This is a genomic window from Halovivax sp., from assembly GCA_007119345.1.
Classification (GTDB): domain Archaea; phylum Halobacteriota; class Halobacteria; order Halobacteriales; family Natrialbaceae; genus Halovivax.
The window spans coordinates 1-42,228 of the sequence record SKPV01000101.1 but is presented as its reverse complement, the minus strand read 5'-3'; the positions used below and the strand labels follow the sequence as shown (position 1 = coordinate 42,228).

Below are 42,228 nucleotides of genomic sequence, written 5' to 3'. Positions count from 1 at the left end.
GTCCGCCCTCGCCTCTCGATGGTCCGCCGCCGACTCTCCGCCGTCCGCCCTCGCCTCTCGATGGTCCGCCGTCGTCTCTCCGCCGTCCGCTGTCGAATCGGCCATATGCCACCAGTGTCGCCGTCCCCCTTGAGTGTACCCCGCACGCCCATGGGTGGCACGTGGCACAACTTTTAAGCCTCGCTCTCCGGTTTAGGTCACTATCCTATGAGCGTCGACAGCGCGGACGACGTCGAGCGACCGGATCCCCGGGAGATCACCGTCACCGTCAACGGCGAGTCGGTGACCGCCGCGGTTCCCCCGCGGCTGAAGCTCTCGGACTTTCTCAGGGAGCAGTGCGACATGAACGGCGTGCGCGTCGGCTGCGAGCACGGCGTCTGCGGGGCGTGCACCGTTCTGGAAGACGGCGCGGCCGTCAAGAGCTGTCTCTCCTACGCCGTCCAGGCCGACGGCCGCGAGATCGAGACGGTCGAGGGGCTCGCCGACGACGGTTCGCTCCACCCGATCCAGGAGGCCTACCACGAGACCCACGCGCTGCAGTGTGGCTTCTGTACGAGCGGCTTCGTGATGGCGACCAAAGAGCTGCTCGAGGACAGTCCCGACCCCTCCCGCGAGGAGATCGAGACGGGACTGGCCGACAACATCTGTCGGTGTACCGGCTACCAGAACATCTACGACGCGGTCGAGCGGGCCGCCGAGAAGCTCGACGAGGCCGAACTGGCGGAGGAGTAATCGATGTCGCGCTCACAGCCGACGGAGGCCGAGTCGAGTTCCGGGACGACGGGCGCCGAGGGCTCCGCGACGGACGAACGGGAGTCCTTCACCGGCAAGCGCCACCCCCGGGTCGAGGACCACCGCATCCTGACGGGCGAGGCCGAGTACGTACACGACATCACGCCGCCCGAGTGCCTGCACATGGCGCTCGTCCGCAGCATGCACGCTCACGCCGATATCGTCGAGATCGACGCGAGCGCGGCCGAGGACCACCCCGACTGCGAGCTGGTGCTGACGGCCGCGGACCTCAAAGAGCGCTACGAGCCGATGCCGACCGGGATCGAGCGCGTCGAGACCGACGACGGCGTCGGGGAGATCGTCGAGTGGTCGCTGGCCGACGGGGTCGCGAGATTCGTCGGCGAGCCCGTCGCGGCCGTGGTCGCCTCGGATCGGTACGCCGCCGAGGACGTCGCCGACCTCGTCGACGTCACCTACGACCCGACGGACGCGGTCGTCGACGGGATGACCGCCCGCGAGGACGAGGTGGTCGTCCACGAGTCCGTCGGCACGAACGTCGTCGACCACGAGCGCATCGAGTTCGGGGATCCCGAGCTGGCGTTCGAGGAGGCCGACCGGGTCGTCACCGGCGAGTACTCCTGGGGACGGATCTCGGGGGTGCCCCTGGAGACGGCCGGCGTCGTCGCGACGTACGACCCCGACACCGACAGTTTCGACATCGATTGCAACATCCAGCTGCACACGCTCGTCGACGACACGATATACGACACCCTCGGCTACGACCCCGACGACGTCCGCGTGAACGTCCCCGCCGACGTCGGCGGCAGCTACGGGACGAAGATCGCCATCCACCGCTACTGCTGTCTGGCGGCGATGGCGAGCCGGGAGCTCGACGGGACGCCGGTCAAGTTCGAGGAAGACCGGATCGAGAACCTCCAGGGCGGGGACGTACACTCCTCCGATCGGGAGTACGAGATCGGCCTCGCCGTGGACGAGGACGGCACGATCCGCGGGCTGGACGTCTGGTTCGTCGACGACTTCGGCGCGTTCCCACGGTACCCCGTCAACCAGGTGCTGAAGCCGCTGTCCGTGCTCTCGAACGCCTACGAGATCGAGCACGCGAGCTACGAGTACGACCTCGTCCTGACGAACAAGACCGCCCAGACCGCCTACCGCGGGTTCGGCGTCGACCCGCACATCTACGCGCTCGAGATGATCGTCGAGAAGGCGGCCCGCGAACTGGGGATCGAGCCCACCGAGTTTAGGCGGCGGAACCTGATCGGCCCGGAGCAGATGCCGTACGCCCTCCCGTCGGGGAACGTCTACGACTCCGGCGACTACCCCGCCACCTTCGATCGCCTCGAGGAGATGATCGAAGCGGAGCGCGACGGCGGTCTGCTCGACCCCGAGGTCGTCGAGGAACGACGCGAGGCCGGCACGTACCGCGGCGTCCGGCCGACCCTCGTCATCGAGCCCGGCGTCAGCGGCTCCGACTGGACCGACCGCCAGCGCTCCGATCGCGACGCGCTCGCGGAGCGCGACCGCGGGGAGGTCGAGGAGCTCCCCGAGCACCTCCGGGTGCGCGTCGAGGAGGACGGGAGCCTCACCGCGTTCCTCGCGACCGACTCCTCCGGGCAGGGCCACCAGACGCTGGTCTCCCAGCTGCTCGCCGACGAGCTCGAGGTGCTTCCGAGCGATATCGAGGTCGACTACCTCGACAGCGTGGACGCCCCGACCGAGTACGGCAGCGCCGCCTCCCGGATGGCGGTGATGCTATCCGGAGCGACCGTCGGCGTCGCCGAGACGCTGATCGAGAACCTCGAACGGCTCGCGGCCGACCGCTGGGACGTCTCGACGGACGACGTCGCTTACCGGGACGGAGGAATCGAGCTGATCGACGGCGCCGAGTCGCTCGACCTCGACGAGCTGGCGGCGATCGACGCCGAGCGCGATCCCGAGGACCGCCTCGCGCAGGCGAGCTACGACTACGACCACCCCGCGACGGCCCACGCGGAGTTCGACGACGCGTTCGCGAAGAAGCTCCCCGTCTACCCGACCGCCGCCTTCGGCGCGAACGCGCCGATCGTCGAGGTCGACGTCGAGACCGGCGAGGTCGAGATCCTCCGGTTCCTGACGGTCCGGGACTGCGGGACGATGCTCAACCCCCAGATCGTCGACGGACAGGCCCACGGCGGCATCGCTCAGGGGATCGGTGCCGCGCTCCTGGAGGAGTTCGGCTACGACGCGGACGGCCAGCCCCAGGCGATCACCCTTTTCGACTATCTGCTGCCCTCTATCGACACGATTCCCGAGATCGAGATGGAACACACGGTGACGCCCTCGCCGTACACGGAGACCGGCGCCAAAGGAGTGGGCGAGGGCGGGATGATCGACGCGCCGGCGGCCGTCGCCGCCTCGATCAACGCGGCGCTGGAGCCCCTCGACGTGGACGAACCGGCGGATCGAATTCCGGTCGCGCCGGACCACCTGCTGGGGAAGCTGCGAGAGGCGGAGTGACGGCGCACCACTCCGCTCATCCGTTTCGTCCCGAAGCGTTCCCACGGGGGGAGCGACGCCGCGACGAGTCAGTTGGTCCGCGCTTCCCGGCACCGAGCGCGAACGCCCACTGGGCGGCCCGACCAGTCCGGGAGTTACCGATCGAGGAATTCGCCGACGAGTTTCCGTTCGGCGGCCCGAAGGTGCTGGTGGAAGGTCGAGCGGGAGATGTCCATCGAGTCGGCCAGTTCGTCGCCCGAGGTGGTCCGGGTCGCGTCGTAGTAGCCGCCGAGGTAGGCCTTCCGGAGCGCCGTCTGCTGGCGCTCGGTCAGTCGCCCCTCGAGCGCTTCGATGAACTCCCGCCTCGTGGTCGGCGGCCGCTCGCGCTCGCGGTAGGCGACGAGTTCCGTCTCGGCGTAGCGCTCCCGGAACCGATCGGCGATCGCCCGGGAGTCCGCCTCGGTCGGGAACTCGATCCGGATCCGGGCCGAGCCGTCCTCGGCCGCGATCGACCGCGTCCGCACGCCGCGTTCGGCCAGGTCGACGACGAACGAGCCCGCCTCGACGTCGAACTCGACGAGGTGTTCCTCGCCGCCGCCGCCCACGCGCGCCGCGCGTGCGATTCCCGGCACTTCGGCGGCGCGCTCGATGAGGGTTCCCGGATCGGCGTCGGTGGTGAAGAACATCGAGAACCCGCCGTCCGCCCCGTGAACCGCCCCCTCGTAATCGAGTCGACACTCGCAGCGCGCGGACAGGTCGACGACGAAGAGGCCCCGGTCGCGGACCTCGAACTCGAGCTCGACGAGGCTGTCGGTCGAGAGGATCCGTCTGCTCTCGAGGGCGTTGAGAGCGGTACCGATCGCCCGCCCCAGCGCCTCGAGGACGGTCACCTCGCGCTCGTCGAGCGCGTCGGGCCGGACCGCGCAGACCGTCAGCACGCCGTATAACGTTTCCCCGTAAGTCAGCGGAACGGCCGCGACGCCGTCGAACTCGGCGTCGAGCTCCGGGAATCGGTCGCTCCCGTCCTCCCCGCGCTCGTCGACCTCGACCTCGTGTGACTCGACGGCGCGCGCGGTCGGGTGGGTGCGATCTTCGCGTTCGACCGTGAGCTGGTCGACCTCGACGCCGGGGTCGCCCGCCCACGCCCGCGGAACCACAGACGCGCCGTCCGGTTCGCCGACCCACGCGAGGGCGTAGCTCTCGGTCTCGACGACGCGCTCGACCACGCCCTGCTCGACGCCGTCGCGGCTCTCGGCCTCGACCAGCGCGCGCGTCACGTCGCTCACCAGCCCCTGAATCCGGGCGAGCAGGTGGTCCAGGTTCCGCCGCTCGCGTTCGACCGCCAGCTCCGCCTCCTTGCGGGCGGTCACGTCGTCCTGGAAGCCGACGAAGTGCGTGATTCGACCGTCCGCGTCGGTCAACGGGGCGATCGTCACCTCGTTCCAGAAGGGCTCGCCGTCCCGCCGGTAATTCACGAGCTCGACCGACACCGGTTTCCCCTCCTCGACGGCCGCTCGCATCGCGGCGATCGCCTCGGGGTCGGAATCCTCGCCCTGGAGGAACCGACAGTTGTCGCCGATGGCCGCATCTCGCGGGTAGCCGGTCAGGCGCTCGAAGGCCTCGTTGGCGTATATCAGCGGATTGTCCTCGCGGTCGGGGTCGGAGATCGTGATTCCGACGGGCGCCTCGTCCATCGCGCGCTCCTTGAGATCGAGCTCGACCCCGGGATCCTCGGCCTCGGTCTCGGCCATAGCACCGCTTACGGAACAGCGGTTATGAGGGTTCGGCCGACACCGTCGTCCGCCGCCGTCGCGTTCGCACGACGGCCGAATCGGGCGACGGCGCGGAGTGGCTGACTAGCGAGGTTCGCAGTTTAGATGCGGCGCACCCCTCGTCTCGAACGACCCGACGATGGATCACATCGACCAATCGCTCCTGGAAGCGGACCCCCTGATCGTTGCGAACGAACGTCGTCAGTGCGTGCTACGCTACTTCCGTGAATCGCCCGCGGAAATCGCATCGGTCGAGGACCTCGCCGAGTACGTGCTCGGCCGTCACCGCGACGGCGACCCGAGGCGCCGAGAGGCGGTCCGGATATCGCTCCACCACGTCGACCTCCCGAAGCTGGATGCGGTTGGCGCTCTAGACTACGACCCGCGGAGTTCGACCGTGCGGTGCGCCACACCCGAGATGGAGCAGGGATAGCGGGCCGCCCTTCGGCGACGGTCCCAAGGTTCGGCGTCGATGCCGAGTGGCGAACGGTCGCCGTTCGATCCGATCCGTCGGAGAGGGACGATGGCGACGGAACGGCCATTCAATCCGCCCCTTCCGTCGCTTCCGCCTCGTCCGCGTCGGCCTCGTCCGCCTCCGCGCCGTTCGCCTCGCCGTCGTCCGCCGCGGTCTCGCCCTCGACCGACGCCTCCTCGACCTCGACGTCCGGAGCCTCCTCGTCCGGCGCCGCTTCGAGCTCGGACTCAGCGCCCTCGCCCGCCTCGACGGCCTCCCGCATGTCCTCGAAGTACTGGTTCACGAGGCGGTTCGTGACGCTCTTCAGCGCCCGACTCCCGAGGCTGACGAGGGTGCCCGAGACGTCGGCCGTCGCGGCCCACTCGACGGTCGTGGCGCCGTCCTCGCGCTCGAGCAGCTCCATGGTGGCGGTCATCTCGAACTCGTTTCTGGGGGCGTGACCCACGGCCGCGAGCTCCAGCCGGTTCGGGTACTCGAGCTGGGTGACGACGGCCTCGACCTCGAACTCGGGCTTGACGCTGCCGACGCCGACCGCCAGGACCGCCGTGATCTCGTGGGGCTCCTCGAGGCGCATCTCCTTGCAGCCGGGCGCGCAGTCGGCGAGCACGTCCGTGTCGGTGAAGTACGGCCAGAGTTCCTCCCGGGACTGTTCCATCTCCGTCGTACCGGTGAATTCGAGCATGTGTGAATCTCCTCGTCGGTGTCGTCGACTAGTCGGCGCGCCCCTCCGCCGCGCGATCGTACGCCCGTTCGAGCGAGCGCCGCGCGTAGACGCCCGCGACCTCCTCCTTGTACTCGCGGTCGGCGTGCATCTCCCCCTCGGGCGTCACCGCGTCGGCGACGGTCTCCTCGACCGCCGCGAGGCCCGCCTCCGAGAGCGGTTCCCCCTCGAGGATCGACCCGGCCTCCTCGACGCGCAGCGGGACGTCGGCCGCGTTCGCGAGCGCGATCCGGGCGTCCTCGACGACCGGTTCGTCGCCCGAGGGATCGTCCACCCGTATCGACGCGGCGGCGCTGACCGTCGGCCAGGTCTGGGCCGCCCGCTTCAGCTCGAGGAAGCTCATCCCCGTTCGGGCGGGCGGGAACGGCTCCCGCGGGATCGAGACCGCTTCGATCAGCTCGTCCTCGCGGATGTCGGTGAACATGTAGGCCAGGAAGTAGTCGCTCGCGGGGACCGCCCGCTCGCCGTCGACCGAGCGGAGGTGGATCGTCCCGTCGAGCGCGACCAGCACCGTCGGATAGTTGCCCGCCGGATCCGCCTCGCCGACGCTGCCGCCCATCGTTCCGCGATTGCGGACCGCGGGGCCGGCGATCTGCGCGGCGGCCTCGGGGAGCATGGGGAGGGTGTCGGCCAACCGGTCTGAGCGCTCGATCGCGCGGTGAGTGGTCGTCGCGCCGACGCGGACCGCGTCGTCGGTCACCGCGATCCCCTCGAGGTCCGCGACGGCCCCGAGGTCCACGAGGTGGTCGGGCGTCGCGAGCCGGTTCGCCATCACGATGCCGAGCGACTGGTTGCCCGCGAGCAGCTCCGCGTCCTCGAGGTCGGCGAGAAGCTCGACGGCCTCGGCGACCGTCTCCGGCCGGTGGTAGGCGAACGGCGCGGGTTTCATGGCCCCTCGCGAACGGTTCTCGACCGGCCGGCCGGCCGCGGCCGCGCCGCGGTCGGCCCGCGTCGCGTCGACGCGACGGTACGAAGATTGTGGCTCGATACCATTGATCAGTCACCCGGATACTGTATCACGAATTCAACCGAACTAATAAGTGTTGTTGAGAAACGGGATTCGAGAGCCGACGAACGACCCGTCGTCCGGCCTCGACCGGCTACACGGTGACGAACATATAAGTTCGCGGGAACGGACGTACGGGGCATGCTCGACGGCTACGAGATGCACGACCTGACCCAGCCCTGGTCCGCAGACACGCCGGCGTGGCCCACCTACGACAATCCGAAGGTGTGGTACGAGAAGAGCCTCGACACCGAGAAAGTCAACGGCCAGAAGATCGAGTTCATGAACCACACTGGCACCCACCTCGACGGCGAGAAGCACTTCATCGCCCACGGCCGCGACATCGAGGCGATGGGGCTCGACGAGCTCGTCGGCGACGGCGTCGTCGCGGACATCTCCGATCGCGTCGGCGACTACGACGTCTACACCAGCGAGATGATCGAGGACGTCTGCGACGTCCGCGAGGGCGACATCCTGTTCGTCCACACGGGCTACCAGGACTACGCCTGGTACCAGGACGAGGCGGACCCGCACCGGTACTTCTGTGCCCACCCCGGCCCCAACCAGGAGTTCGCGGACTGGTGCAAGGAGATGGAGCTCGAGTACCTCCTCCTGGACTGCGGGAGCGCGGACCACCCGATGAACACGGTCGTCCGCGACGTGCGCCCGGAGCTGGCCGAAGAGGCCGCCGACCACCTCGGCGTCGACGACCTGGACGAGATCTTCCCGCCCGAAGGCTACCAGCTGATGCACACCGAGCTGTTCCCGGAAGGGATCGTCCACGTCGAGAACGCGCGCGTGCCCGAGACGCTGCTGAACGAGCGGGTTCAGATCGGGACCTTCCCCTGGCGCTTCCGGGGCGGCGAGTCGAGCGTCTGCCGGTGCGTGGCGTTCGAAGAGGTGTGAGGGCCGCGGCGGCGTCGGATCGGTCGTCGGACCGCGATGACCCCGCCCGACGGAGATCCTTTAAGTGCTTCTCGTGATAACGGTTCCTAGTAGAGGTTCTCCGGGAGATCGAGTTCGTGAGCCGCGCTTCTCGAACGGAGCCGGGTCCGTCGGCCGCGGCGCGTCCCCTTTAAGAACTTCTCGCGATAAGGGTTCGTAGTAGAGGTTCTCCGGAGGATTCCGTTCCGAGAGGCGGGTCCCTCGATCGGCCCGTCCCGACCGTTACGAGCGAGAAGCGGGCTCCTCGATCGGCCCGTCCCGACCGTTACGAGCGAGAAGCGGCCCGTCCCGGCCGCGGCGGACGTGGCGCGTCCGCTCGGGATCGGTCGACGCGCGATCCGTCGCGGGAACGAGGTGGCGGTATTTTAAGTACTTCTCGCGATAACGGTTCGTAATAGAGGCTCTCTTCCGACGCCGAATCCGCGAGCGCGGCGTCAGCGCGGACCGCTTACCGCGCCGTTCCTGTCCGATCGCCTACCGCGCCGTCCCGGTCCGGCGGTTCGACCCGACACACGACACCGATCCGATACGTGAACCCGGACCTTCTTGAGTCGCGACTCCGTACTCCGGAGGGATGACCGACGGCCCTCCACCGGAACCGACGGATCCCCCGGACGACGAGCCGGGCGAGTCGAGACGACGCGAGGTCGGCGGCGGAGCGCGACCGGAGCGGAGCGATCACCGCGATCGGCCCGTGAGCGCCCGCCCCGGCGACGGCTCGCTCTCGCGACTCGACGCGGTCAAGGACGAGCGGATCCGGCGGTGGGACGTGACGACCCCGAGCGCGACGCTCATCGGTCGCCCCGACCGGCCCGGCGAGGACGTCGGCGAGACCGTCAGGCGGCTGCACGAGGAGCGCCACCCCGCGATGGCGGGCCACAGCGCGCGGATGCACCGGCTGGAGAAGGCGCGGATCGCCCACGCGCTGTGCAACGCGCTGGCGCTCACCCGCTGGGAGCGCGACCGCGTCCTCGGGATCGTCGCGGAGCTCGACTTCACGGCGTTCGGGAGCCGGCGGGCGATCCCGACCGTCTCGCTGGTCGTCATCCAGTACGTCGTCGACGACGAGCGCCGCCGCCGGCTCGGCCTCCACGACCGCGAGTGGGTGCGCGAGCGCTCGCCCGGGGAGCTCGAGGACCTGTACGATCGCTTCGAGTCGATCACCGACGATCCGCGGTACCGGGAGCTGATGGCGGCCCACGGGCTCGACAAGACCGCCGTCAACCGCCTAGACCGGGTCCTCCAGGAGCAACTCGAGGAGTTCGACCTCCACGGCGCGGCGCTGGGACGAGCGCCCCACCGGGATCCGAACTTACCGGCGATCGGCGGCCGCGAGCACGGCGAGGCCTGAGAACTCGACGCCGCGAGCACGGCGAGGCCTGAGAACTCGACGCCGCGAGCACGGCGAGGCCTGAGAACTCGACGCCGCGAGCACGGCGGGACTACCGGTACACCAGGACCGGCGTCGGCGACCGCCTGACGACCTTCTCCGCGACGCTCCCGAGGAGCACGCGGGCCACGCCGTCGCGGCCGTGGCTCCCCATCACGACCAGGTCCACGTCCTCGTCCTCGGCGTAGCGGACGATCAGGCGGTCGGGCCGGCCCCGCCCGCGATCCGTCTCGAGGGCGACGCCGTGCTCGGCGGCCAGCGTCTCGGCGGATTCGAGAACCGCCGTCGCCGCCTCGCGTCGGCGCTCCTCGTCCGGGACCTCGCCGGTCATTCCGGAGAACGTTCCGAGGTCGCCGCGGCCGCCCTCGAGGACGTGCAAGGCCACGAACTCGGCGTTCGGGAACCGGTCCATCGCGTAGGCGAGGGCCTCGCGAGAGTGCTCCGACTCGTCGACGGGCACGAGTATTCGGTCGGTCATGCGAGTGAGTACGTCGCGGAGCAAAGTAAGGTTCGTCGACCGTTCCAATCCGGTGAGAACGGTGTCGGGTCGCTACTCGGCGAGCGCGGCCCTCAACCCGGACGGAGGGGTAACTCGACGTGGGTCGGGTGGTCCGCGTCGTGGTGGACCGTGTTCGTCGCCACCCGGAACTCGCGGTCGCCGTAGAGCGGCCCGCCGGTGTTCGGGTTGACGTCGTAGCGCGGATAGTTCGACGAGGAGATATCGAGTCTGATCCGGTGGCCCCCGGCGAAGACGTTCGCCGTCGGGTACGGCTCCATGGAAAACTCGTAGACCTCGCCGGGTTCGAGGAGGTCGGGCTCGTCCCGGTAGCCGCGGAATCGGCCGCGACAGATCGAGTCACAGAGGTTGACGGCGAAGCCGTTCGGGAACGCCTCGCTCGGCGGGTACTCGTCGATCAGCTTGGCGGTGAAGTCCGTGTCCGGGCCGTCCGTGGATCCGTAGACGGCGACGCGGATCGGTCCCGCGATCTCCGCGGGCTCCTCCAGGGGCGGCGTTCGGAAGACCACCACGTCGTCTCGCTCCTCCAGCGGGCCGTACGGCGGTTCGGCGCCGAACGTGTCGGGACGGGTGCGCTGGTCGAACCCGCCCCGGCCGGTGATGTCCTGCAGCTTGCGCTCGCTCAGGGGATACTCCAGGATCGACTCCGCCCGGGGTTCGTAGGTGATGTACGACGAGCAGTTGCCGCCGATCGTCGGGACGGGATCCCGCGGGTCGAACGCGTAGCTCGTGCTCGACTCCTCGTCGGGTGGCTCCTCGATCGAGAGGGTCCCGCCTTCGTGCGCGTAGTACCGGGTGAACTCGGTGTCGGGTAGCGGCCACTCGTCGGCCGACCGCCACTCGCCGCCGTGGAAGAGCCGGCCGTCCGTGGTCCGCGAGCCGGCCCCCCTTCCGGAGTCGGCTCCGGTCCGCGAGTCCCCACCACCCCCCATCTGGAAGTACTGAACCGTCGGCTGGTCCGCCCAGGTGTCCGTCCCCTTGAGGTAGTGATCGAAGAAGTCCAGGCGAACCTGCTGGTAGTCCCGCAGCGCCGCCTCACCGAACTCCAGCTCGCCGGAGTAGGGCTTGTTCCAGGACGGCAACGGATAGCCGTTCCAGCCGTGAGTCCACGGCCCCATCAGCAGGTAGTGGTCGCTCTCCGTGCGGTCGGCGAGCGCCTCGAAGTTGTCGCAGGTGGCCTTGGTGTAGGAGTCGTACCACGCGCCCGCGTAGACGGTGGGGACGTCCGCGCTCTCGTCGTAGTACGCCTCGAAGTTGATCCCGGGTTCCTGCCAGAGTTCGTCGCTCGCGGCGCCCCGCGTCATGATGTCGAACGCCCACTCCTCGTAGTCGGGGACGTGGCGAAGCGGCGACTGGCCGCGCTGAACGGGACCGTTGGCGAGCACGTCCCTGACGTCGACGTTCGCCAGCCGCTGCTGGAGTTCCGAATCGTCGAGCGCCCGCTTCGCGAAGCCGCCGCCGAGGGTCAGCGCCCAGCAGAGCCACCGGAGCTCGAACGCGCCGTTGTGCCGGAAGGTGGCCTCGCGCCCGTTCGCCGCACCCTGGTTGACGAACATGGCCGCGAGGGAGGGCGGGTCCTGCGTGGCCAGGGCGCTCTGGACCCACGCGCCGTAGGAGGTGCCGAAGGTGCCGACCTGGCCGTCGCAGTACTCGCGGTCGGCGAGCCACTCGACGGTGTCGTAGCCGTCCTCGGGTTCGTTCACGAAGATGTAGTACTCGCCCTCGCTGTCGAACCGGCCGCGGCAGTCCTGTATCGCGACGACGTAGCCGCGCTCGGCGTACCACTCGCCGTGGCGTTCCATCCGGCCGCGCTTGCCGTACGGCGTCCGGTCGAGCAGCGCCGGCTTCGGCTCGTCGATCGGCTCGCCGGTGTTCGGGTCGGCGGGACGGTAGATGTCGGTCGCGAGTCGAACGCCGTCGCGCGTCTCGACCGGCACGTTCAGCTCGGCATGGACGGCGTACTCGGGATCCGTCGCCATGGAACACACTCACGGCCCCGGTACGTTAGTCTATCCCTGTACAGGGGTTTCCCACGGCCGACCGGTTCGACGGCGCGGCGGCCGTCGGCGGCGGAAACCGCGATCGAAAAGCGAAGAGAGAGCCGAGCTCGACCGTTCGATCGTAAGTCAGCGAGCGTGACAGTACGGATTTGCGGTAGTTTTATTGGACCTCCCTGGGACGTACTCCGCATACCTGTGCGAGTGTGTGGTAAACCCTCGTGCAGCATAGTTCGGTGTGCAACCGACCGACGGAGCGATTCCACATGACAGGGGAACACGACACCGGAGACGGAGCGCGAACCGACGGCGGAAACGTAACCCGCGAGGAGGCGTCGTTCGTCGAGTACGGCATCGACGAGAAGCCGCCGCTGGGCGAGTCGATCTTCCTCGGCTTGCAACACTACCTGACGATGATCGGGGCCACGGTCGCGATCCCGCTCATCCTGGCCGGGCTGATGGAGATGCCGCCGGCCGAGACCGCGCGGCTCGTGGGGACGTTCTTCGTGGTCTCCGGCGTCGCGACGCTCGCCCAGACGACGATCGGGAACCGCTACCCGATCGTCCAGGGCGGGACGTTCGCGCTGCTGGCGCCGGCGATCGCGATCATCCTCGCCCACGGCGGTCCGTGGGAAGCGACGATCCTCGAACTGCAGGGCGCGATCATCGCGGCCGCGATCGTCCAGGTCGCGCTGGGATACTCGGGCCTCCTCGGGAAGCTCAAGTACTACCTCTCGCCGGTGGTCATCGCGCCGGTGATCGTCCTGATCGGCCTGTCGCTGATCGACGTCGGCGACGTGACCAGACCGGATCAGAACTGGTGGCTCCTCGGACTCGCGCTGTTGCTGATCATCGTCTTCTCACAGTACCTCGATAAGTACAGCCGGTACGCGAAGCTGTTCCCGGTCCTGCTCGGGATCGTCGTCGCGTGGGCCGTCGCCGCCGTCATGACCGCCACCGGCTTCTACACCGAAGAGTCACACATGACCGAGGACGGCAGCCTCGGGTACGTCGACTTCGCGCAGGTCGCGGACGCGGAACTCCTCATGCCGATCGTGCCGTTCCAGTGGGGCATCCCGGAGTTCACCCTCGCGTTCGCGATCGGCATCCTCGCCGGAATCTTCGCGTCGATCCTCGAGAGCATCGGCGACTACTACGCCGTGGCCCGGATCGCCGGCGTCGGCGCGCCGAGCGAGAAGCGGATCAACCACGGGATCGGCATGGAGGGCCTCGGCAACATCTTCGCCGGGATCATGGGGACGGGTAACGGCTCGACCTCCTACGGCGAGAACATCGGCGCGATCGGTATCACGGGCGTCGCCTCCCGATACGTCGTCCAGGTCGGCGCGGTGATGATGATCGTCGTCGGCTTCTTCGGGCCGTTCGGCGCGTTCATCACCACGATCCCCGGTCCGATCGTGGGCGCGCTGTACATCGCCATGTTCGGCCAGATCGCCGCGGTCGGCCTCTCGAACCTCAAGTTCGTGGACCTCGACGCCTCGCGAAACGTCTTCATCGTCGGTATCGCGCTCTTCCTCGGGCTGGCGCTGCCGAACTACTTCGGCAACTTCGCCAGTCCGGAGGAGTTCCAGGCGGTCGCCGAGGGGGCCGCGGTCATCGGGCCGGTGCTCGGCCAGCAGGTCGTCTCCGACACGATCTTCGTCGTCGGCTCGACGACGATGGCCGTCGGCGGCATCATCGCGTTCGTCCTCGACAACACGGTCGAGGGCACCCGCGAGGAGCGCGGCCTCACGCAGTGGGCGGAGCTCTCCGAGGACGAATCGGAGTTCCAGACCTTCTTCGAGCGGATGCGTTCGGGCGGCGAGCCGAGCGTCGCCGAGAAGGCCGACTAACCCCGTCGCCCCGCGTTCTGCGCCCTCCAGTTTCCGTTCGCGAGACGTAGATTGATTAGCGCCCCGCCCCCAGAGGGAGACGAATGCCCGACAGGTCGGGACTCGAACTCGAGCGCGGCGAGCGACTTCACTACCGCGGCGACCTCCGCCGAGACGGCGAGGAGGTCGCCGTCACGGCGGATCGCCTCCTCGTCCGCCGGGAGGACGAGCTGGTCAGCGTCCCCTACGAGAACGTCAGCGAGGTCAACCACGAGCAGTTCGACTGGTTTCTCGGAATCTTGAGCGCTTCGCTGGTCGCCTTCGGCGTCTACGGGATGACGCAGAACCCGCTCGTCGGCGCCTTCTTCGCGCTCGCCGGGCTCTGGAGCCTGCACCGGTCCTACCGCCACCGCGATCTCGTCCGCGTCCACGCGCACAACCAGCCCAAGCCCCTCGAGATCTACCCCGAGAGCGTCGACCGATTGTACGCCGCGCTCGAGCCCGCCATCGAGGCCGTCCGAGCGGAGCGAGCCGAGGAGTGATCGCCGCGAACGCGAGCGATCGTCGGCGCGCGCCTCACGGGGTCAAAACGGGGGAACGCTTTTCCGACACCGTTCGGATGGTACGGTATCGCATGACCCCCTCCGATCGAATCCTCGAGGACGTAACGGTGGTCGACCTGTCGACGTTCGTCACCGGCGGCTTCTGCTCGCTGATGTTGGCGAACCAGGGCGCCGAGGTCATCAAGGTCGAGCGCCCCGGCGTCGGCGACGACATCCGCCACTCCGGGCCGCCGTTCGTCGACGGCGAGTCGCCGTACTACTGGACGGTCAACTACGGCAAGCGGAGCGTCGAGCTCGACCTGAAGACGGCGGCCGGCCGCGAAGCGCTGTACGACCTCGCGAGCGAGGCGGACGTCTTCCTCCAGAACTTCCGGCCGGGGACCGCCGAGCGCCTCGCGGTCGACGAGGAGACGATCCGGTCGCACAACGCCGACGTCGTCTACTGCGCCATCTCCGCGTTCGGCCAGACCGGGCCCTGGCGCGAGCGGCCGGGCTACGACCTGCTGGTCCAGGGGATGGGCGGGATCATGAGCGTCACCGGCGAGCCCGACGGGCAGCCGGTCAAGGTCGGACTCCCGATGACGGACCTGATCACCGGCATGTGGGCCGCGTTCGGCGTGGTGAACGCCCTCTACCGCCGCGAGCGGAGCGGCGAGGGCGAGTACCTCGAGCTCGGGATGCTCGATTCCGTGCTGCCGTGGCTCACGAAGCAGGCCGGGAAGGTCTTCGCCGGCGAGTCGCCCGCCAGGATGGGGACGAGAGATCCCGTGCTGGCGCCGTACCAGACGTTCGAGACGGCCGACGGCCACCTGAACGTCGCCTGCCTCAACGACCGGCTCTTCGAGCGCCTCTGCGCCGCGCTCGAGCGCGCGGACCTCGCCGCGGACGAGCGCTTCGCGAGCAACGCCGACCGCGTCGAGCACATGGCGGCACTCGAGGCCGAACTCGAGGCCACCTTCCGGGAGCGGACCACCGAGGAGTGGATGACCGTCCTCGTCGACGAGGCGGGCGTCCCCGCGGGACCGGTGTTCGAGGTCGAGGACGCCCTCCACAACGCCCAGACCGAGGCCCGCGGGACCGTGACGACGATCGAGGACCCGGACCGCGGCGAGATCCCGGTGATCGAACACCCGCTCAACTACGGACGCGCCGACAGCGGGTTCGAGGCGCCGCCCCCCGAACTCGGCGAACACACCCGGGACGTCTTCCGGGCGCTCGGCTACGACGCGGACGAGATCGACGCGCTGGCCGAGCGCGGAGCGTTCGGCGGGCGGTGACGGTTCGCCTCGCCGTCACGTCCGTCGGCGCCAGAGCGTGCGCTTTTCGTACCCCCGGCCCGGACGGACGGACATGCAAACGCGGGGGACGCTGCGACTGGCGACGCGGGGCTCGACGCTGGCCCGGCGACAGGCCGCACTGGTGGCGGAGGGACTCGAAACGCGTCGGTACGAGGTCGAGCTCGTCCGCGTCGAGACGACGGGCGATCAGCTCCGCGACGAGCTGATCCACCGGCTGGGCAAGACGGGCGCGTTCGTCCGCGAGCTCGACGAGCGCGTCCTCGCCGGCGAGTGCGACGGCGCCGTCCACTCGATGAAGGATATGCCGACCGACCAGCCCGACGAGCTGGTGACCGCCGCGGTGCCCGAGCGCGGGCCCGCCGGCGACGTCCTGGTGACCCCCGACGGGGCGACGCTCGAGGAGCTCCCGGATGGAGCGGTCGTCGGCACGTCGAGCCTGCGGCGGCGCGCCCAGCTGCTGGCCGAGCGCCCCGACCTCGAGGTCCGAGCGCTACGCGGCAACGTCGACACCCGAGTCGAGAAGCTGCTCGCTCCCTCGCTCCAGGCGGAACACGAGCGGCGACTGGCGGCCGAAGCGGAACACGAGTCGACCGCGGACACCGCCTACGACCGCACGGTCGAGGAGTGGTTCGACGGGCTCGCGGAGGTAGAGCGGCGGGCGCTCGGCCGCGAGGTGGAGACGCGCTACGACGCGATCGTCCTCGCCGAGGCCGGCCTCGTGCGCAGCGGGCTCGCCCGCCAGATCGAGTGTCGCCGACTGTCCCGCCGGCGGTTCGTCCCGGCGCCCGGCCAGGGCGCGCTCGCCGTGACGGCCGTCGACGGAGACGACGCCCGCGCGATCAAGGAGGCGATCGACCACCCGCGCAGCCGGGTCGAAGCGACCGTCGAGCGGACGATCCTCGCCGAACTCGGCGGCGGTTGCATCGCCCCCATCGGCGTCCACGCGATCGTCCAGGGCGAGTACGTCAACGCCGCGGTGCAGGTGTTCGACCGCGACGGCGAGGAGTCCGTGATCGCCAATCGGGACCTGCCGATCGAGGACTACCCGGCGGCGGCCCGGGAGTTCGCCGCCGAACTCGCCGACCGCGGCGCCGCCGAGCTGATCGAGGCGGCCCGCCGCGACGCCGAGACCGACGGCAGCGACGTCGCCCGGAGCGAGGACGGCGGCGGTGCGGACCGGTCAGCCGGCGACGACGAGGAGGCGTCCTGAGATGTCGGGCGACGGCGGCGACTCGCGAGGCGGCGTCGACGACGCCCCGACCGACGACGGCGAGGACGACGCGACCGGCACCGTCCACCTCGTCGGCAGCGGCCCCGGCGACCCCGAGCTCCTGACCGTGAAGGCGGCTCGACTGCTCGAGGAGGCCGACGTCGTCCTCCACGACAAGCTGCCCGGTCCGGAGATCATCGAGCGGCTCCCCGAGGAGAAGCGCGAGGACGTCGGCAAGCGCGCGGGCGGCGAGCGGACGCCCCAAGCGGCGATCAACGAGCGCCTCGTCGAGCTCGCCCGCGAGGGAAAGACCGTCGCCCGCCTGAAGGGCGGCGACCCGTTCGTCTTCGGCCGCGGCGGCGAGGAGGCCGAGCACCTCGCGAACGAGGGGATTCCCTTCGAGGTCGTCCCCGCCGTCACCTCGGCGATCGCCGCCCCCGGCGTGGCGGGGATCCCGGTCACCCACCGCGATCACGCCTCCTCAGTCTCGTTCGTTACCGGCCACGAGGACCCCACGAAAGCGGAGTCCGCCGTCGACTGGGCGGCGCTCGCGGCGACCGGCGGGACGATCGTCGTCCTGATGGGCGTCGGCAAGCTGCCGGAGTACACCCGCGCCCTCCGCGAGGCGGGGATGGACTCCGAGACGCCGGTGTCGCTGATCGAGCGGGGGACCTGGCCGGATCAGCGCGTCGCCACCGGCACCCTGGAGACGATCGTCGACGTTCGCGACGAGGCGGGGGTCGAGCCGCCCGCGGTCACCGTGATCGGCGAGGTGGCGGCGACGCGCGAGGCCGTCCGCGAGTTCCTGGCGAACGAGCGCGGCGCGGAGTCGCCGACGGCGACCGCGAACGACGGCGGGGTGGGCGGCGATGAGTGACGGCGGCGCGACCGGCCCGGACGACGCCGGCGAGGCGGTCGACGCCGCGGACGACCGCCCGCTGGTCGCCGTCTTCCGCCCCGACGACGAGCGCCTCGAGGAGGCTGGCGCGCTCCTCCGGGAGCTCGGCGCCGAGCCCGTCCAGGACCCGATGCTGGCGATCGAACCCACCGGTGAGACGCCCCGAGCGGACGCCGACTACGCGATCCTGACGAGCAAGACCGGCGCCGAACTCGTCGCCGCGGTCGACTGGGACCCCGGCGCGGCGACGCTGTGCGCCATCGGGCCCGCGACGGCGGACGCGCTCGCGGAGGCGGGGTACGACGTCGACCTCGTCCCCGACGAGTACACCTCGAGCGGGCTGGTCGAGGCGCTGGCCGCCGAGCCGGGGATCGAGGGCGCCGCCGTCGAGGTCGCCCGGAGCGACCACGGCAGTCCCGTGCTGCTCGAAGGGCTCGAGGAGGCCGGCGCCGACGTTCACGAGGCGGTCCTCTACCGACTGACGCGCCCGGCGGGAAGCGGGGAGTCGGCCGCGCTCGCCGCCAGCGGCGAACTCGACGCCGTTTGCTTCACCTCCTCGCTCACCGTCGAACACTTCCTCGAGGCGGCCGCCGAGCGCGGGGACGTCCCCGAGACGGTCGCCGGACTCGCGGAGGCGGTCGTCGGCGCGATCGGCGAGCCCACGCGCGAGACGCTGGCCGAGCGCGGGATCGAAGCCGACGTCGTGGCGAGCGAGGCGACGTTCGAGGCGCTGGCGCGCGAGACGGTCCAGCGGCTCGATCGGTGAACGTCGCCGTCGACCGCCTCACCGCGGTTCCGCCACCCGGGCGGCCAGGTAGTCGGCGGCGGGATCGATGGCGGCCCACACGCACGCCGCGAGTAAAACCAGCGGCGGGAGCGCGGCCAACAGGAACAGCGCGTCGTAGAACCACATCGCCCCACCCAGCGCGCTCACCGCGGGTGCCAGTCCGCGGTGGGCCACCAGGAGCGCCGCCAGGACGACCAGCCAGAAGGTCGCGCTCGCCCCGCGCTCGCGGAGTTCCCGAGAGCCCGGAATCGCTTCCCGGACGAGCGGCGGGAGCGCGGTGGCGAGAGAGCCGAGCAGGGCGACGACCGCGAGGGTCACGACGGCGCCGGCCAGCGCCGCGTACGTCGACCCGGAGACGTCGATCCCGGGCAGGAGCCCGACCAGGAACACCACCAGCAGGAGCGCTAACGTGGCGAGCACCAGCTTGCAGATCGCACGGACGGTTCGCCGATCCGCGGCGGGCCGATACGACCGACTCGATCGCGTGGAGAGCATGGCGGAACGACGGTACCACGGAGCCCTTCAAAAACGGTGCGCGACGTTGACGATCGTTTACGGCGACGAACGGTCGTGAACGGTCCGAGTTCGGCTTGCCCGTGGGGATCCGGGTGCGGCTCCCTGACGGGCCCCGGGCGGACTGCACCGTCGCCGCAACCGCACATTTATCCCCGAAGCCGAACCAACCCACCACCGATGACCGGCCCCGTCCCCGAGCTGGCCGAGCGGGCGACCGCCTGCGCCGAGCGGTTGCTCGCGGCCGAGCGCGTGCTGCTGACCTCCCACATCGACGCCGACGGGCTCACGAGCGCCGCGGTCGCGGCCAGCGCCTTGGAACGGGCGGGGATCCCGTTCGAGGTCGTCTTCGAGAAGCAACTCGACGAGGAGGCGGTCGCGCAGATTGCCGCAACCGACTACGAGACCGTCTGGTTCACCGACTTCGGCAGCGGCCAGTTGGATAGCATCCGCGAGCACGAGGACGCGGGCGCGTTCACGCCCGTGATCGCGGACCACCACCAGCCCGCCGACGCCGACACCGAGTTCCACTGCAACCCGCTGCTCGAGGGGATCGACGGCGCCTCGGAGCTCTCGGGCGCCGGGACGGCCTTCGTCGTGGCGCGGGCGATGGCCGATCTCGCGGGGGCGAGCGGCGAGGGCGGGCCGGCCGAGACCGCCACCGACGGTGACGCGAAGACCGTCACCGACGGGGGCGCGACGGCCGCGACGACCGCCCGCCCGGACAACCGCGATCTGGCCGCCCTGGCTATCGTCGGCGCCGTGGGCGACATGCAGGCCTCCGGCGGCGAACTGCACGGAGCCAACGCCGAGATCGTCGAGGAGGGCGTCGCGGCCGGCGTCCTCGAGACGGGAACGGACCTCGCCGTCTACGGCACGCAGACCCGCCCGCTTCCGAAGCTGCTGGAGTACGCGACCGACGTCTACATTCCGGGAATCTCGAACGACCAGAACGGCGCGCTGCGATTCCTCGACGGGCTCGACCTCGACCTGAAGCGGGACGGCGACTGGCGCCGGTGGGCCGACCTCGAGGCCGACGAGAAGCAGACCGTCGCCAGCGCCCTGGTCCGGCGGGCCGTCTCCAGCGGCGTCCCCGCCTCCAAGATCGACGGACTGGTGGGAACTTCCTACCGACTGGCCGCGGAGTCCGTCGGCACCGAACTGCGCGACGCGAGCGAGTTCTCGACGCTGCTCAACGCGACCGCGCGGTACGACCGAGCTGACGTCGGGCTCGCCGTCTGTCTGGGCGACCGAGACGGCGCGCTCGAACGCGCGCGAACGCTGCTGCGCTCACACCGGCGGAACCTCTCCGAAGGGATCGACCTCGTCACGACCGAGGGGGTCACCCGCGAGGACCACCTCCAGTGGTTTCACGCGGGCGACCGGATCCGCGAGACGATCGTCGGCATCGTCGCCGGCATGGCCCTCGGCAACGAGGGCGTCGATCGCGATCGACCGATTCTCGCATTCGCCGAGAAGGGGGACGAGCCGGATGCCGTCAAGGTCTCGGGCCGCGGCAGCCACGCGCTCGTCCGGCGGGGACTCGACCTCTCGGTCGTGCTCGGCGAGGCGGCCCGCGCGGTGGGCGGGGACGGCGGCGGTCACGACGTCGCGGCGGGGGCGACGGTACCCGCCGGGGAGGAGCCCGCGTTCCTCGAACTCGCGGACGAGCTCGTCGGCGAACAGCTCTCCGGATAAGCGCGTCCGGACGGCTCGCCGTCGGCGTCAACCCGATCGCTTCATCGAACCGGGCACCGTCGGCACGAGCGGCGCCCGCGACGTCACGATGTACGTCGTCTTCCGGACCGCGCCCTTCGCGTACTGCACGGTGCTCTTGTGCACGGGCGTCCGCTTGCCCTGGATCTGGGTGCGCCCGTCGAGGATCGCGTCGACGAGATCGTCGCCGTCGATCTCCGCTTTCGTCGTGTCCGGGTCCTCCGGCGTCACGAGGACCTCCGTGTACGCCTTTCCGACGTTCGGGAGGTAGTGAGCGTCGCTGGCGCCGATCTCCGGATAGCCGCGCCGGCGGGCGAACGTCCGCGCCCGCCGGTTGCGATAGCCCGTAAAGAGCATCGAATTGTACGTCTCGATCGCGTCCGCGTCGCGAATGTGGCGCTTGCGGACGCCGTGACGGCTCCGCTGGAACGGGTGGGGCACGACGGCGACGCCGCCGAGCTCGCGGACCCGTCTGACGGTCCGCACGAACGGTTGGCCCGGCGCCGGTCGCTCTTCCACGCCGATGGCCAGCAGGTGGCCGTGCGCGGTCGAGACCTCGACGCCCGGGATGCCGATCAACCCGTAGTCGGGCGCGAGGTCGGCGGCGCGGAGGGATTCGCCGATCTCGTCGTGGTCGGTGATCACGACCCCGTCGAGGCCGATGTCGGCGGCGTGTTCTAAGATGAGCTCGATCGGCTCGTGACCGTCGTAGGAGTCGTCCGAGTGGACGTGGAAGTCGATCGCGAATGGGAGGGATGTCATGGGACCGCCCAGAGGCTGTACCCTGTTTCCGCGGGAGTCAGTATAAGCGTGGCGACCGATTTCGGGACCATGAGTGACCGAATTCGATATCCCAAAATAGGCTTTATCATATAATCGCCCAACCTCGGGAGTCGCCCGAATGGGACCAGCGCGTGCGAAACCTGCCGCGCGGCGGATCGATCGGAGCCCAACGGACGAACTCGCCGGGAGTACCGCCCGACGCGGCCTCCGTCGAATCGCTCGTGACCAGTGGAACGTCGACGATCGGACCTCGACCTGAACCAGCCGACCGACTGGCGACAGGTGCCGGCACCGCATCGGGCGAACTCGCCCGACACGACGCGATCGTACGACGGAACCCCGAGGAGCGGTGCCGACGGCCGACACGCTAGTGGAGATATCCTCACTCCCGAAGACGATCGCCTCTGACGACCCGGCCACCACTATATCGTACGATACGACCGCCACTATATCGTACGATACGACCACCACCAAATCGTACGATTCCCCCGGATCGTATCGCGCGACATCGACCACCAACAGCGAGGACAACCCGACGCGGAACCGGATCGCCGACCCGCCCGATAACCGGACCCACAATCGAATGGTCCGATACCGACGGGGGTAACGGACGAGACGATCGAACAGTTTCGGCACACGGGGACGAGACCGACGCCGAATCCGATGCGAGGCGGTCGATCGATCGGATCGTGAAAAAATGACGTGTCGGCAGGGATCGCTCATTCCAGCGAGAACGTGTCATACCTATTCTGGACTGAGTGAGCCACTCCCCCGCTGGTTGAATCGATACAACGTGGGCGGACGACGGACACCCGGACAGAGCGACACCAGGCCGCGATCAGCTGCCGAACGCACGACGGTAGCGATCAGCCTGGTTCGAAAGCCCAGAGAGCGGATCGAGCGGTGCCCAAACCCGCCACGTGACGACCCGAGACGTTGCCCCAGCCGAGACGCTGACGAATCGAGCGGCGATATTTTATAACATAAAGTCGTCGGCGCGATACCGAATTCCTGAGCGACGGTGCGAGAGGAGCGTCGCCGAATCGGTAGCGATGGGCCGCGAACCGCCCCCGAACCGGTTTTAAGTGTGCTGCGAACGTCTCCCGAATGAGCAATGACGACAGAGTACACGGGCGCCGACCTCTTCGTCGACGCCCTGGAGCGCTACGGAATCCACCACGTCTTCGGAAACCCGGGGACTACGGAGTTGCCGGTGATGAAGGCGCTGGAGGAAAGCGATCTCGAGTACGTCCTCGGATTGCACGAGGACGTCGCGGTGGGGATGGCGTCGGGGTACGCGAGCACACGCCGGTACCACCGGGACGACGATCCGACGATCAATCCGGCCGGAGTGGTCAACCTCCACATCGCGCCCGGGCTCGCACACGGCCTCGCGAACGTCTACGCGGCCAAGATGACCGGAACGCCGCTCGTCGTCACGGCCGGCAACCACGAGCGCGACTTCCGTCACGAGGAACCGCTGCTCTCTGGCGATCTGGTCGAAATGACCGACCAGTTCTGTAAGTGGTCCGACGAGGTGCTCGACGTCGAGGCCCTCCCGACCATGCTCCGCCGAGCGTTCCGGGTCGCATTGACGCCCCCAACGGGCCCCGTCTTCCTCGGCCTCCCGATGGACGTGATGCTCTCGGAGACCGACCCCGACGCGATCGAACCGCTCGGGCCGACGCCCAACGCGGGTCCGGGCGACCCGACGCAACTCGATCGGGCCGCGGAGCTACTCGTCGAGGCGGACGACCCGGTTCTGATCCTCGGCGACCACGTCGCGCGCGCGGGCCGAGACGCGGTCGAGGCGGCGGTCGAGCTCGCGGAGGCCACCGGCGCCAGAGTCCACGGCGAGATTCTCGCGTGCGAGGTGAACTTCCCCGCCGACCACGAGCAGTGGATCTCCTACGTGCCGCCGGACGAGGGGCTCGCGTCCATGCTGATGGATACGGACACCCTCGCCTTCGTCGGGACGTCCACCCACACGACCCTCATGCGCCACGAAGAACCGCTCGTCGGGCCGGAAACCCGGTGTATCCACATCTCCGACGCGCCGTGGGAGGTCGGGAAGAACTACCGGGCCGACGCGGCGGTGATCGGCGACCCCGGCCTCGCCATGGCGGAACTGGCCGATCGCGTGCGCGAGGATCTCGACGACCCGACCCGCCGGGGGCGTCTCGAGACGGTGCGCGCACTAAAGGAGTCGATGGCCGGGACGATCCAGCAGATGGGCGTCGACGACACGCCGGAGGGCGAAACCCGCGTGGCGAAGCACGAACTGGTCGACGCGCTCCGAGAGTTCGCACCCGACGCCTACATCGTCGACGAGGGCGTCACCGCGAAGTACCCCCTGCTGACCCGCTGGAAGCTCGAACCACAGCAGATGATCTCGAACAAGGGCGGCGGGCTGGGATACGGCCTCCCCGCAGCGATCGGCGCCGCACTCGCCGAGTCGATGCGCGAGGAGCCCCGCGAGGTTCTCGGATACGTCGGCGACGGCTCCTACCTCTACTACCCGAACGCGGTCTACTCGGCCGCCCGGTACGACCTCGACCTCACCGTCGTGATCCCGGACAACCGCAACTACCGGATCCTCAAGGACAACATGCGGTCGATCTTCGGCGGGAACGACGAGGATCACGAGTACGTCGGAATGGACTTCGAACCCGCCGTGGATCTCGTGAAAAACGCCGAGAGTCACGGAGCCGAGGGCCACTTGGTCGAAACGGCCGACGAACTCCGACCCACGCTCGAAGTGGCACTCTCGAACGACGGTCCAGACGTCGTCGACGTGCTCGTACACGACTGACCGGCCGATTCGGCCCTTCTACCGACGGAATGCGGCGCCTTCGACAGGCGGGCGTTCGATCGGCCGATCAGAGTTCGATATCGCAGAATACAATATATTATTTAAGTGGGATTGAGGACGAGCCCGGCGCAGAGCCGAAAAGTCAGAAATTGGACCCGCAGGGAAATCGACGCCCGGCCAGCAGAAACCCGTCGGCAGGTGCGATCGAGTTCGCCACATCGGCCGAAAACACGGATCGGTCGAACGTCGTCACGCGGACGTCGCGACGACCCCGTTATACACGGCCGAACCCCAGGGGTCGAACCCGACAGAGACGGGTAGCAACGCGGAACCGTTCAGCGGATCAAACGAGTAGCAATACCCAATCGCCGGGCCCGTCTCGAACCAAGATATCGATCGATCGCACGGGTAGATACCGGCCAACGGCCCGATGAATCGATCGACGCCGATCAGCTGGACGAGCCGGTCGGCCAACCGAACCGATCGAACGACTACCGACCGCGATGGATGCCGATGGGATCGCCCGATCGGCCAATCCACCCGATCGATCGCACTCGAGTCGGTCGAATCGTCCTATACTGAGTGAACGGCCGTCGAATCGATCGATAGCACCGGGCCGAATCCGGGATGTTTCGATGATACGCGCACGCGTAATGCGGAACACGCTCGAACGCCCCACCGTCGCGACGAGGTAACGGTCCGTGGCCGGATCCGGACGGTCTTTCCGATCCGTCAATCCCACAACCACCAGCGCAATCCAATTTTCGAAGGATCGAACGAGGAAGTCCGAGACGTCCGCACCCAATGCCCAGCCCCCACGAACGCTTCCGACCCATCGGCGGGGCGAACGGTATCAGCGCCGAGTCCCCTCGGTCGGCCGCCCCCCGATGGCACTCCGGACGGAGATCCGGCGACGACCGATCGCCCCAACGCCCGTTCACCGTTCGAACGGACCACCCCGAATCGACACCCGCCCAGGTCAAATGCGACGATCGCTTAAGTGCTATATCGTATATTGCGATATCGAATCTTGGCGTAGCCGACGAGGACGGACCACGGTGAGTTCCCGATACGTGGCTCGTGAGTCCCGCTAGGCCGAAAATTCGAGAGGTTTCGGGCGTCAGTCCTCGGACGGTAGCCGAACACGTCCGCCCGGAGAGACCGTCTCCGGAAAGATCTTCCCGGGGTTCAGGATATCGGTCGGATCGAACGCACGCTTCAGCGCCCGCATCGCCTCGACCGCGTCGGTGCCGTGTTCTCGCTCCAGGTACTCGCACTTGCCGCGCCCGATCCCGTGTTCGCCCGTCGACGTGCCGCCCAGCTCGATCGCCTTCTCGACGATATCCGCGTAAACCCGTTCGGCCGTCTCGACCGATTCCTGGTCGTCGCGGTCGACCATCACGGTGTAGTGAACGTTGCCGTCACCCGCGTGGCCGAAACACGGGACCATGACGTCGGCTTCGGCGGCCAGATCCTTCGCGTACCGGATGATCGCGGGGTACGCGCTGATCGGGACCGTAACGTCACCGGGATGGATCGGTTCGAGGTCAGGATCGTACGATTGGACCGCGTAGGCGAGATCCTTGCGAGCGCGCCAGAGCTCGTCCATCTCACCCTCCCCGGCCATCTCGAATCGGTCGACGGCGTGGGCCTCGAAGATCGAGCGACAGAAGTCGATCTCCCTCTCGACGTCGTGGTTCGCGTGGAACTCGAGGAAGACCATCGGCGCGTCCGGTAGCTCGAGCCCCAGGTACGCGTTCGCCATCGTCGCACTGAGCTCGTCGACGAGTTCGATCTTCGCGACGTCGACCCCCGACCGCACGGCGTCGAAGACGGCCTCCGCGGCGTCGTCGAGCGTCGGGAAGATCGCACGTCCGCCCCTGATCTGCTCGGGGACGCCCGCCAGCCCGAGGGTCGCGCGCGTGATGACGCCGAGCGTCCCCTCGCTGCCGACGAAGAGATCGGTGAGATTGTACCCGCTGGAACTCTTGATCGCCCGACTTCCCGTCCGGATGACGGTTCCGTCCGCGAGGACCACTTCGAGCGCGCGCACCCAGTCGCTCACTTCGCCGTACTTCACCGTCTGCATGCCGCTCGCGTCGTTGGCGATCATCCCGCCGATCGTCGAGATGTCTCCCGAGGAGGGAAGCGGTGGGAAGAAGAGCCCGTACTGGGCGACGGCTTCGTCGATAGCGCCCCCCATGACCCCCGGCTGAACGTCGAGTTGGAAGTCGTCGGGTCGGACGTCGATCACCGCGTCCATCTCCGTGAGGTCCAGGCTGATTCCCGCGAACACCGGCGTGGGATTCCCCTCGAGGCTCGTTCCCGCCGCGTACGGCGTCACCGGAACGCCCCGTTCGTGGGCCGCCTCGAGCACGGTCGAAACGTCGTCGGTCGATCGAGGCCACACCACGGCGTCGGGCCTCACGCGTTGGTCCTCCGGCGTGCCCCAATCCCCTGCCCGCGAAGCCCTGTCGGCCTCCCCGAGCGAGTACCGCTCCGACGGGAGCAGTTCGTCGAGGAACGTGCAGTCGTGTTCCATGTGTCACCACATCGCGCGCCACCAGTAAACGATCACCGGTCGGCACTCGAGCGGGCGGTCGATGGTGTCGTCCGGCCGATCCGCCGCGGACGACCGGGTCGCCCACGGGCCCGGCCTGATTCAGTATCGTGGGATGGAGTTTACCCACGACGGATGTGTCGACACTCCACCAACCGGGCACCGACCGGCGGCGCGAGGACTGACCGCGAGGTCGGTCGGCCCTTCACAGGGCAACCACCGATCGGGTAGTGCAAATCGGTCGCCAGCTACGAACGGGAAATCGGCCGGAATCGAGGAGCGGGTTGCGAGCCGATCGGTAGAGCACCGCGCACAACATACCGAGATCGATCTCGCGCACGCGCGCACGCATGTGATTCTGCGGCGATTCCGCCCGAGAGTCGGAGACGGCCCTACGGACCTCAGCGAGCGTTCGAGTGACCACAGCGCGCGCCCGTCTACCCGGAACGGGCAGCCGTGCACCCACATCGGCCGGACGAGCACCCACATCGTACACCCCGACTCTCGCAACGGTCGGTCGGCCGCCCACTTCGTGCAACCGAATCCGCAGGTCGCCCGATCGCGCACCTGCATCGTTCGATCCCGTAGGTCTGACCCACAGCTGCACGCCCACCTCGCCCGAACGAGGACCGCTCACACTCATCCCGTATTGGGTGCCTCGCCGGCCACGGCCGATGGTCGATGACGAAACCTCCGCAGAGCGTGGACGACCTGTTCGAGTCACGGGTCCGATCCGAGGGAGGGTGCCAGGACCTCCGTTTCAGACCCGAGGAGACCGCTGTCGATCGCACGAGTAGTGTCGAACGGATCGGTGCGCAATCGTTCGATCGAGTCGGCGGGGTCGTCCGATAGCGGTCGTCGCTCACCGAGGAACCACAACCGGCGAACAGATTCGTCCATATACCACGATAAACCAGAGGTGGCGATACAAAATCTCCGAACAGACCGACGGATGGGGTCGTGGTCGGTCAGCGGTCGTCCGGTTCCGGGAACTCGGGGACGTTCCCCGCGAGCGGAGTCTGTTGCAGAACGCTTCGAACCGAGACCGGATCGGACGGATCCTCGACCCGGCGGTGAATTCGCTCCATGCTCTCACGGAGCCCGTCGAGGGCGGCTCGACGCGTGGAGACGCGACCGATCCGTTCGGTCACCGGGTGTTCGCCGACGAGGTGACGAAACCGGAGCTCCCAGCAGCGGCCGAGGCCGAGCGCGGGGTGGGAGCGATCCGCCGTAGTTCGCGCGACCTCGAGTTCGACCTGGGGCTCGTGACGACGGTAGACGATTCGGTCGTCGTCGTGCCTTACAGGCCCCCATCCCGGCGGCACGTCGTCGTGAGGGATGGGCTCCTGGTCGGGAATCATTGATGACGGCAGACGTCCGTGTCGGGAAAGACCGTTCGGCTTGCGTGGTCACCGTCCGTCAGTAGCGGATGCAGGGGATGGACGTTCGAGGGTGGCTCGGCGGCAGGCGCCGACACCGCAGTGACGGTGGGTTACAAGGCGTGGCAGCGTCGCGGCGACCGACCCGGCGAGCGCCCCCGCGACCGTGTGCCAGAACGGAGCCGAGTCGTCCGTCGATCGGCGAACGCGATCGCCAAATTCGCCGGCTCCGTGCGTCCGGACGTAGAGGTGGCAGGTTTCGTGCTCGGATCGATCATCCACACCGATCGTCCGACTTTTGTCACCGCCGCGCCTCGGATCGAACATGACCGATTTCGACCCCGAGAAGTTCGAGGACAAGTACGCGAACTACTTCCCCGAACTCCAGCAGGCGTACAAGAACGCGTTCAACCGGATGAACGACCGGTACGACTCCGAGCTCGTCCACGCGATCGACCAGCAGGTGCTCAACGAGAGCGAGCCCTTCTACGAGGGTGACGGCGAGTTCCGCGTCGAGCTCCCCGAGAACCCGCACGACCGACTCACCGGCGTCGTCGTGGGGAAAGAGCGCTTCGAACAGATCCTGGAAAAGCACGTCGAGGAGATCGAACACGAGCTGGAGCGGGTCTTCGGCTTCGCGTGAGCCCGAAAGCGGTCGGAATGGGCGCCACCGGGCGAGAGAGCGCGTGGCACGAACACCCACGACGGAAGGTCTAAGGACGTTCGCCCCGAACCCCAGCGTATGAGCACGGAGAGCCAAGACGCGGACGATCTCGAAGAGCGCGTCGCCAACTTCCTGCGGCGAAACTTCCCGCAGATCCAGATGCACGGCGGGAGCGCGGCGATCCAGGACATCGATCGCGAAAGCGGTGAAGTGACTATCGCCCTCGGGGGCGCCTGCAGCGGCTGCGGCATCTCCCCGATGACGATCCAGGCGATCAAGAGCCGGATGGTCAAGGAGATCCCGGAGATCGAGCAGGTCAACGCCCACACCGGCATGGACGGCGGTGGCGGCATGGGCGGCGGCATGAGTCCGTCGTTCCCCGGCGAGACCGTCGACGACGGCGACGACGAAGGGCCGCAGGCCCCGTTCTGAGACGAAAGCGCGTTCCGCGTTACCCGAGATTTTGTCCGCGTTCCCACGCCTCGAGCGCCGCCGCGAGCGTTTCGTTCGTCGGGACCTCGATCCCGGCGGCCCCGGCGCGATCGACGACGTACCCCGAGATCGCCGCGACCTCCGTCCGTCGTCCGGCGCGGACGTCCTGGAGCATCGACGACTCGTTCTCGGCCGTCGCCGCGGCCACGCGCTCGAACGCCGCGGTCGCCTCGTCGTCGGCCAGGTCGACGCCCTCCGCGCGGGCGACCCGCGCCGTTTCGCGGGCGGCCGTCCGCGCCACGTCGGCGGCCGGTGGCTCCAGAACGGCGCCGTTCTCGACGCGCGCGAGCGCGGTGACGGGATTGATCCCCGCGTTGACGGCGAGTTTCTCCCAGAGCCGCCGGGGCATGTCCGCGGCGACGGTCGTTTTCAGGCCGGCCGGGTCGAACGCCGATCCGACGCGGTCGGCGACCGCCGACGCGCCGCCCTCCCGGGGTCCGAGAACGACCTCGCCGACGCCGGTACACCGCACCCGGCCGGGTTCCTCGAGGACCGCCCCGTACGTCGCCGTGCCGGCCAGGACGGGGCACGGGAGGTGTTCGGCGAGGGTCGGCTCGTTACCCATTCCGTTCTGCAGCGAGAGCGCGGCGTCGTAGGACCCCGTCGCGAGCGTCTCGGCCGCGGACCGGGTGTCGAACGCCTTCACCGTGACGACGGCGAGGTCCGCCGACAGCGCCTCGCCGTCCGTCGTCGCGGCCGGACGGACGTGCGCCTCGCGTGCGCCCTCGATCAGGAGCCCGTCGGCGGCGACCGTGGCGGCGTGGGGGTCGCGGGCGACGAGCGTGACGTCGTGTTCTCTGGCGAGCAGGCCGCCCAGCACGCTGCCGAGGCTGCCCGCGCCGAAGACGACGATCTCCATAGGAACCCCTCGAAGCGACGGCTCAAAGACGGTTCGGGTTCGCAGCCGGGCCGGTCAATCTTCCGTCCAGTACATCAGGTTCTCCTTTTCCGTACCGCAGTTCGGACAGTCCTCGGGCAGCCCCGCGTCGAGCTCGCCCATTTCCCCGCACTCGATGCAGCGCCACATCAGCTCGGCCTCGCCGAAGGCCTGCCCGGCGCGCGCGTGCTCGACCGACAGCGCTTCGACGCCCTCCCGCGTCGTCACGAAGAACCCGCCGGCGTCGAAGCCGCGAACCGTGCCGAGGGCCGTCCCGGAATCGTCGTAGACGGTCTGGCCGAAGTGGACCTCGTGGACGTCCTCGACCGCCTCCTCCTCGCCGTTTTCGGCCGGTCGCTCGCCGGTTTGAACCATAGCGATCCCACCTCGCCGAGGGCAATAAAACGCGGAGGGGGATCGCGCCCGGCGGCCGATACATTAATGATCATCACAATACAGCGGGTCGAATAGCGCACGAGCGACCAGCCGACTAGACGGCGAGTGCTGGCGGCGGCCGCGGCGGTCGGCGCGGCGACCGCGCTCGCCGGCTGCACCGCCATCCAGGGGAGCGACGACGACCCCACCCTGCACGCCGAGTTGGTCGTGATCGGCGAGTACGAAGGGGAGGAAGCGATCGTCGCCACGGAGGACGGGCACCGGTAGGAAGGCCGGCGGACGCCCCGGAGCCGCGCCGATCGGCGTCGAATTCGGCGCGGTTCCAGCGGGCTCGAGACCGGCACGGGGACTCGAGGCGGGCGGTTCGCCCGCCTCGTACTCACATGAAGTCCTCGATACCCGACTGCTTGTTCTTGTCGTTCTCGAAGACGCTCTCCAGGGACTTCTCGAGCACCTCGAGGCGCTGTTTGGTGTAGTCGCGACAGCCGAACTCCTCGGCGACCTCGATCGCGGTGTCCATGTACTTGTTCACGGACCCCTGGTGGACGGTCAGGTTCACGTTGCCGCCACACTCCCGGCAGACCTCGGTCAGCGGCATCCGGCGGAACTTCTCCCCGCAGTCGAGACAGCGCGTCTCCTGGCGCGAGAAGGCCCGGAGGTTGCCGATCAGGTCCGGGAGGAAGTGGTACTCGATGACCCGCTCGGCGACGTCGGTCTCGTCGACCGCCCGCAGCTTGCGCGAGAGGTGGAGCTGGGCGTCCATCTTGTCCATCATCGAGCCCAGCGTCTTGTACGCCGAGAGGTCGGGCCCCATCGCGATGTCGGTGGTGTCGTGGGTGTGGGCGAAGCCGGCGTACTCCTCGTCGGTCCCGAGGGTGTCTTCGGCGATCTCGACGTCGACCTCGCCCGGGTCGGCCATCTCGAGGCTCGCCTCGTAGAACTCGCGGGGGTAGCGCGAGACGACGTCCATGTTGTGGGCCTCGTCGTCGATCTCGGAGGGATCGATGCGCGAGGACATGACGAGCGGGGCGTCCATCTGCCCCCCTCTTTTGTCAGGTAAAAATGATTTGCTAAAATTCAAAAGTCCATCGAGGAGGAGCATTATACAATCTTCGTCGCCATCGCAATTCCTTCGTTTTGCGGCGTGGAAGAACGGATGCGCGTACCCGACCGCCGCGCTCGTGAAGCCGATCACCCGGCCGACCGTCGCCGCGGAGGTGTGCGGGGCCATCCCGAAGACGAGCTCGCCGACGAGCTCCTGGCGCTCGTCGAACTGGTAGTACGGCTCGAGGCCGTAGTACTGCTCCAGGAGGTCGTCGATGAAGGCGGCGGTCTGCAGCATGTGCTCGGCGGCGCCGTCGGAGAGGACGACGTCCTGCACTTTGAGTTCGACCAGCTGGTCGTCGTGTTCCAGGGGTTCGCCGTGGATGTCCGCCTCGTAGCCGAGCGCTCGGAGCTGGCCCGCGGTGACGTCGAGTTCGCTCGCGCGGACCGCCGTCACCGGGAGGTCGGTCATGTCGTAGCGGACGGTGCCGTCTTTGAACGTCGAGACGTCGTGTTTCGCCCGGAGGATCCCCTTCTCGACGGGCTCGGGGATTTTGTTCGTCGAGGTGAGGCCCTTGACGCCCTTCAGGATCTCGAAGGCGTTCTCGCGCTCGCCGACCGACTCCAGGGCGTCGCGGTAGACCGCGTCGAGATCGACCTCCCGGTAGTCGACGCAGGTGGCCTCCAGCTCGCAGCGGTCGCACTCGACGCGGCCGGCGTCGTCGGGGTCGACGCTCGTCTCGCAGTCCGGACAGCGGTAGTCAGGTTCGGTGCGCGTCTCGCAGTCCGGACAGCGGTTCTCGAACGTCTCGGTCCCGCAGTCGGGGCAGCGCTGGCGACCGATCTGGACCTCGACGAGGCCGGGCGTGTCCGACATCGTCTCCGCGTAGGAGCCGGCGTCGGCGACGTTTCGCTGGGGCCCGCCCGCCTCGCCGATGGGGAACAGGGTGTGGACGGCCGGGCTGAGGTCGCGGCGCTCGGACTTCTCCGGTCGACCCATCCGGTTGCCGATGCGGGTGGGGGCGCGCTCGCGCACCTCGAACGGGGCGACCTCGTTGACCGCCGCCACGGCGTTCTCGCCGTCGGCCCAGGTGCGGGCGCGCTCGGAGAGGTCCGCGTCGTCCCAGGTCCGCTCGACGCGGCCCGTCTTCGTCACCTCGCAGCCGAGCGACCGGAGGAAGGGGAGCGGATCGTCCACCTCGAGGCCGTCCTCGCGCTGGCGGTGCTCGATCACGACCGTCTCGAGCGCCTCGCGCGCGGCGTCGGTGTGAGCGAGTTCGAGGACCGGTCCGGCGTCGGTGTCCTCGACGCGCCCGTCTGCCGCCGCGTCCGCGAGTTCGCGGAAGGCGTCGACCGAGAGGTCGTGCCAGAGGTAGGTGTAGGCGGGGTGTAACGGCGCGTCGAACGCGTCGGCCCACTCGAGAGCCCGCTCGGCGGAGGGGTGTTCGAGGTCGACGCGGGGGTCGTCCCGGAGCGCCTGGACGTCCGCACCCGCGGCCTCCAGATCCTGGATCCACCACTCCGGGACGTACGACGCCGGGGCCAGCGGGTGGTTGTTCTCGACGAACTCCCCGTAGTTGACGAGGTACTCGCCGAGGTCGAGGATCTTCTCGACGCCGTTTCTGATCTCGAGGGCCTCCTGCGGGTCGTCGATTCGGCGGACGTCGCCGTTGGCGAGGCGGACGGTCGGTCCCTCGATGGAATCGACCGGGATCACGCCCGCGGCCTTCCCCGGGCGCTCGGTCTTGACCTGGGTGCCGGTCGCGAGGAAGTCGTCGAGGAGGTGCATCGCGGCGGGGTGGACGCCCGCGGTCGCGAAGCCGTGGTTGCGCGCCCGGCCGTAGCGCAGGCGGAAGCCGCCCTCCGCGCAGGGATGGGAGAAGACCGGTCGGCCCGCGATCAGGTCCCGCAGGAACTTCTTCGAGGGCTCGACGCGCGACGGGCCGTCGGGCCCGTCCTCCGCGGGTTCGGGTCCGTCCGCGTCGTGCGTGGCGGCCGCGTCGTCGCCCTCGTCCGCGCCGTCTCCGCTCCCGTCCGCGCCGTCGTCGCCCTCGTCGGCCTCCGCGCCGTCACCGTCTTCGCCGGCCGCGCCGGCCCCGTCCTCGTCGTCGTAATAGGTCCCGTCGATCAGGTCCTGGAGCCACGGCCAGTCCACCTCGTCGAGCTGGGAGGTGTAGCGCTGGATCTTCGGGGCCTTGAGGGCGATCCCCTCGGCCATCACCAGGCACATCCCGCCGCGAGCGGAGTTGGTGTCGACGCGTTCGAGGTCGCGGTAGCCCGAAACCTCCTCGTCGCCGGTGGCCTCCCCGTCGAGCATGATCGGGAGGTGCTTCGCGATGAATTTGGTCTCCGTGTCCTTCGGGGTGTACTGGAGGCCCGTCTCCGTGTCGTAGAGGGCGATCTCCTCCGCGTAGCGTTCGATCTCCTCGGTGCGGGCGTCGTACTGTTCGAGGCCGACGAGCGCGCGCGTGTAGTCGGCGACGAGCACCGAGAGCGCCTGGGCGGTCCCGCCAGCAGACCGGATCGGGCCGGCGTAGTAGACGTTGACGAACTCGGTCCCGGCGTCGTTCTCGAGGATCTCGACCCGATCGATGCCCTCGATCGGCGCGGCGACGACCCCCTCGGTCAGCAGGGCGACCGCGGTCCGGACCGCGCCCTCCACCTTGCCGGCTTTCGTCTCGTAGTCGCCGACGGTTCCCTCGGCGAAGTCCTTCGCGAGTTCGAGAGCGGCCTCTTCCCGGCTCATCTCGCCTTCGAGCTCGCGGACGCGTTCGGCGACGCCGTCGATCCCAAGGATGTTCTCGACCCGGTCGGCCATGTCCTTCGCCACCGGGATCTCCACCTCGGGCTCGGGATCGGCGCCGCGCGCTTTCGCCGCCTCGGCGACGGCGAACGCCTCCTCGAGCTCGGCCTCGAGCCGCTCGAAGTACCGTTCGTCTTCCGTCCGCATCTCAGAGCGGCCAGAGGTCGAGGTCGGTCGTCTCGTCGTGCGCCCGCTCGAGCGAGTTCTCGAAGACGCGCATGTACACCTCGCCGGCGAACACGGTCGCCTCGTTCAGGTGGCCCGCGACGGTCTCGCCGTCGGGGCGAGAGAGCACCGCGTGGGTGTGGGCGAACCGCTCGTCGTCCAGCCACGAGACGTTGCCGACGCAGCTGGCCACCTCGAGCGGTTCGTCGAACTCGATCGGGGCGTACGCCAGCTCGTCCTGGTCGTAGAACCACAGCTCCGCGTCCTGTACCGCGCCAAGGGCCGTGAACCAGGCCGCGTCCGCGTCGACCGCCGCGGCCAGCGCCTCGATCTCCGTCCGCCAGTCCGCGCCGGTCTCGAGCCTGGCGACGTACTCCTCCGCGGTTTCGACTGCCCGGTAGTCCATGGGAAGAGTCTGGAGATGCTGAAGGAAAAACCCACCAGTTCCGGCGGGGTTGCCGGCGTTCGTGCGACGTCGAATCGGTCAAACCTGAAATGAGGTATTACTCCCATAGATGGAGGTCTTACCCCGTGTAAGACGGTGATACCTCGGATGGACGATCCGGCCCCGCGAATGTATGTCATGAATAACAGAGAGGAACCCGAGAGTACGTCGAGTCGAAATGCGCGACTCCTGTCCCGACCTCACTCGCCGTCAGATCATGGCGGCCGGTGGGGCCGTATCTGCAACGTTCGCAGCCGGGTGCTTTGGTGGAGAAACGCCGGACGGGGACGGCGATCCGTCCGTCTCGCAGCCCGACGAGTCCGTACTGCACATCACCCAGCAGGTCGAACCGGCCCACGACTACGATCCCGTCGTCGTCAACGACGCGTACTCGAGTCGGATCGTGAACCACATCTTCGACGGGCTGTACGAACTCGGCCCGGACCTGGAGATCCAGCCCAAGATCGCCGTCGACATGCCGGAGGAAGAAGACGACGGCATGCGCTACATCGTCGAGATCCAGGACGGGATCGAGTTCCACAACGGCGATCCGCTCACCGCCGAGGACGTGCTGCACTCGTTCACGGCGCCCGTCGAGGAGGAGACCGACAACATCACCTCGTTCGACATGATCGACGTCGAGTCCTCGGACGTGGTCGACGAGCACACCGTCCAGTTCGACCTGCTCGAGCCGTACGGGGCGTTCCCGACGATGACGGTCGCGACCAACATCGTCAACATGGACCTCCGGATGGAAGAGGAGGACGTCGAACCGGCCGAGCGGTCGTACAACGTCGACGACCCGGTCGGGACCGGCCCGTTCCAGTACGTCGACCACGAGGACGGCGACTTCCTGGACATGGAGCGCTGGGACGACTACTGGGACGAACCGTTGCCCGAGATCGAGGAGGTGCGGTGGGTCGCCACCGAGGACGACGCGGCCCGCACCGCGCAGATCCGCGCGGGCGACACCGACATGGCGCTCGGCATCCCGCCGGCCGACTACGACCTGCTCGTCGAGGAGGACGAGGTCGACGTGGCCAACGAGCCGAGCATCTCGTACTTCTACATCGCGTTCAACACGAACGAGGGGCCGACGACGGACCCCGAGGTACGTAACGCGATCGAGCACACGTTCTCGGCGTCGGCGTTCATCGAGGACATCATCGGTGAACTCGGTGAGAACGCCGTCGCGCCGATGGGGCCGGCGGTGCTCGAGGAGTGGGGCTTCCCGGCCGACGAGTACGCCGAGATGGAAAACGAGTTCGACCCGGAGCAGGCGGCCGAGATGCTGGAGGGTCACGACGTCGACGGCTGGGAGCCGGAGCTCATCGCCCCGCCGGACGACATCCGCATCTCGCTGATGGAGCGGGTCGCCGCGCGGCTCGGCGAACTGGGCCAGTTCGGCGTCGACATCGAACCGCAGGTTCGCAGCCTCTCGTGGGCCGAGTTCCTCGACCGGTACACCACCGGCGAAGCGGACGACTACGCCATGTACACGCTCGGGTGGACCGGTCACATCGACCCCGACGCCTACTACTGGGCGCTCTTCCACGAGTCCTCCGAAGGGGTGAACCAGGGCCACTTCTACGACAACCAGGAGTTCCACGACACGCTCGAGGACGCTCGCCAGAGCGTCGATCAGGACGAGCGGTTCGAACTGTACGACGAGGCGACGCGCACGCTCCTCGAGGACAAGGTCCACATCCCGACCTACAGCATCCACAACAGCATCGCCTCGATGCCGTACGTCTCGGACCTCGAGGTCCACCCGCACTCCTCGTTCAAGCCGCGACTGGTCTCGGACGAGCACAACGTCGGCGTCCAGTGATCGCCCTCTCTTTTCGAGAGGGAACGAAGGGCATAAGCGTGCAAATGTCTAGCAAGAGTGTACGGAGGAGGCAATAATTGCCGATTCGTCGTGACTGTCACGTTCCCGAATGTGACGCCGCTTCCCGCCGATCGGTCGGGAAGCTCCCAAGAGCCGACCGGCCGTTCCTGAGGACCCCGGCGGTCGATCTCTGCCATCGGACGGCGCTGGTCGATCGCCCGTCCCTGAGGCTCCCGGCCGTCGATCGCCCGTCCCTGAGGCTCCCGACCGTCGATCGAAGCCGCCCGACGCCGACGGACGGGCCGATCGAATCGCCCGACGTCGATCGTCTCGACGGCAGGGCGGCGGGACGATCCGCCCTCTCACGACGATGACACTGCTACGCTACACGATCAGTCGGCTCCTGCAGGCGGTTCCGGTACTGATCGGTATCGCGTTCATCACGTTCGTGCTGATCAACTCGATGCCGGGCGATCCCGTCTCGATCATGGTCGAGGGCCAGGAGGTCGACGAGGAGACCCTGGAGGCCCTCGAGGAACGCTACGGGCTCGACGAACCGTTCCACGAGCGATTCATCACGTACATGATCGGGCTTTTTCAGGGCGACCTCGGCTACAGCATCCACCACGACATGCCGGTCTCCGACCTGATGTGGATCCGGCTCGGTCCGACCCTGATGCTCGTCCTCTCCGCGTTCCTGTTCGCGCTCGTGACGGCCGTTCCGCTCGGCGTGCTGGCGGCGAAGCGGCGAAACGAACCGACGGATCACGTCTCGCGGATCATCGCGCTGATCGGCGTCAGCACGCCCTCGTTCTGGATCGGGATCATGCTGATCCTGATCTTCGCGGTCTGGCTCGGCTGGCTCCCCGCGGGCCGGCTCGTCTACCCGTGGCGCGATCCGGCCCACTACGGCTACGGCGGCCAGCTCGAGCTCTACTACCACACGATCAGACACCTGCTGTTGCCGATGGTCGCGCTGGGCACCCTCCAGATGGCGACGATCATGCGGATCGAGCGCTCCTCGATGGTCGAGAGCCTGCAGGAAGAGCACGTCCAGCTGGCCCGCGCCTACGGCGTGCCCGAGCGCCGGATCCTCCGCAAGCACGCGTTCCGGCCCGCCCAGCTGCCGATCATCACGATCGTCGGCCTCAACCTCTCGACGGCGCTCGGCGGCGCGGTGCTGATCGAGACGGTCTTCGAGATCAACGGCATGGGGCGGCTGCTGATCCAGTCGATCGAGAATCTGGACTACCAGGTGGTGATGGGCGTCACGCTCGTGCTGGCGACGATCTTCGTCGTCGGCGTCATCATCACGGACATATCCTACGCGTACGTCGACCCGCGAGTGAGTTACGGCGACCAGGACTGATCATGGCTACGACTGAAGGACAACTCGACGGCGACGGCGGCGGCGAAGAGCCCCAGATCGGGTGGCGCCACACGTTCCGCCAGGTCAAGGGTGACCCGACGGCCCGCTTCGGCCTCTACGTCATCGCGCTCGCCACGTCGGTCGCGATCTTCTCGGCGGTCGACGCCAATCTCTCGCGGCTGACGTTCGGGAGCTACCCGGACTACGCGATCGGCGAGTGGCTGCCCATCCTCGAGAACCCGGAGACGCTGCCGCCGCCGGGCGAGAACGATCCCTACCAGCCGCCCGCGTTCTCGGAGGGCGGCTCCTGGGACAACCCCCTCGGGACGGACGAACACGCCCGCGACTACCTCTCGCGGATCATCTACGGCGCTCGCGTCTCGATGGCGGTCGGGTTCTTCGCGACCTTCCTCGGACTGACGGGCGGCGTCGCGATCGGCGCGGTCGCGGGCTACTACGGCGGCCGGATCGACGACGTCCTGATGCGGTTCGTCGAGACCATCTACTCGATCCCGGCGCTGGTGCTGGTGATCGTCTTCACCATCTTCGTCAGCGGCGGCAACCCCGACGTCATCTACGCCGTCGTCGGGGTCGGCATCGCGACGGTCCCGGTGTTCGCGCGCATCATCCGCTCGCGGGTGCTGAGCGTCCGCGAGATGGACTACGTGGAGGCCGCCCGCGCAGCCGGCGTCAAGGATCGCCACATCATCAGACGGCACGTCATCCCGAACAGCTTCGCGCCCGTGTTGGTGTACGCGACCCTGCAGATCGGCTTCGCGATCCTGATCGTCGCGGGGCTCTCGTTTTTGGGCTACGGCGCCCAGCCGCCCACCCCCGACTGGGGGCAGATGCTCAACCAGGCCCACGGACAGATGCACGTCAACCCGTGGATGAGCATCTGGCCCGGCGTCGCGATCCTGATCACCATCATGGGATTCAACCTCTTCGGCGACGGGCTCCAGGACGCCCTCGACCCCCGAATCGACAACTAACATGGCAGACGACACCATCCTCACGGTCGACAACCTGAAGACGCAGTTCTACACCGAACAGGGCGTCGTCCGGGCCGTCGACGGCATCTCCTTCGACGTCCGGGCGGGCGAGATCGTCGGCATCGTCGGCGAGTCCGGCGCCGGCAAGAGCGTCGCCTCGAACAGCGTCCTCCGGCTGATCGAAGAACCCGGCGAGATCGTCGACGGCGAGATCACGTACCTGGACGAAACCACCATCGTCGGCTTCGAGGAGTCGCCGAGCGGCGAGCTCGTCCCCAGAGACGAGATGCTCTCGAACGAGGAGATGCGCACGCAGGTCCGGGGCAACGAGATCGCCATCATCTTCCAGGACCCGATGGAGAGCCTCAACCCGGTGTACACCGTCGGCGGCCAGGTCCGGGAGGTCATCGAGCTCAACCGCGATCTGGACGGCGAGGCGGCCAAAGAGGAGGCGATCCAGATGCTCCGCGAGGTCGGCATTCCGGAGCCGGAGGATCGCTACGACGACTACCCGCACCAGTTCTCCGGGGGAATGCGCCAGCGCGTGCTGATCGCGATGGCGCTCGGCTGCGAACCGAACCTCATCATCGCCGACGAGCCCACCACGGCGCTCGACGTCACCGTCGAGGGTCAGATACTGGACCTCGTGGACGACCTCCAGGCGGAGTACGGGACGAGCTTCATCTGGGTCACCCACGACATGGGCGTCGTCGCCGAGATCTGTGACCGCGTCAACGTCATGTACCTCGGCCGGATCGTCGAGCAGGGCGAGGTCGACGACATCTTCCACAACACGAAACACCCGTACACGAAGGCCCTGCTCGACTCGATCCCGCGACCCGATCGGACCGTCGAGCAGCTCGATCCGATCAAGGGGACGATGCCGAACGCGATCGACCCGCCGGCGGCCTGCCGGTTCCACACGCGCTGTCCGGACGCGCGGCGGGCCTGCGCCGAGATCGAGCCGGAGTTCGTCGAGATCGAGGGCGACGACGGGCACCGCACCGCCTGCATCAAACACGACGACGTCGGCTACTGGGAGAGTACGCCGCTCGAGCACGCGGCCGAGCAGGAGACGTCCTACATCGAACCCGCGGAGGGCGAGTGATGAGCGAAGCGTTCGAACCCGGCGACGAACGGGAACCGGTGATCGAGGTCGAGAACATGTCGAAGTACTTCTCGGCCGGGAGCGGCTTCATCGCCAGCGTCCTGGGGTCGCCGGACGTGCAGGCGGTCGACGAGGTGAGCCTCGACATCCGCAGCGGCGAGACCCTGGCGCTGGTCGGCGAGAGCGGCTGCGGAAAGAGTACCCTCGCGCGCGCGATCCTCCAGCTCGACCGGCCGACCTCGGGATCGGTCCGGTTCAACGGCCAGGACCTGACGGAGATGCGCGGCCGGGAGATCAGGCCGCTCCGCCAGGACATGCAGATGGTCTTCCAGGACCCGCACTCGTCGTTGAACCCCCGAATGAAGGTCGGCCAGATCATCGAGGAGCCGATGCAGGCCCACGATCTCTACGACGAGGACGAGCGGACCCGTCGAGCGAAGGAGTTGTTGGATAAGGTCGGCCTCGAAGCCGCCCACTACCACCGGTACCCCCACGAGTTCTCCGGCGGCCAGCGCCAGCGCGTCAACCTCGCGCGGGCGTTCAGCACCGACCCCGAGGTCGTCATGTGCGACGAGCCCACCTCCGCGCTCGACGTCTCCGTCCAGGCCCAGGTGCTCAACGTGATGACCGACCTCCAGGAGGACTTCGACGTCACCTACCTCTTCATCTCCCACGACCTGAGCGTCGTCCGGTACATCGCCGACCGCGTCGCCGTGATGTACCTCGGCCACGTGGTCGAACTCGCGGAGAAGGAAGAGCTCTTCGAGAACCCCCAACACCCGTACACGAAGGCGCTGCTCGACGCCATCCCCGTCCCGGATCCGCGCGAGACGAGCGGTCGAGCCCCGCTCCCGGGCGACGTTCCTAGTCCGATCGACCCGCCGTCCGGCTGCCGCTTTCGCACCCGGTGCCCGCGGTTGATCCAGCCCGGCACCCACGACGTCGACCCCGAGGAGGTCTCCGGGGAGGCCCGGGAGGCGCGCTGTGAGTCCTACGAAATGCCCGAGGACGTCTGGGACAGCGTCCGGACGTTCTCGCGGGCCGTGAACCGCCGCACGTTCGGCCTGGAGGACGTCGAGGACGCGGAGGGAGCGGTCCAGCGGGCGGTCGAAGACGAATTCTTCCCGGACGGACGCCCGTCCGGCGAACCCGACGAGGTGATCCAGGCGACGATCCGGCTGCTGGCCGACGGCGAGTGGGGCGAGGCCGGCGATCTGATGGAGACGACGTTCGAGGAGAACAGCATCTGCGCCGCTCGCCGGCCCGCCTACGAGGTCGAGACCGAGCACGGGTCGGATCGGCACTTTTCGGCGTGTCACCTCCACCGCGAGGACGGATGATCCGGGAGAGCCGAGCCGAGACGCCCGGCGCGGGACTCACCGCCGCAATCGGACCGTCGTCTCGTCCCGGACCGGGTCGCCCGACGTCGCGACGTAGGCCGCGATCTCGTACTCGCCGGGATCGGCCTCGACCCAGCGCGTCGGCGTGCCGGTGCGCTTGAAGCGACCGTCCCAGGTCCGCTCGAAGCGTCGAGTCCCGAATCCGCGGAGGTCGATGCTGTCGCGGTGGGCCGACGCGCGCCGCGGCTCGTCGCTCGCCTCGAGTTCCCCGTCGACCGTCCACCCCCAGATCCGCCCGCC

34 protein-coding genes and 1 pseudogene are annotated in these 42,228 nt (G+C 68.5%); 21 read left to right on the top strand and 14 right to left on the bottom strand.

Annotated features, from left to right (window positions below; all coding sequences use genetic code 11):
- Window positions 1–207 precede the first annotated feature (207 nt).
- A complete protein-coding gene (locus QZT59_RS06985; protein ID WP_290813348.1) occupies window positions 208–732 on the top strand; it encodes a (2Fe-2S)-binding protein in 525 nt (174 codons plus the stop codon).
- 3 nt (window positions 733–735) lie between these two features.
- Window positions 736–3,249: a xanthine dehydrogenase family protein molybdopterin-binding subunit gene (locus QZT59_RS06980; protein WP_290813345.1), complete on the top strand. Its 2,514-nt coding sequence runs from the start codon at window positions 736–738 to the stop codon at window positions 3,247–3,249.
- A 134-nt stretch (window positions 3,250–3,383) separates the two neighbouring features.
- Here the strand turns inward: QZT59_RS06980 and QZT59_RS06975 are convergent, their stop codons facing one another.
- Window positions 3,384–4,979 (bottom strand): bacterio-opsin activator domain-containing protein, encoded by a 1,596-nt coding sequence (locus tag QZT59_RS06975; RefSeq protein WP_290813342.1) that lies wholly within the window; start codon window positions 4,977–4,979, stop codon window positions 3,384–3,386.
- 160 nt (window positions 4,980–5,139) lie between these two features.
- On the opposite strand from QZT59_RS06975, the gene QZT59_RS06970 reads away from it, so the two are divergent.
- Complete coding sequence (locus QZT59_RS06970; protein WP_290813339.1) at window positions 5,140–5,433, top strand: hypothetical protein; 294 nt, start codon at window positions 5,140–5,142, stop codon at window positions 5,431–5,433.
- Between the two features lie 109 nt (window positions 5,434–5,542).
- On the opposite strand, the gene QZT59_RS06965 is transcribed toward QZT59_RS06970, so the two are convergent.
- Together QZT59_RS06965 and QZT59_RS06960 are read right to left on the bottom strand one after the other, a co-directional pair.
- Window positions 5,543–6,157: a CoxG family protein gene (locus QZT59_RS06965; RefSeq protein WP_290813336.1), complete on the bottom strand. Its 615-nt coding sequence runs from the start codon at window positions 6,155–6,157 to the stop codon at window positions 5,543–5,545.
- Window positions 6,158–6,185: 28 nt separating this feature from the next.
- Window positions 6,186–7,085: a xanthine dehydrogenase family protein subunit M gene (locus tag QZT59_RS06960; protein ID WP_290813333.1), complete on the bottom strand. Its 900-nt coding sequence runs from the start codon at window positions 7,083–7,085 to the stop codon at window positions 6,186–6,188.
- A 258-nt stretch (window positions 7,086–7,343) separates the two neighbouring features.
- On the opposite strand from QZT59_RS06960, the gene QZT59_RS06955 reads away from it, so the two are divergent.
- Together QZT59_RS06955 and QZT59_RS06950 are read left to right on the top strand one after the other, a co-directional pair.
- A complete protein-coding gene (locus QZT59_RS06955) occupies window positions 7,344–8,108 on the top strand; it encodes a cyclase family protein (protein ID WP_290813330.1) in 765 nt (254 codons plus the stop codon).
- Between the two features lie 613 nt (window positions 8,109–8,721).
- Window positions 8,722–9,498, top strand: coding sequence for a DNA-directed RNA polymerase subunit epsilon (locus QZT59_RS06950; protein ID WP_290813328.1), 777 nt, complete (start codon window positions 8,722–8,724; stop codon window positions 9,496–9,498).
- A 91-nt stretch (window positions 9,499–9,589) separates the two neighbouring features.
- Here the strand turns inward: QZT59_RS06950 and QZT59_RS06945 are convergent, their stop codons facing one another.
- Window positions 9,590–10,015 carry a universal stress protein gene (locus QZT59_RS06945; protein WP_290813325.1) on the bottom strand — a complete coding sequence of 142 codons (426 nt, stop codon included), beginning with the start codon at window positions 10,013–10,015 and terminating at the stop codon, window positions 9,590–9,592.
- A 92-nt stretch (window positions 10,016–10,107) separates the two neighbouring features.
- The gene (locus tag QZT59_RS06940) at window positions 10,108–12,033 is read right to left on the bottom strand and encodes a CocE/NonD family hydrolase (protein WP_290813323.1); all 1,926 of its coding nucleotides are present in this window, start codon (window positions 12,031–12,033) and stop codon (window positions 10,108–10,110) included.
- A gap of 284 nt (window positions 12,034–12,317) precedes the next feature.
- Here QZT59_RS06940 and QZT59_RS06935 point away from each other — a divergent pair, with 284 nt between their 5' ends.
- The 6 genes from QZT59_RS06935 (at window position 12,318) to QZT59_RS06910 (ending at window position 18,618) form a co-directional block, all read left to right on the top strand.
- A complete protein-coding gene (locus QZT59_RS06935; RefSeq protein ID WP_290813321.1) occupies window positions 12,318–13,904 on the top strand; it encodes a solute carrier family 23 protein in 1,587 nt (528 codons plus the stop codon).
- Window positions 13,905–13,987: 83 nt separating this feature from the next.
- Complete coding sequence (locus QZT59_RS06930; protein ID WP_290813319.1) at window positions 13,988–14,425, top strand: hypothetical protein; 438 nt, start codon at window positions 13,988–13,990, stop codon at window positions 14,423–14,425.
- Window positions 14,426–14,517: 92 nt separating this feature from the next.
- Window positions 14,518–15,723, top strand: coding sequence for a CaiB/BaiF CoA-transferase family protein (locus QZT59_RS06925; RefSeq protein WP_290813316.1), 1,206 nt, complete (start codon window positions 14,518–14,520; stop codon window positions 15,721–15,723).
- A 73-nt stretch (window positions 15,724–15,796) separates the two neighbouring features.
- Window positions 15,797–16,954 carry a hydroxymethylbilane synthase gene (gene hemC, locus QZT59_RS06920; protein WP_290813313.1) on the top strand — a complete coding sequence of 386 codons (1,158 nt, stop codon included), beginning with the start codon at window positions 15,797–15,799 and terminating at the stop codon, window positions 16,952–16,954.
- 1 nt (window position 16,955) lies between these two features.
- Window positions 16,956–17,831: a uroporphyrinogen-III C-methyltransferase gene (gene cobA / locus QZT59_RS06915; protein ID WP_290813310.1), complete on the top strand. Its 876-nt coding sequence runs from the start codon at window positions 16,956–16,958 to the stop codon at window positions 17,829–17,831.
- On the top strand, window positions 17,824–18,618 hold the full coding sequence (locus QZT59_RS06910; protein ID WP_290813307.1) for a uroporphyrinogen-III synthase: 795 nt from the start codon (window positions 17,824–17,826) through the stop codon (window positions 18,616–18,618). The genes cobA and QZT59_RS06910 overlap by 8 nt, the downstream gene beginning before the upstream one ends.
- 18 nt (window positions 18,619–18,636) lie before the next feature.
- Here QZT59_RS06910 and QZT59_RS06905 read toward each other — a convergent pair whose 3' ends face one another.
- Window positions 18,637–19,134 (bottom strand): hypothetical protein, encoded by a 498-nt coding sequence (locus QZT59_RS06905; protein ID WP_290813304.1) that lies wholly within the window; start codon window positions 19,132–19,134, stop codon window positions 18,637–18,639.
- A gap of 198 nt (window positions 19,135–19,332) precedes the next feature.
- Here QZT59_RS06905 and QZT59_RS06900 point away from each other — a divergent pair, with 198 nt between their 5' ends.
- Window positions 19,333–20,850, top strand: coding sequence for a DHH family phosphoesterase (locus QZT59_RS06900; RefSeq protein ID WP_290813301.1), 1,518 nt, complete (start codon window positions 19,333–19,335; stop codon window positions 20,848–20,850).
- A gap of 27 nt (window positions 20,851–20,877) precedes the next feature.
- Here the strand turns inward: QZT59_RS06900 and QZT59_RS06895 are convergent, their stop codons facing one another.
- Window positions 20,878–21,630 (bottom strand): PHP-associated domain-containing protein, encoded by a 753-nt coding sequence (locus tag QZT59_RS06895; RefSeq protein ID WP_290813299.1) that lies wholly within the window; start codon window positions 21,628–21,630, stop codon window positions 20,878–20,880.
- A 1,135-nt stretch (window positions 21,631–22,765) separates the two neighbouring features.
- On the opposite strand from QZT59_RS06895, the gene QZT59_RS06890 reads away from it, so the two are divergent.
- A complete protein-coding gene (locus QZT59_RS06890) occupies window positions 22,766–24,463 on the top strand; it encodes a thiamine pyrophosphate-binding protein (RefSeq protein WP_290813297.1) in 1,698 nt (565 codons plus the stop codon).
- A 1,120-nt stretch (window positions 24,464–25,583) separates the two neighbouring features.
- On the opposite strand, the gene QZT59_RS06885 is transcribed toward QZT59_RS06890, so the two are convergent.
- Complete coding sequence (locus QZT59_RS06885; protein ID WP_290813295.1) at window positions 25,584–27,005, bottom strand: FAD-binding oxidoreductase; 1,422 nt, start codon at window positions 27,003–27,005, stop codon at window positions 25,584–25,586.
- A 986-nt stretch (window positions 27,006–27,991) separates the two neighbouring features.
- On the bottom strand, window positions 27,992–28,384 hold the full coding sequence (locus QZT59_RS06880) for a hypothetical protein (protein WP_290813293.1): 393 nt from the start codon (window positions 28,382–28,384) through the stop codon (window positions 27,992–27,994).
- 343 nt (window positions 28,385–28,727) lie between these two features.
- Between QZT59_RS06880 and QZT59_RS06875 the strand changes: the two genes are divergently transcribed.
- Both QZT59_RS06875 and QZT59_RS06870 read left to right on the top strand, forming a co-directional pair.
- The gene (locus tag QZT59_RS06875; protein WP_290813290.1) at window positions 28,728–29,045 is read left to right on the top strand and encodes a DUF5783 family protein; all 318 of its coding nucleotides are present in this window, start codon (window positions 28,728–28,730) and stop codon (window positions 29,043–29,045) included.
- A 99-nt stretch (window positions 29,046–29,144) separates the two neighbouring features.
- Window positions 29,145–29,498 (top strand): NifU family protein, encoded by a 354-nt coding sequence (locus tag QZT59_RS06870; protein WP_290813288.1) that lies wholly within the window; start codon window positions 29,145–29,147, stop codon window positions 29,496–29,498.
- A 19-nt stretch (window positions 29,499–29,517) separates the two neighbouring features.
- Here the strand turns inward: QZT59_RS06870 and QZT59_RS06865 are convergent, their stop codons facing one another.
- Complete coding sequence (locus QZT59_RS06865) at window positions 29,518–30,417, bottom strand: ketopantoate reductase family protein (protein ID WP_290813286.1); 900 nt, start codon at window positions 30,415–30,417, stop codon at window positions 29,518–29,520.
- A 54-nt stretch (window positions 30,418–30,471) separates the two neighbouring features.
- Window positions 30,472–30,810 carry a hypothetical protein gene (locus QZT59_RS06860; protein ID WP_290813284.1) on the bottom strand — a complete coding sequence of 113 codons (339 nt, stop codon included), beginning with the start codon at window positions 30,808–30,810 and terminating at the stop codon, window positions 30,472–30,474.
- A 126-nt stretch (window positions 30,811–30,936) separates the two neighbouring features.
- Between QZT59_RS06860 and QZT59_RS06855 the strand changes: the two genes are divergently transcribed.
- A complete protein-coding gene (locus QZT59_RS06855; protein WP_343195728.1) occupies window positions 30,937–31,098 on the top strand; it encodes a hypothetical protein in 162 nt (53 codons plus the stop codon).
- A gap of 112 nt (window positions 31,099–31,210) precedes the next feature.
- Here the strand turns inward: QZT59_RS06855 and QZT59_RS06850 are convergent, their stop codons facing one another.
- Window positions 31,211–34,825 carry a DNA polymerase II large subunit gene (locus QZT59_RS06850; RefSeq protein ID WP_290813282.1) on the bottom strand — a complete coding sequence of 1,205 codons (3,615 nt, stop codon included), beginning with the start codon at window positions 34,823–34,825 and terminating at the stop codon, window positions 31,211–31,213.
- A 1-nt stretch (window position 34,826) separates the two neighbouring features.
- Complete coding sequence (locus tag QZT59_RS06845) at window positions 34,827–35,249, bottom strand: PPC domain-containing DNA-binding protein (protein WP_290813280.1); 423 nt, start codon at window positions 35,247–35,249, stop codon at window positions 34,827–34,829.
- Window positions 35,250–35,466: 217 nt separating this feature from the next.
- Here QZT59_RS06845 and QZT59_RS06840 point away from each other — a divergent pair, with 217 nt between their 5' ends.
- The 5 genes from QZT59_RS06840 (at window position 35,467) to QZT59_RS06820 (ending at window position 41,928) form a co-directional block, all read left to right on the top strand.
- Window positions 35,467–37,119: an ABC transporter substrate-binding protein gene (locus QZT59_RS06840; RefSeq protein ID WP_290813277.1), complete on the top strand. Its 1,653-nt coding sequence runs from the start codon at window positions 35,467–35,469 to the stop codon at window positions 37,117–37,119.
- A gap of 370 nt (window positions 37,120–37,489) precedes the next feature.
- Window positions 37,490–38,488 (top strand): ABC transporter permease, encoded by a 999-nt coding sequence (locus QZT59_RS06835; protein ID WP_290813275.1) that lies wholly within the window; start codon window positions 37,490–37,492, stop codon window positions 38,486–38,488.
- Window positions 38,489–38,490: 2 nt separating this feature from the next.
- A complete protein-coding gene (locus QZT59_RS06830; RefSeq protein WP_290813273.1) occupies window positions 38,491–39,480 on the top strand; it encodes an ABC transporter permease in 990 nt (329 codons plus the stop codon).
- Between the two features lies 1 nt (window position 39,481).
- Window positions 39,482–40,588 (top strand): ABC transporter ATP-binding protein, encoded by a 1,107-nt coding sequence (locus QZT59_RS06825; protein WP_290813271.1) that lies wholly within the window; start codon window positions 39,482–39,484, stop codon window positions 40,586–40,588.
- On the top strand, window positions 40,588–41,928 hold the full coding sequence (locus QZT59_RS06820) for an ABC transporter ATP-binding protein (RefSeq protein ID WP_290813269.1): 1,341 nt from the start codon (window positions 40,588–40,590) through the stop codon (window positions 41,926–41,928). Before QZT59_RS06825 ends, QZT59_RS06820 begins: the two co-directional genes overlap by 1 nt.
- A 36-nt stretch (window positions 41,929–41,964) precedes the next feature.
- Here the strand turns inward: QZT59_RS06820 and QZT59_RS06815 are convergent.
- A pseudogene (locus tag QZT59_RS06815) lies at window positions 41,965–42,228 on the bottom strand (hypothetical protein); the annotation flags it as partial.

Bases quoted from the DNA above. Each gene is read 5' to 3' on its own strand.
- hemC (WP_290813313.1), top strand. From the start codon at position 15,797: ATGCAAACGCGGGGGACGCTGCGACTGGCGACGCGGGGCTCGACGCTG.
- cobA (WP_290813310.1), top strand. From the start codon at position 16,956: ATGTCGGGCGACGGCGGCGACTCGCGAGGCGGCGTCGACGACGCCCCG.
- QZT59_RS06830 (WP_290813273.1), top strand. From the start codon at position 38,491: ATGGCTACGACTGAAGGACAACTCGACGGCGACGGCGGCGGCGAAGAG.
- QZT59_RS06925 (WP_290813316.1), top strand. From the start codon at position 14,518: ATGACCCCCTCCGATCGAATCCTCGAGGACGTAACGGTGGTCGACCTG.
- QZT59_RS06905 (WP_290813304.1), bottom strand. From the start codon at position 19,134: ATGCTCTCCACGCGATCGAGTCGGTCGTATCGGCCCGCCGCGGATCGG.
- QZT59_RS06970 (WP_290813339.1), top strand. From the start codon at position 5,140: ATGGATCACATCGACCAATCGCTCCTGGAAGCGGACCCCCTGATCGTT.
- QZT59_RS06850 (WP_290813282.1), bottom strand. From the start codon at position 34,825: ATGCGGACGGAAGACGAACGGTACTTCGAGCGGCTCGAGGCCGAGCTC.
- QZT59_RS06885 (WP_290813295.1), bottom strand. From the start codon at position 27,005: ATGGAACACGACTGCACGTTCCTCGACGAACTGCTCCCGTCGGAGCGG.
- QZT59_RS06845 (WP_290813280.1), bottom strand. From the start codon at position 35,249: ATGGACTACCGGGCAGTCGAAACCGCGGAGGAGTACGTCGCCAGGCTC.
- QZT59_RS06935 (WP_290813321.1), top strand. From the start codon at position 12,318: ATGACAGGGGAACACGACACCGGAGACGGAGCGCGAACCGACGGCGGA.
- QZT59_RS06870 (WP_290813288.1), top strand. From the start codon at position 29,145: ATGAGCACGGAGAGCCAAGACGCGGACGATCTCGAAGAGCGCGTCGCC.
- QZT59_RS06910 (WP_290813307.1), top strand. From the start codon at position 17,824: ATGAGTGACGGCGGCGCGACCGGCCCGGACGACGCCGGCGAGGCGGTC.
- QZT59_RS06945 (WP_290813325.1), bottom strand. From the start codon at position 10,015: ATGACCGACCGAATACTCGTGCCCGTCGACGAGTCGGAGCACTCTCGC.
- QZT59_RS06860 (WP_290813284.1), bottom strand. From the start codon at position 30,810: ATGGTTCAAACCGGCGAGCGACCGGCCGAAAACGGCGAGGAGGAGGCG.
- QZT59_RS06820 (WP_290813269.1), top strand. From the start codon at position 40,588: ATGAGCGAAGCGTTCGAACCCGGCGACGAACGGGAACCGGTGATCGAG.
- QZT59_RS06840 (WP_290813277.1), top strand. From the start codon at position 35,467: ATGCGCGACTCCTGTCCCGACCTCACTCGCCGTCAGATCATGGCGGCC.
- QZT59_RS06895 (WP_290813299.1), bottom strand. From the start codon at position 21,630: ATGACATCCCTCCCATTCGCGATCGACTTCCACGTCCACTCGGACGAC.
- QZT59_RS06875 (WP_290813290.1), top strand. From the start codon at position 28,728: ATGACCGATTTCGACCCCGAGAAGTTCGAGGACAAGTACGCGAACTAC.
- QZT59_RS06985 (WP_290813348.1), top strand. From the start codon at position 208: ATGAGCGTCGACAGCGCGGACGACGTCGAGCGACCGGATCCCCGGGAG.
- QZT59_RS06930 (WP_290813319.1), top strand. From the start codon at position 13,988: ATGCCCGACAGGTCGGGACTCGAACTCGAGCGCGGCGAGCGACTTCAC.
- QZT59_RS06900 (WP_290813301.1), top strand. From the start codon at position 19,333: ATGACCGGCCCCGTCCCCGAGCTGGCCGAGCGGGCGACCGCCTGCGCC.
- QZT59_RS06890 (WP_290813297.1), top strand. From the start codon at position 22,766: ATGACGACAGAGTACACGGGCGCCGACCTCTTCGTCGACGCCCTGGAG.
- QZT59_RS06965 (WP_290813336.1), bottom strand. From the start codon at position 6,157: ATGCTCGAATTCACCGGTACGACGGAGATGGAACAGTCCCGGGAGGAA.
- QZT59_RS06955 (WP_290813330.1), top strand. From the start codon at position 7,344: ATGCTCGACGGCTACGAGATGCACGACCTGACCCAGCCCTGGTCCGCA.
- QZT59_RS06835 (WP_290813275.1), top strand. From the start codon at position 37,490: ATGACACTGCTACGCTACACGATCAGTCGGCTCCTGCAGGCGGTTCCG.
- QZT59_RS06980 (WP_290813345.1), top strand. From the start codon at position 736: ATGTCGCGCTCACAGCCGACGGAGGCCGAGTCGAGTTCCGGGACGACG.
- QZT59_RS06975 (WP_290813342.1), bottom strand. From the start codon at position 4,979: ATGGCCGAGACCGAGGCCGAGGATCCCGGGGTCGAGCTCGATCTCAAG.
- QZT59_RS06865 (WP_290813286.1), bottom strand. From the start codon at position 30,417: ATGGAGATCGTCGTCTTCGGCGCGGGCAGCCTCGGCAGCGTGCTGGGC.
- QZT59_RS06960 (WP_290813333.1), bottom strand. From the start codon at position 7,085: ATGAAACCCGCGCCGTTCGCCTACCACCGGCCGGAGACGGTCGCCGAG.
- QZT59_RS06825 (WP_290813271.1), top strand. From the start codon at position 39,482: ATGGCAGACGACACCATCCTCACGGTCGACAACCTGAAGACGCAGTTC.
- QZT59_RS06950 (WP_290813328.1), top strand. From the start codon at position 8,722: ATGACCGACGGCCCTCCACCGGAACCGACGGATCCCCCGGACGACGAG.
- QZT59_RS06880 (WP_290813293.1), bottom strand. From the start codon at position 28,384: ATGATTCCCGACCAGGAGCCCATCCCTCACGACGACGTGCCGCCGGGA.
- QZT59_RS06940 (WP_290813323.1), bottom strand. From the start codon at position 12,033: ATGGCGACGGATCCCGAGTACGCCGTCCATGCCGAGCTGAACGTGCCG.